The 57,671-nt window shown below is 62.4% G+C and carries 49 protein-coding genes (2 of these 49 running past the window's edge); 31 read left to right on the top strand and 18 right to left on the bottom strand.

What is annotated here, in order from left to right; translation table 11 throughout:
• The 6 genes from sdhA to P9250_RS09015 form a co-directional block, all read left to right on the top strand.
• A protein-coding gene (gene sdhA, locus P9250_RS09040; RefSeq protein ID WP_244829109.1) for a succinate dehydrogenase flavoprotein subunit crosses the window boundary here: on the top strand, window positions 1–1,546 show its 3' portion. It extends 230 nt beyond the left edge of the window; only the last 1,546 of its 1,776 coding nucleotides appear in the window; its start codon lies beyond the left edge, outside the window; its stop codon occupies window positions 1,544–1,546.
• A 19-nt stretch (window positions 1,547–1,565) separates the two neighbouring features.
• Window positions 1,566–2,270, top strand: coding sequence for a succinate dehydrogenase iron-sulfur subunit (locus P9250_RS09035; RefSeq protein WP_244829110.1), 705 nt, complete (start codon window positions 1,566–1,568; stop codon window positions 2,268–2,270).
• Window positions 2,271–2,631: 361 nt separating this feature from the next.
• Window positions 2,632–5,064 carry a glucose/quinate/shikimate family membrane-bound PQQ-dependent dehydrogenase gene (locus P9250_RS09030; RefSeq protein WP_310392504.1) on the top strand — a complete coding sequence of 811 codons (2,433 nt, stop codon included), beginning with the start codon at window positions 2,632–2,634 and terminating at the stop codon, window positions 5,062–5,064.
• A gap of 75 nt (window positions 5,065–5,139) precedes the next feature.
• On the top strand, window positions 5,140–6,177 hold the full coding sequence (locus tag P9250_RS09025) for a porin (RefSeq protein ID WP_310392502.1): 1,038 nt from the start codon (window positions 5,140–5,142) through the stop codon (window positions 6,175–6,177).
• 190 nt (window positions 6,178–6,367) lie between these two features.
• The gene (locus tag P9250_RS09020) at window positions 6,368–6,784 is read left to right on the top strand and encodes a rubredoxin (RefSeq protein ID WP_284503456.1); all 417 of its coding nucleotides are present in this window, start codon (window positions 6,368–6,370) and stop codon (window positions 6,782–6,784) included.
• 148 nt (window positions 6,785–6,932) lie between these two features.
• Window positions 6,933–7,331 (top strand): hypothetical protein, encoded by a 399-nt coding sequence (locus P9250_RS09015; protein ID WP_250494272.1) that lies wholly within the window; start codon window positions 6,933–6,935, stop codon window positions 7,329–7,331.
• A 15-nt stretch (window positions 7,332–7,346) separates the two neighbouring features.
• On the opposite strand, the gene P9250_RS09010 is transcribed toward P9250_RS09015, so the two are convergent.
• Window positions 7,347–8,510, bottom strand: a complete 1,164-nt coding sequence (locus P9250_RS09010) for a GNAT family N-acetyltransferase (protein ID WP_250494273.1) — start codon at window positions 8,508–8,510, stop codon at window positions 7,347–7,349.
• Window positions 8,511–8,810: 300 nt separating this feature from the next.
• On the opposite strand from P9250_RS09010, the gene P9250_RS09005 reads away from it, so the two are divergent.
• Window positions 8,811–9,389 (top strand): DUF1993 family protein, encoded by a 579-nt coding sequence (locus tag P9250_RS09005; protein ID WP_250468138.1) that lies wholly within the window; start codon window positions 8,811–8,813, stop codon window positions 9,387–9,389.
• On the opposite strand, the gene P9250_RS09000 is transcribed toward P9250_RS09005, so the two are convergent.
• On the bottom strand, window positions 9,384–10,250 hold the full coding sequence (locus P9250_RS09000; protein WP_309958424.1) for a LysR family transcriptional regulator: 867 nt from the start codon (window positions 10,248–10,250) through the stop codon (window positions 9,384–9,386). The genes P9250_RS09005 and P9250_RS09000 overlap by 6 nt on opposite strands.
• A 117-nt stretch (window positions 10,251–10,367) precedes the next feature.
• Between P9250_RS09000 and P9250_RS08995 the strand changes: the two genes are divergently transcribed.
• A complete protein-coding gene (locus P9250_RS08995; protein WP_250527514.1) occupies window positions 10,368–10,946 on the top strand; it encodes a DUF4865 family protein in 579 nt (192 codons plus the stop codon).
• A 75-nt stretch (window positions 10,947–11,021) separates the two neighbouring features.
• Here the strand turns inward: P9250_RS08995 and P9250_RS08990 are convergent, their stop codons facing one another.
• From P9250_RS08990 to P9250_RS08980, 3 genes are all read right to left on the bottom strand, one after another.
• Window positions 11,022–12,194 (bottom strand): acyl-CoA dehydrogenase family protein, encoded by a 1,173-nt coding sequence (locus tag P9250_RS08990; RefSeq protein WP_310392497.1) that lies wholly within the window; start codon window positions 12,192–12,194, stop codon window positions 11,022–11,024.
• Window positions 12,195–12,343: 149 nt separating this feature from the next.
• Window positions 12,344–14,200: an AAA family ATPase gene (locus tag P9250_RS08985; protein WP_310392495.1), complete on the bottom strand. Its 1,857-nt coding sequence runs from the start codon at window positions 14,198–14,200 to the stop codon at window positions 12,344–12,346.
• A gap of 328 nt (window positions 14,201–14,528) precedes the next feature.
• Window positions 14,529–16,961, bottom strand: coding sequence for a filamentous hemagglutinin N-terminal domain-containing protein (locus P9250_RS08980; RefSeq protein WP_310392493.1), 2,433 nt, complete (start codon window positions 16,959–16,961; stop codon window positions 14,529–14,531).
• Window positions 16,962–17,654: 693 nt separating this feature from the next.
• On the opposite strand from P9250_RS08980, the gene P9250_RS08975 reads away from it, so the two are divergent.
• From P9250_RS08975 to P9250_RS08930, 10 genes are read left to right on the top strand one after another with little or no spacing between them, the layout of a single operon-like run.
• Window positions 17,655–18,899: an ABC transporter substrate-binding protein gene (locus P9250_RS08975; protein ID WP_244830228.1), complete on the top strand. Its 1,245-nt coding sequence runs from the start codon at window positions 17,655–17,657 to the stop codon at window positions 18,897–18,899.
• Window positions 18,900–18,913: 14 nt separating this feature from the next.
• Window positions 18,914–19,786, top strand: coding sequence for a branched-chain amino acid ABC transporter permease (locus P9250_RS08970; protein ID WP_250468144.1), 873 nt, complete (start codon window positions 18,914–18,916; stop codon window positions 19,784–19,786).
• Complete coding sequence (locus tag P9250_RS08965) at window positions 19,783–20,826, top strand: branched-chain amino acid ABC transporter permease (protein ID WP_244830230.1); 1,044 nt, start codon at window positions 19,783–19,785, stop codon at window positions 20,824–20,826. The genes P9250_RS08970 and P9250_RS08965 overlap by 4 nt, the downstream gene beginning before the upstream one ends.
• Window positions 20,823–21,548 carry an ATP-binding cassette domain-containing protein gene (locus P9250_RS08960; RefSeq protein WP_244830231.1) on the top strand — a complete coding sequence of 242 codons (726 nt, stop codon included), beginning with the start codon at window positions 20,823–20,825 and terminating at the stop codon, window positions 21,546–21,548. Before P9250_RS08965 ends, P9250_RS08960 begins: the two co-directional genes overlap by 4 nt.
• Window positions 21,545–22,261, top strand: coding sequence for an ABC transporter ATP-binding protein (locus P9250_RS08955; RefSeq protein ID WP_244830232.1), 717 nt, complete (start codon window positions 21,545–21,547; stop codon window positions 22,259–22,261). Before P9250_RS08960 ends, P9250_RS08955 begins: the two co-directional genes overlap by 4 nt.
• Before the next feature lie 43 nt (window positions 22,262–22,304).
• Entirely contained in the window at window positions 22,305–23,840 is a 1,536-nt protein-coding gene (locus tag P9250_RS08950) for an amidase (protein WP_310392491.1), read from the top strand.
• Window positions 23,841–23,880: 40 nt separating this feature from the next.
• A complete protein-coding gene (locus P9250_RS08945) occupies window positions 23,881–24,630 on the top strand; it encodes a DeoR/GlpR family DNA-binding transcription regulator (RefSeq protein WP_244830234.1) in 750 nt (249 codons plus the stop codon).
• A complete protein-coding gene (locus P9250_RS08940) occupies window positions 24,605–25,912 on the top strand; it encodes a Zn-dependent hydrolase (protein ID WP_310392489.1) in 1,308 nt (435 codons plus the stop codon). The genes P9250_RS08945 and P9250_RS08940 overlap by 26 nt, the downstream gene beginning before the upstream one ends.
• On the top strand, window positions 25,909–26,865 hold the full coding sequence (locus tag P9250_RS08935) for a phosphotransferase (protein ID WP_310392487.1): 957 nt from the start codon (window positions 25,909–25,911) through the stop codon (window positions 26,863–26,865). The genes P9250_RS08940 and P9250_RS08935 overlap by 4 nt, the downstream gene beginning before the upstream one ends.
• Window positions 26,866–26,877: 12 nt before the next feature.
• Entirely contained in the window at window positions 26,878–27,819 is a 942-nt protein-coding gene (locus P9250_RS08930) for a choline/ethanolamine kinase family protein (protein WP_310392485.1), read from the top strand.
• A gap of 242 nt (window positions 27,820–28,061) precedes the next feature.
• Here the strand turns inward: P9250_RS08930 and P9250_RS08925 are convergent, their stop codons facing one another.
• Window positions 28,062–30,245, bottom strand: coding sequence for an ATP-binding protein (locus P9250_RS08925; protein WP_310392483.1), 2,184 nt, complete (start codon window positions 30,243–30,245; stop codon window positions 28,062–28,064).
• 514 nt (window positions 30,246–30,759) lie between these two features.
• Here P9250_RS08925 and P9250_RS08920 point away from each other — a divergent pair.
• Window positions 30,760–32,310, top strand: coding sequence for a sensor domain-containing diguanylate cyclase (locus P9250_RS08920; RefSeq protein ID WP_310392481.1), 1,551 nt, complete (start codon window positions 30,760–30,762; stop codon window positions 32,308–32,310).
• An 18-nt stretch (window positions 32,311–32,328) separates the two neighbouring features.
• On the opposite strand, the gene P9250_RS08915 is transcribed toward P9250_RS08920, so the two are convergent.
• Window positions 32,329–33,048 carry a GNAT family N-acetyltransferase gene (locus P9250_RS08915; RefSeq protein WP_310392479.1) on the bottom strand — a complete coding sequence of 240 codons (720 nt, stop codon included), beginning with the start codon at window positions 33,046–33,048 and terminating at the stop codon, window positions 32,329–32,331.
• Between the two features lie 94 nt (window positions 33,049–33,142).
• Between P9250_RS08915 and P9250_RS08910 the strand changes: the two genes are divergently transcribed.
• The 7 genes from P9250_RS08910 (at window position 33,143) to P9250_RS08880 (ending at window position 41,761) form a co-directional block, all read left to right on the top strand.
• A complete protein-coding gene (locus P9250_RS08910; protein WP_310392477.1) occupies window positions 33,143–34,102 on the top strand; it encodes a helix-turn-helix domain-containing protein in 960 nt (319 codons plus the stop codon).
• 43 nt (window positions 34,103–34,145) lie between these two features.
• Window positions 34,146–35,120 carry a LysR family transcriptional regulator gene (locus tag P9250_RS08905; protein WP_310392475.1) on the top strand — a complete coding sequence of 325 codons (975 nt, stop codon included), beginning with the start codon at window positions 34,146–34,148 and terminating at the stop codon, window positions 35,118–35,120.
• Window positions 35,121–35,322: 202 nt separating this feature from the next.
• A complete protein-coding gene (locus tag P9250_RS08900) occupies window positions 35,323–36,258 on the top strand; it encodes an ABC transporter substrate-binding protein (RefSeq protein ID WP_370652268.1) in 936 nt (311 codons plus the stop codon).
• Window positions 36,259–36,335: 77 nt separating this feature from the next.
• Entirely contained in the window at window positions 36,336–37,850 is a 1,515-nt protein-coding gene (locus tag P9250_RS08895) for a sugar ABC transporter ATP-binding protein (RefSeq protein ID WP_310392472.1), read from the top strand.
• The gene (locus tag P9250_RS08890; RefSeq protein ID WP_310392470.1) at window positions 37,847–38,884 is read left to right on the top strand and encodes an ABC transporter permease; all 1,038 of its coding nucleotides are present in this window, start codon (window positions 37,847–37,849) and stop codon (window positions 38,882–38,884) included. The genes P9250_RS08895 and P9250_RS08890 overlap by 4 nt, the downstream gene beginning before the upstream one ends.
• Window positions 38,881–39,969: a galactofuranose ABC transporter, permease protein YjfF gene (yjfF, locus tag P9250_RS08885; RefSeq protein WP_250527526.1), complete on the top strand. Its 1,089-nt coding sequence runs from the start codon at window positions 38,881–38,883 to the stop codon at window positions 39,967–39,969. Before P9250_RS08890 ends, yjfF begins: the two co-directional genes overlap by 4 nt.
• A gap of 49 nt (window positions 39,970–40,018) precedes the next feature.
• Window positions 40,019–41,761: an IlvD/Edd family dehydratase gene (locus tag P9250_RS08880; RefSeq protein WP_250494292.1), complete on the top strand. Its 1,743-nt coding sequence runs from the start codon at window positions 40,019–40,021 to the stop codon at window positions 41,759–41,761.
• Between the two features lie 19 nt (window positions 41,762–41,780).
• Here the strand turns inward: P9250_RS08880 and P9250_RS08875 are convergent, their stop codons facing one another.
• The gene (locus tag P9250_RS08875; protein WP_244830248.1) at window positions 41,781–41,975 is read right to left on the bottom strand and encodes a YqaE/Pmp3 family membrane protein; all 195 of its coding nucleotides are present in this window, start codon (window positions 41,973–41,975) and stop codon (window positions 41,781–41,783) included.
• A 123-nt stretch (window positions 41,976–42,098) separates the two neighbouring features.
• On the opposite strand from P9250_RS08875, the gene P9250_RS08870 reads away from it, so the two are divergent.
• From P9250_RS08870 to P9250_RS08860, 3 genes are all read left to right on the top strand, one after another.
• Complete coding sequence (locus tag P9250_RS08870; RefSeq protein ID WP_310392467.1) at window positions 42,099–43,127, top strand: aminoglycoside phosphotransferase family protein; 1,029 nt, start codon at window positions 42,099–42,101, stop codon at window positions 43,125–43,127.
• Between the two features lie 2 nt (window positions 43,128–43,129).
• A complete protein-coding gene (eno, locus tag P9250_RS08865) occupies window positions 43,130–44,413 on the top strand; it encodes a phosphopyruvate hydratase (RefSeq protein ID WP_310392465.1) in 1,284 nt (427 codons plus the stop codon).
• A 502-nt stretch (window positions 44,414–44,915) separates the two neighbouring features.
• A complete protein-coding gene (locus tag P9250_RS08860) occupies window positions 44,916–46,139 on the top strand; it encodes a glycosyltransferase (protein WP_244830251.1) in 1,224 nt (407 codons plus the stop codon).
• Window positions 46,140–46,155: 16 nt separating this feature from the next.
• On the opposite strand, the gene P9250_RS08855 is transcribed toward P9250_RS08860, so the two are convergent.
• The 5 genes from P9250_RS08855 to P9250_RS08835 all read right to left on the bottom strand — a co-directional run bounded on the left by P9250_RS08855 (window position 46,156) and on the right by P9250_RS08835 (window position 51,703).
• Window positions 46,156–47,487, bottom strand: a complete 1,332-nt coding sequence (locus P9250_RS08855; RefSeq protein ID WP_250511135.1) for a hypothetical protein — start codon at window positions 47,485–47,487, stop codon at window positions 46,156–46,158.
• Between the two features lie 557 nt (window positions 47,488–48,044).
• Window positions 48,045–48,914: an ATP-grasp fold amidoligase family protein gene (locus P9250_RS08850; protein ID WP_244830253.1), complete on the bottom strand. Its 870-nt coding sequence runs from the start codon at window positions 48,912–48,914 to the stop codon at window positions 48,045–48,047.
• 334 nt (window positions 48,915–49,248) lie between these two features.
• A complete protein-coding gene (locus P9250_RS08845; protein WP_310392463.1) occupies window positions 49,249–50,037 on the bottom strand; it encodes a MipA/OmpV family protein in 789 nt (262 codons plus the stop codon).
• Entirely contained in the window at window positions 50,034–50,909 is an 876-nt protein-coding gene (locus P9250_RS08840) for an alpha/beta fold hydrolase (protein WP_310392461.1), read from the bottom strand. Before P9250_RS08840 ends, P9250_RS08845 begins: the two co-directional genes overlap by 4 nt.
• An 8-nt stretch (window positions 50,910–50,917) precedes the next feature.
• On the bottom strand, window positions 50,918–51,703 hold the full coding sequence (locus P9250_RS08835; RefSeq protein ID WP_310392459.1) for a DUF4118 domain-containing protein: 786 nt from the start codon (window positions 51,701–51,703) through the stop codon (window positions 50,918–50,920).
• 161 nt (window positions 51,704–51,864) lie between these two features.
• On the opposite strand from P9250_RS08835, the gene P9250_RS08830 reads away from it, so the two are divergent.
• Window positions 51,865–52,671 (top strand): alpha/beta fold hydrolase, encoded by an 807-nt coding sequence (locus tag P9250_RS08830; protein WP_310392456.1) that lies wholly within the window; start codon window positions 51,865–51,867, stop codon window positions 52,669–52,671.
• 44 nt (window positions 52,672–52,715) lie between these two features.
• Here the strand turns inward: P9250_RS08830 and P9250_RS08825 are convergent, their stop codons facing one another.
• The 5 genes from P9250_RS08825 to P9250_RS08805 all read right to left on the bottom strand — a co-directional run bounded on the left by P9250_RS08825 (window position 52,716) and on the right by P9250_RS08805 (window position 57,058).
• Window positions 52,716–53,591 (bottom strand): YsnF/AvaK domain-containing protein, encoded by an 876-nt coding sequence (locus P9250_RS08825; protein WP_310392454.1) that lies wholly within the window; start codon window positions 53,589–53,591, stop codon window positions 52,716–52,718.
• A gap of 62 nt (window positions 53,592–53,653) precedes the next feature.
• Window positions 53,654–54,115, bottom strand: coding sequence for a YsnF/AvaK domain-containing protein (locus P9250_RS08820; RefSeq protein WP_310392452.1), 462 nt, complete (start codon window positions 54,113–54,115; stop codon window positions 53,654–53,656).
• A 39-nt stretch (window positions 54,116–54,154) separates the two neighbouring features.
• A complete protein-coding gene (locus P9250_RS08815; RefSeq protein WP_310392450.1) occupies window positions 54,155–54,880 on the bottom strand; it encodes a hypothetical protein in 726 nt (241 codons plus the stop codon).
• Between the two features lie 239 nt (window positions 54,881–55,119).
• Window positions 55,120–56,208, bottom strand: coding sequence for a putative zinc-binding metallopeptidase (locus P9250_RS08810; protein WP_250468168.1), 1,089 nt, complete (start codon window positions 56,206–56,208; stop codon window positions 55,120–55,122).
• A gap of 40 nt (window positions 56,209–56,248) precedes the next feature.
• Window positions 56,249–57,058, bottom strand: coding sequence for a transglutaminase family protein (locus P9250_RS08805; RefSeq protein ID WP_244830261.1), 810 nt, complete (start codon window positions 57,056–57,058; stop codon window positions 56,249–56,251).
• Between the two features lie 480 nt (window positions 57,059–57,538).
• Between P9250_RS08805 and phaP the strand changes: the two genes are divergently transcribed.
• On the top strand, window positions 57,539–57,671 hold the start of the coding sequence (gene phaP / locus P9250_RS08800; protein WP_310392447.1) for a TIGR01841 family phasin. It continues 410 nt past the right edge of the window; the window shows 133 of its 543 coding nt (coding positions 1–133); the start codon lies at window positions 57,539–57,541; its stop codon lies off the right edge, out of view.

Below are 57,671 nucleotides of genomic sequence, written 5' to 3'. Positions count from 1 at the left end.
CATCAAGGGCTCCGACTGGCTTGGCGACCAGGATGCAATCGAATTCATGTGCCGTGAAGCGCCCAACGCCGTGTATGAGCTCGAACACATGGGCATGCCGTTCGACCGCAATCCGGATGGCACGATCTATCAGCGTCCGTTCGGCGGACACACGGCCAACTACGGCGAAAAGCCCGTGCAACGCGCCTGCGCCGCGGCCGACCGTACCGGCCACGCGTTGTTGCACACGCTGTATCAGCAGAACGTCGCGGCTAAAACGCATTTCTTCGTCGAATGGATGGCGCTGGACCTGATCCGCGACGCCGAAGGCGATGTGCTCGGCGTCACCGCGCTGGAGATGGAAACGGGCGACGTGTATATCCTCGAAGGCAAGACCACGCTGTTCGCCACGGGCGGCGCGGGACGTATCTTCGCGGCATCGACGAATGCGTTCATCAACACGGGCGATGGCTTGGGCATGGCCGCGCGCTCGGGCATCGCGTTGCAGGACATGGAGTTCTGGCAATTCCACCCGACCGGTGTCGCGGGCGCGGGCGTGCTGATTACCGAAGGCGTGCGCGGCGAAGGCGGCATCTTGCGCAATTCGAACGGCGACCGCTTCATGGAGCGCTACGCACCGACGCTCAAGGACCTCGCGCCGCGCGACTTCGTTTCGCGTTCGATGGATCAGGAAATCAAGGAAGGCCGCGGCGTGGGTCCGAACAAGGACCACGTGTTGCTGGATCTGTCGCACATCGGCGCCGAGACGATCATGAAGCGCTTGCCGTCGATTCGCGAGATCGCGCTCAAGTTCGCCAATGTCGATTGCATCAAGGAGCCCATTCCCGTGGTGCCGACCATCCACTATCAAATGGGTGGCATACCGACGAACATGCACGGGCAGGTCGTGGGTACGTCCAATGGTTATAACGAGCCGGTCAACGGGTTCTACGCGGTGGGCGAATGCTCGTGCGTCTCGGTGCATGGCGCGAACCGTCTGGGCACGAACTCGCTGCTCGACCTGGTGGTGTTCGGCCGCGCGGCGGGCAATCACATCATCAAGCACGCGAAGGAGTTGAAAGAGCACAAGCCGCTGCCGGCCGATGCCGCCGACTTCGCGCTCGAACGCCTCGCGGTGCTGGAGAAGTCGACGTCGGGCGAATACACGCAGAACATCGCCAACGACATTCGTTCGACCATGCAGGCGCATGCGGGCGTGTTCCGCACATCGAAGCTGCTCGAAGAGGGCGTGAGCAAGATCGACGAACTCACCGCGCGCGTGAAGCACGTGCATCTGAAGGACAAATCGAAGGTGTTCAACACGGCGAAGGTCGAGGCGCTGGAGTTGGCGAACCTGATCGAAGTCGCGCGCGCGACCATGGTGTCGGCCGAAGCGCGCAAGGAAAGCCGTGGCGCGCACGCGCACAGCGACTTCGAGCATCGCGACGACGAGAACTGGATGCGCCATACGCTGTGGTTCAGCGAAGGCGATCGCCTCGACTACAAGCCGGTGCAGATGAAGCCGCTGACGGTTGAATCGGTGCCGCCGAAGGCACGGACCTTCTAAGGCACAAGGGAAAATCGAAATGGCAAAGAGAATCTTCGAAGTCTATCGCTACGATCCGGACAAGGACGCAGCCCCGCGCATGCAGACCTACGAGCTGGAGATCGACTCGCACGAACGCATGCTGCTCGATGCACTGCTCAAGCTGAAGTCGGTCGACGAGACGCTGTCGTTTCGCCGTTCGTGCCGCGAAGGCGTGTGCGGCTCGGACGCGATGAACATCAACGGCAAGAACGGTCTTGCGTGTTTGCAGAACATGAACGATCTGCCGCAGCGCATTGTGCTGCGTCCGCTGCCGGGCTTGCCGGTGGTGCGCGATCTGATTTGCGACTTCACGCAATTTTTTAATCAGTATCATTCGATCAAGCCGTATCTGATCAACGACACGCCGCCGCCGGAAAAAGAGCGTCTGCAGTCGCCGGTCGAACGCGACGAGCTCGACGGGCTGTACGAGTGCATTCTGTGCGCGAGTTGCTCGACGTCGTGCCCGAGCTTCTGGTGGAATCCGGACAAGTTCGTCGGCCCGGCGGGCTTGCTGCAGGCGTATCGCTTCATTGCGGATAGCCGGGATGAAGCGACCGGCGAGCGTCTGGACAACCTGGAAGATCCGTATCGTCTGTTCCGTTGCCACACGATCATGAATTGCGTCGACGTGTGCCCGAAGGGGCTCAACCCGACCAAGGCGATCGGCAAGATCAAGGAATTGATGGTGCGCCGCGCGGTGTAGCGCGAATGGCGTAACAAGCATTGAACGACTGCCGAAGCTGAGCGTGAGCCAGCTTCGGCAGTTGTCGTTTGAGAGCTAGCCCAAGCGCGCAAACGTCCCGTCGAAAAGGGACAGATACTGAGAGTAACTAAGCACATTTTTAACTATCCGGTTAGAATATCGAGATCGAACAGGTGCCGTCGTCGGCACCGTTAATCGCCATGCTCCCCGCATGGCGTTGAGAAGGGCCATGCCGCGCGCAACCCTGCGCCGTGCAGCAACGCTTCGTCTGCAAGCCTGTTTCGCCGATGCGTTCCCATCCAGCGTACCGAAGGCTCCATCCTTCGCGACCGACCGCGCCCGAGCTTCTTGGAGAAAATAGATGTCTACGAGTAATACCCGTGTTTCAGCCGCGCTGAGAACCGGTTGTGTGTTGTTGGGGCTCGCAATGCTGGCCACGGGTCTGTTCTTCGTTGCAGGCGGCGCGAAGCTCGTCTTGCTGCACGGCAGCCCGTACTTCGTGATCGCCGGGATCGTGATCGCCGTGGCCGCGGTGCAGTCGATGCGCGCGCGGTCTTCGGCGGTCATCGTGTATGGCGTGGCGTTCGTCGGCACGCTGATCTGGGCCTTGATCGACGCAGGCTTCGATTTCTGGCCGCTGGTGTCGCGTCTCATGTTGCCGACGGGCTTCATGGTGCTCGCGTTGCTGCTGTGGCCGTCGTTGCGCAAGCATGAGAGGGTGACGCCCGCGTCGAAATGGGCATACGGTTTGAGCGCGCTGTTTGCGTTGGGCATGGTCATCACGTTCGTGCAGATGTTCGAACCGCACGACCCGGTCGCCTTCGAAGGCACGGCTGCGCCGCTCGCACCGCTTGCACAGAACGACGCGCAGAAGAATTGGAGCAACTATGGCAATACGCCGGGCGGCAGCCGCTTCGTGGCGCTGAACCAGATCACGCGCGACAACATCAAGGACCTGCACGTTGCATGGACTTTTCATACGGGCGACGTGCCTGTGAGTCCCGGTGGCAACGGCGCGGAAGATCAGCAGACGCCGTTGCAAGTGGGCGATCGCATCTTCATGTGCACGCCGCATAACAACGTGATCGCTGTCGATGTCGACAGCGGCAAGCAAATCTGGAAGCGCGAAATCAATGCGCCGGCGCAGGTGTGGAACCGTTGTCGCGGCCTCGCATACTTCGATGCCACGCAAGCGCTTACGCAGCCTTCGGTCGCGGGTTCGACGCCCGTGATCGCGCCGACGCTTGCATCGGGCGAAGCGTGTCAGCGCCGCATCCTGATGAACACGATCGATGCGCGCCTCGTTGCCATCGATGCCGATAACGGCGCGCTCTGCGAAAGCTTCGGCGACCATGGTTTCGTGAATCTTAAAGCAGGCCTTGGCGCAGCGGATGACCCCAAGTATCAGCTTACTTCCGCGCCGACGCTTGCAGGCACGACCGTGGTCGTAGGCGGGCGAGTAGCGGATAACGTGCAGACCGACATGCCCGGTGGCGTGCTGCGCGGTTTCGATGTCATCACGGGGCAAATGCGCTGGGCCTTCGATCCGGGCCATGACGATCCCAACGCGCAACTCGAGCCGGGTCAGACCTTTGCTCGGAGCACGCCGAACTCGTGGGCGCCCATGTCGTACGATCCCGCGATGAACACGGTGTTCATCCCGATGGGCAGCTCCTCGGTGGATCTCTGGGGCGCGAACCGCACGGCTCTGGATCATCGTTATGCCACGTCCATCCTCGCGCTCGATGCCACGACGGGCAAGGAGAAGTGGGTCTACCAGACGGTCCACAACGATTTGTGGGACTTCGACGTTCCCATGCAGCCGAGCCTGATCGACTTCCCCGAGAAGGATGGTTCGACCAAACCTGCCGTGGTGTTCGGCACGAAGTCCGGGCAGGTCTTCGTGCTCGATCGGCTTACGGGTCAGCCGCTCACGCGCGTCGAGGAAAAGCCCGTCAAAAAGGGCAGCATTCCCGGCGAGCAGTATCCCGATACCCAGCCGTACTCGGTCGGCATGCCGCTCATCGGCGCCGATACGCTGAAGGAATCGGACATGTGGGGCGCCACGCCTTTCGATCAACTCATCTGCCGAATCAGCTTCAAGTCGATGCGTTACGACGGTCTCTTCACGCCGCCCGACACGGACATCTCGCTGAGCTTTCCAGGCTCGCTCGGCGGCATGAACTGGGGCAGCCTTTCGACCGATCCGAATAGTCATTACATCTTCGTGAACGACATGCGCCTCGGCCTCTGGGTGCAGATGATTCCGCAGAAGACCGACAACGTGCAGGCCAGCAACGGCGGCGAGTCCGTGAACACCGGCATGGGCGCGGTGCCGCTAAAAGGCACGCCTTACGCCGTCAACAAAAACCGCTTCATGTCGCCGCTCGGTATCCCTTGTCAGAAGCCCCCTTTCGGCACGCTTTCCGCGGTCGATCTGAAGACGCAGAAGATCGTATGGCAAGTGCCTGTGGGCACGGTGCAGGACACGGGTCCCTTCGGTATCAAGATGGGGATGAAGATGCCCATTGGCATGCCGACGCTCGGCGGCACGCTGGCGACGCAGGGCGGCCTCGTGTTCATCGCGGGGACGCAAGACTACTACCTGCGTGCCTTCGATAGCGCGACCGGCAAGGAGGTATGGAAAGCGCGTCTGCCGGTGGGAAGTCAGGGTGGACCGATGAGCTATGTATCGCCGAAAACGGGCAAGCAGTACGTGCTCATCTCGGCGGGCGGCGCGCGACAGTCGCCGGATCGGGGCGATTATGTCATCGCCTATGCACTGGATCATTGAGTACGCGCCGTCGCTTGGTTAAAGTGACGGCTTCTCTTCGAGCCTGTCGGCCTGGCGCGTCAGCACAACAACAATATGCGTCTTACATCTCTTTCGGGCCGCTGTCTGGCCCTGGCCCTGACCCTGCTAGGCACGTTTGGCATGGGCGCTACGGCGGTTCATGCGCAGAGCGCCGTGACCTTGTATGGAACGATCGACACCAGCATCGAGGTGACGAATCCCGGTTCAGGGTGGACGCCGCGCATGGATTCGGGCGCGTATCGCGGTTCGCGCTTCGGCATGCGGGGCGCCGAACCACTGACTGGCGACACGCGTCTCCTGTTCGATCTCGAAAGCGGCTTCAGTTCCGCTGACGGGACGCTTGCGACCGCAGGCACCTTGTTCAATCGTCAGGCATGGATCGGCGTCGGCGCGCCGTGGGGCGAAGTGCGCATGGGGCGTCAGTATTCGCCGATCTACATTCCGTTCAAGGGACAACTCGACGCCTTCGGTGCCGGGACGATCGCATCGGGTCTCAACAACCTGTCGAAGATCACGCCTTATACGGATAACAGCATCACGTATCTGTCGCCGGACATTCACGGCTTCACGACGACCATCATGTTCGCCTTGCGCGATGCCGGCGCGGGCAATGGCTTGTCGGGCAATTACGAAACCTTCGCGTATCGCAACGGGCCGTTCCGTATTGCTTACGCGCATCAGGACACGCAGGGCAGCACGGGGCTACGTTCGAATCTGGGTGGCGTGTCGTATCGCTTCGGTAAGACGACGGCGTTTCTCAACTTCTTCAATGGCGATGGCGGATCGCCGCGTTATCACGACGACGGCATGTCCGTCTCGATGCGCTACGCGTTCTCGCCGGCTCTGCGCGCATCGCTTGGTTATGCTTATGCGCGCGATCGATCGGGCGGCGACAATAACGCGGACCAGTTCAGCATTGCGTGCGAATACGATCTTTCGAAGACATTGATGTTCTACGCGACAGGCGCGATGCTGCGTAATCGCGGCGATGCCACCTTCACCTTGCGCGGTGTGAATGTGACGGGGCTTCCGGCCGCGTATCCGGGTGCGCCGATTCGCGGCGTGCAGATCGGCGCAATCGAGCGATTTTGAGCGGCTCCAGGCGGCTTTAAGCGACGCTAAGCGGCTTTATCGAAGTGTGCCGATCAAACCGCGCAACGCGACGCGCAACAGATCGTCCGATGTCGGCTTGCCGACGAACCTCATCGCGGGCGCAGATCAAGTCAGGCATCGAAATTCAGCAACTTTTGACCTATCCGAAATAAGAAGCCGAACAGAATCCATGTACAAAAAAGGCGCGGCACTCGAATTGCAGTTTGCTCCGGCTCGTTTGAATAGCGGCGCTGGCGATCCCTACTGGATCGATCTGACCGTGGAAGAAGCGCGACGTCTTCATGCCGAACTCGACGCTTACCTCGCCGCCGATCGCGAGCGGGGCGCAGACCCGCTGGTGGTCACGCTCGACCGTGGCGCAGAGGACGAGACGCTCAAGGACGAGCAGCCGCCAGCGGCACGCTCCCACGTCGAATCCGAATTCAAGCAATGGGTCTGCGTGATCTGCGGATGGATCTACGACGAAGCCACGGGTGATCCTGAACACGGCGTTGCAGCCGGCACGCGCTGGAGCGACATTCCGGACGACTGGCGCTGCCCGCTGTGCGATGTCGGCAAGGAAGACTTCGCGCTGGTCGAGTTCTGAAAGACCTTCGTTCGTTTCATCGAGTTACCGAGTTGCCGAGTTGCCGACTTGCCGATTAGCGGGCGACCTTGCATCGGCGCTTGTCCGTGGTCTGTCGCGATGGAAGGTATCTGCGATAATCGGCGCATTGCATCGAGACCCCACCGCCATGCATCCATTGCTCAACGCCGCAGCACTCGCAGAACGCGCGCAAGCCGCCGAAGATCGCGCGCGGGGTGTTGCATGCGACTGCACGAAGACGGCCCTCGATGGTTGGCAATCGCAGCCTTTATCGCTAGACGAAGCGGCGCTCGTTCAGGTCGGCACGCTCATGCCGCCGAATGTTCCCGAGCCGACTTACGCGGAGTATCCGCCGGGGAATTCGCAATACTGGTCGGCGGAGGCACCTATCGCGCCGCGCTACTTTCCGTATAACCGCTGCGACGTGTGGGAATGCTCGAAGTGCGGCAGGCTCTATTTGCGTTATACGGAAGGCGGCGGTTATTTTGTCGATCGTCGCATTCGCGCGCTCAAGGCGCGTCTCGTGGAAGACGCCGCGCTTGAATAAAGCGCGCGGCGCGACTCATCCCTTGCCGCGCGCGGGAGCGCTTTCCCCCTCGGGCGCAGGCGTTCCCTTCGATGTCCCTCGCGCCGCGCTGACGAGATCGCGCAACGTCCGCACGACACGGTAGCCGATCAATCCCCATGTCGTATTGGCAATCTGCATCGTCCATGCATGGCTGCCGTTGTTGCGGCTCCAGTAGGTCTTGAAGCGCTCGGAACCCACGCCGAAGTCGATGTCATAGCGCTGCTCGAAGGCCCACTTCACGCTGTGTTCCCATGCAATGGAGCCCGGTCCGAACCGGCCGTATTCCGCATTGAATCCCGCGATAACGGCGTTCGCCATCGGATTGCCGTGACTCATGATGACCGCGGCCATTGGCTGGTCGTCGAGCGTCACCATCACGAGTCGCGCGGGCGGTTCCTTGTCGGACGTCTCGCCGCGATAGGTGAGCGTGGAGATGAGAAAGCGTTCATAGTATGGCGAAAACAGCCATTTTCCGCGCTTGCCGACACGGTCGCTCCAGCCACGCTTGGATTCGAGCATCCAGCGTACGTAGCGCGCGATTGCTTCGGTATCCGATGTATTGACCATACGAATACTCAGTGCGCCTTCCTTGGCCAAGCGACGTTCGAGCTGACCGGGCTTCTTGCCGAACATCGTGCCGAGCGAACCGGAGAACGTCTTCCAGTCGCTTTCGTCGCGCAATTTCGCTATCCACGATTCATGTCGCGACCGGCCGAGAATATGCCGCTCCGCCGACGCAATGCGATGCAACTCCGACCCTTCGTTCATATAAGGCAGGTGGATGAAATCCGTCTTGAAGCGTTCACACGCAATACGCCATGCGCGCTCGATCAGCGCCCGTGCGTCCTGACCGTCCTCGACGAGCACGCTGGTGTAATCGCCGGCATCGGGGCTAAGGGGCAGCAGATACGTCCACAGTGCGCGTCGATAAGCAACGAGCGGCCACACCAGCCGAAGCTCGCCGTTCTCGCGCAAGACGATGCAGCGCAACTTGCGGCGTCGCGGTTTGGCAACGTGGAGCCACGCAAGCAGACACACATCGAAACGCTGGAAGTAGCGGCCCTGTGCTTTCAGCCAAAGCGTCTCCCATTCGTCCTTGAGCGCACGCAAGCCAGGCTCGTCGCAGACGAGTTCGATTCGTATCTCGGAGTCGCGCATCGGGTCGCTCTTGACTGACTGTCCATCCTTGAATATCCCACGACTTCAGAGCGACTTAGGTTCGGGATCGCTCATAGGTTTTCATGATTTGCGCGCCGTCGCGCAGACCGTAAGGTTAGAGTAATTTAGGCGTCAGATTGTCGATGCTTTGCCGAAGCAATGGCGCATGTATCGCACGACATGCGAGCGCTCGACGATGAATCGCATGTAAGCGTTTGCGCACCGCAACGTGCATGTGCGAGGGGGAAGCCCGGCGCGCGAGGCGTATATGATGGCAGCGTCTTACTTCCGGGAGCGACCATGCAGCCGACTACCTTGCTTGTCCCCACTTTCACGCAAATGCTGAAAGGACTTGCCGCCTGGCTCGACAAGGCCGACGCGCATGAAAAAGCGCGTGGCATGACCGCCGATGCATTGCTGCCGTTGCGTCTCGCGCCCGACATGTTTCCACTCGCGGCACAGGTGCGCTTCGCCTGCTTTCAGGCGCAGGAGCCGGTGCATCGTCTGCTTGGCGCGGCGCTGCCCGATGCGCTGATAGCGCTGCGCGCGGAAGGCGCTCATTCGAACGAGCAACCCGGCACTTTCACGGATGCAAAAGCCTGCATAGCGGATGCCATCGGCTTTCTGTCGAACGTCGCCCCGAACGCATTCGATGAAGTAGGCAGCCGGCCCATCGCGCTCGATCTTCCCAACGGCGTCGTCTTCGATATGACTGGCGAGCAATACGCCCGCGACTGGGCGCTGCCGCAGTTCTATTTCCATATCATGACGGCCTACGCGATCCTTCGTCATCATGGCGTGCCGCTTGGCAAACCCGATTACGTGGCGCACATGCACGCGTACATCAGGCCAGGAACGCTGCCGGGCGCGAATTCATGACGCAGGGTTGCCGTATGCCGTCGAACGAATTGCTGCGCCAAGCGTGCGCAGCGTTTCGCGCGCTTGCCGGTCGGTGAGACTGGAGTACATGACGACATCGCGTGCGGGCAGCGGCGGCAACTCGAAGCGCGATCCGACATCGATCGTTCCCTTCGGCGTGACGCGTCGTCCGAGCGCGGCAGCTGCCAGTCCCGCCGATACCGCCGCGCCTATCGTGCCCAATCCGCCGCCCACGAACACTTCCGTCCACGCGATGCCGGCTGTATCGAGTGCATCGATTGCCATGCTGCGCACGCTGCACGGCGGAGGCTGAGTCGCAAGACGCAGCGGCTCGCCATCGCGATGCTGAAAGTCGGGCGCGGCCATCCAGCCGAACGCTTCCTCATGAATGGTCTCGCCGTCCAGACGCCGGCTGTCGTGGCGCAGAACGACGGCGGCATCGAGCAGGCCTGCGTCGAAATCCTCGAGCAAGTCGCGCGATGACGCGATTCGCATTTGCAGCACGACGCCCGGTTCCGCCTCGCTCACGCGCCGCAGCAAAAGCGGCAGTTCCGTACCGACGATATGGTGGCCGATACCGATCGCCATGCGGCGAGTACCAGCGCCGAATGAACCGAGCGCGCCCTGATGCGCGGCAAGCAGCGCACGCGCCGGTTCGAGAAACGCGCTGCCTTCCGCCGACAGACGCACGAGCCGTGGCGTGCGTTCCAGCAGCCGGCGCGCGAGGCTATCTTCCAGACGCTTGATCTTCAGGCTGATAGCGGATTGCGTGGAATCCATCGCCTCGGCCGCGCGGGTGAAGCTTTTGAGGTCCGCGGTGAGCACGAATGCCTGCACGGCCTCGATATCGAGAGTCTTCATGGTCATTCGTTTTTCGAATCATTGAAATATCGATTCATATCGTTTTCAAATGATAGGGCGATGGGTATTCTGAATGCAAGCATCTTCCACGCTCGTTCACTCTCGAAAGGATTGATTATGCTGCTCGCTCAATATGCTCATCGTCTCCCGGCCGATTACGACACCGGCATCATTCGCGCGCGCGCTAAAGAACGCGGACCCTTGTGGGACGACTTGCCCGATCTGCACTTCAAGGCGTTCCTGCTGCGCGAGAGCGGCCGTCATGGCGCGCTCGAAAACACTTATTCGTCGCTTTATCTGTGGCGTCGTGACGAGGCCTTCGGATCCTTTCTCGTCGATGGCCGCTTCAAGACGGTGACGGACAGTTTCGGACGGCCGCGAATCGAAACGCGCTTCGCGCTCGATGCCGCGAGAGGCCCGGCACGCATCGCACGCTTCGTGTACAAGGAAGAACTGGCTGTCTCACCGGACATGGATTTGCAAACGGTGTTCAAGGCGGAGATCGAGCGCAACCGGCAGACGGCCGCCGAGTCGCATGTGGTCAGCGCGGCGGTCGGTGTGGACGCACAGCAGTGGAAGTTGACGCGCGTAGTGGTGAGCGAACGCGAGCCCGTTGCAACGGGCAAGGCGATCGCCTACGAAGTGCTGCATTTCGCGACGCCGTTGCTGCACGAGCTGGAATCGGCGAGCCGTTGATGATGCGCGAACCGGCGTATGGGCCGTGGCTCATCTTCGCCGTCCATATGCCGGTTTGTATCGATGGAAGCCGGACTATGAGTAGAACGATGGCGTCGGCATGCGTCCGTTGAGCGCCCACTCGCCAAGCTCGCGCACCTTGTAGTCGATCGGATCGTGCAGCGTATGCACGCGCACGTTGCGCCAGAAGCGGTCGAGTCGTAACGCGGCGGCGGTCGATCGCGCGCCGGTCACGTCGAACATGCGATGCGCTACATCGAGACCCGCACGCGCCGCCGCCACACGCGATGCCGCCACCGCGACGGCCACTTCACCGCGTTCGTCTTCGGTGAGCGCAAGGCCGCGTTGCCATGCGGTATCGAATTCATGCATGGCGCGTTCGGCAAGGAGCCGCGCGCTTTCGAGCGCGAGCCAGAAGTCGCCGTAATGCGCGAGCACGTATGAGTCTTCGCTCGGGCGCGCCGCCGGCGATGCGATCCACGGACGCGTCTGCGCAAGCGTCGACTCGCGCGCCGCCTGCAGCGCGCCTTCGCCGATGCCGAGATAAATGTGGCTCAGGATCGATTGCGCGAGCAGCGGCCTTAAGCACGCGAACGGGCTGGAGAGCGGGCCGGGATCGTCGAGCAGTTCGTCGGCTGCGACTTTCACCTGATCGAAGCGCACCGTGCCGCTATCGGTCTGGCGCTGTCCCATGTTGTCCCAGTCGTCGAAGATGGTGATGCCTGCGCGCTTAGTAGGCACCACGCCGATCAGAAGACGTCCATCGGACTTGAATGCGGAAGCGAGAAGCCGGTCGGAGTCGGTGGCGCCGGAGCAAAAGCTCTTGCGGCCGTCGAAGATATAGCCGTTCGCGCCGTCCGCTTCGGCCCGCGTGCCCTGATCCAGCGGGTTGAGCGCGTTGCCCCAGAACCATCCTTCCTCGATGGTTTGGCCGAGCCACTGGCGAATCTGCGCGTCGCGGCCGAAGAGGCGGATAGTCGCGAGTTGCAGATGATGGAACGCGAAGAGATGCGCGAGCGAGCTATCGACTTGCGCCATGCGTCGGACGACATCGAGCGTCGTGGACCAGTTCGCGCCATCGCCGCCGTATTGTTCGGGCACGCTCAAGCGCAGCAGGCCGCTTTCACGCAGGAGACGGCGCTCGTGCAAAGCGGTGCCGCCGGCTTTGTCGCGTGCAGCGGCGGTTTGCGCCCATTCGCGCAGCAAGGCTTCGAGGGTTGCGCTCAAGGCATTGTCGATGTGGGTCATGCCGGTGTCTCCCGATAGCGTTTCGCCATATGCGGGGACACGAGGTATCCCGGCGCCTCGCAAGGTAACGCACGATAGCGCGCCGGGCAAGTTATCGCTTGATAAGAGCCTGTCTTGCGGATGACTTCTCGCGCGAGCCAGGTGCCGCACTACGCAGCCAATGCCTCCACCACCTCATCGACTTCGGCCAAGGCAACCGCATGCTCGCGAATCAGCCGATAAACCGTATCACCCGGCACCGTCTCATCCTCCAGCAACTGCGCGGCAATCGCGCGCAGCACGGGCTCGTTCGCGCGCAGCAGCGCGTAGCAGGCATCGTTCAGATCGTGCAGAAGCCGATTCGCGTGTTCGATCGCGTTCTTGAGCTGCAAGCCCGCATACTGCTGCGGCAGCGACGCAAGACTGAAGAGATCGCCGTCCGCGTTGAAGCCTTGCTTCGACACCATGTCGAGACCGATGCGCGATGCCTCCTGAAGATCGTGCGCCGCGCCGCTCGATGCTTCGCGGAACATCAGCAGTTCCGCATTGCGCCCGCCGAGCAGCACCTGAATCTCGTTGCGCAGTTCGGTTTCGCGGTACAGGTGCTTGTCCTGCATCTTCGTGATCAGCGCCACGCCCAGCGCGCCGCCGCGTGGCAGGATGGTGACTTCTTCCAGCACGCCCGTGCCGAGCAGCGCGGCGACGAGACCGTGTCCGGCTTCGTGAACCGCGATACGCTTGCGCTCGCTCTCCGACAACGCACGCTCCGCACCGTTGATGTCGCCGATGCGCGCAATCTTCACCGCTTCCACGAAATGCTTTGCACCGACTTCCCGTTCGCCCGCCTTGCGCGCGACGAGACCCGCCTGATTGACGATCATCGACAGCGTGGCCGGCGACACGCCGGTAGTCAGACGCGCGAGCTGATCGAAGTCGATATCGTCTGGCTTCGTCTTCAGCTTGGCCGCATAGAAACGCAGGATCTCGGCGCGATCCGCGAGATCTGGCAGCCGCACCTGAATGGTCCGGTCGAAGCGGCCCGGGCGTCGCAACGCTTCGTCGAGACTGTCCGGATGATTGGTCGCCGCGACCACGATCACGCCTTCGTTCGAAGCGAAGCCGTCCATTTCCGCGAGCAACTGATTGATGATGCGGTTGCTTTCGGCTTCCACCGGACCGCCGCCGCTATCCGTGCGCTTGCCGAGCCCGTCCGCCTCGTCGATGAAGATGACCGTCGGCGCGTTCTTGCGCGCCAGTTCGAACAGATGCTTGACCTTCTGAATGCCCACTCCGTAATACTTCGCGCTGAAGTAGCTGCCCGTGATCGCGATGAAGTTGGCGCCGCATTCGCCCGCGAGCGCTTGCGCGAGACGCGTCTTGCCGACGCCGGGGCCGCCCGTCATGAGGACGCCGCACGGCGCGCGCACGCCCATGCCGGTGAATTGCGCGGGTTCGGTGAGCCACGCCTGCACATCGGCGAGCGCCGCCTTGGCTGCACCCGCGCCGATGACGTCGGCGAAACGCAGCGTCGGCGATTTGGCGAGCAGACGCGCGCCGCCTCGCATTTCGCGGCGCATGAACCAGATCAGACCGCCCATCATCAGCATCGGCAAGAGCAAGCTCAAGGCGTCGCGCACGAGGTCGAACCGGTCGGTCCAGCGCGCCATGCCCGTGCGCACGTTGACATCGGGAAGCCAGACCAATTGGTAGGGCGACGCGTTGCCTGATTTCAGGTCGCCGAGCAGCAGGGCGTTGGAGAAGGCGCCGTTATGATCGGCGACGAAGTATTGGTCGGCACGAAGCGTCGAGACGAGGATGGCGTCGCGGCTGACGCCGATCGCGGCGACGTCGTGTTCGCGGATATCGCGCATCATCTCCGAGACGTCTTTTTCCCGATGCGTCCACGGCGACGCATCGCGGCGCATCTGACTCGCGACGCCTGCCACCGTCGGCGTGGTCTGCGTAGCGGCCGGTTCGTCGCGCGAAAGCAGCACGCTCACGGCTGCCACGAGCACGGCTGCGGTCATGCCACACGCGATGAAGCGGCCGATGCGCGACCGTAGCAGTTTTCTGAGCCTATCCATTAAACATGTCCTGAGGGGCGCGGCGAGGCGGCCGTTGTAGCTGTCGTGATTCGATCTGACGAGGCGCTTGCAATGGAGCGCGTTACGCACTGTGCGAGCGCTCGAGTGACGCGTGTCGTACTCAAATTTAATGACGGCAGAGGGCGCGCCAATCTTTAGTGGCGGCTTGAGGCGGGAAGCTACAGCGCGAGGGCGGCTTCGGTAAAAACGGGGAGTTGCGGGCTGCCGGGCAGCTTGCGTCGTGACGTCACGGCGTTAAGTCGCTGGCCACTCAAAACGGCTCGGTCTGCCACCGCAACACAGGATGCGTCGCTCCCGCGGGCATCGCCCAGACGCCGTTCGTGCCGAAGTTATATGTCGGGCCAAAACTCGCTGTCTGGCTCATCTGGGCCGTGGTGCGTCCTTGCGAGGCGGGAACGGTATTGCCCACGGTGACGCCCGCCGGCGCGCCCGTCGTCTGCTTGTTCCAGTACACGTCCTTGCCGATCACACCATCGTTCTCGAAGGCGATTCCGCCGGGCGGTGGCCCTTCGGTTACCGTCAGATCGTCGACTAGCATGCCTGTTGCGAACGACTGCGTAATCTTGCCTGTTTCGGTGTTGATCCGCACAAGCGCACCCGGCGCCGTTGCGCAGAGCGTGCCTCCACCGAAGCCGCAATAGTTCGGGCTGAATGAGGCGCTGCCCGTCGCGTACGACTGCGTAATGGTTCCAGCGTTTCCGTCGACCAGTCCACCGGAGCCATCCGTATGTGCGTAACCTTCCACGTCGCCCGTCGCATAGGATTGACTGATTACACCGGTGATATCGTTGACCGCAACGAGCCCGCCTGCATTCCCATCCGAACGAGCGCTCGCGCTGCTCGACGAACGTATGATAAGTCCGGCATTCTCTCCCACGAGACCGCCCGAACTGATCAGCGTGCCGCTTGCGTAGCCGCTAGAATGCGCGTTCACTATCGTGCCCTGATTAAGGCCCGCGAGCACGCCGACCGCGCCGTTGAAACCACCACCACTGCTCGCAGCGCTGCCATCCACGTTGATGTTGCGCACGACGCCCGTTGGGCCTATCACGCGGAACATTCCGCTTGCGGCGTAGCCTTCCGGTCCGCAGCATTCGCCCCGCTCGACGCTGTTCAGATTCGTGACGGTCAGACCCATGCCGTCGAATTGTCCGGTGAAGGGCGTGGCGATGCTGCCGATCTGCGTGCTGTAGCCGAAGGCCGAACGGTTCGCCGCAATGTCCTTCCCGAGCGCATAGTTACCGGCCAGATCGAGCACGACGTTATCCAGATCGGCAGGCGTATTGACGAGCTTGTATGCCGTCACCTGACCGACGAGCCCGCTGTAGACAGGCGCCTTCCACGCCGCGTTCGCGCGGATGGTTCCTCGCGTGAAGCTGCCGGTCATGTCGTAGAACGCGCTGACGGTCCCGGTGCTTTTCGACCAGTCGATGGTGCCGCCGTTCTTCACGCTGCCGCCGTTATCGATAGCCGATGCATCCGCGCGCAGCACGACGCTGCCCGAGCCCGCGTTGCGCAGTGTCGTATGAGGCGCAATCGAGACGTTGCGATACCCCGCGAGCGTGAGATCGGCGGCGCCTTTCCACCGCATATCCGCCGATACGGCCAGGTCACCGTTCGTCCCCTGTCCGCCCGTCGTGGTCAGCGCAACCGAGGTTCCCGCGCCGAGGCTATCTTGCAGCGCGTGCGCCGTGGCTGACCGTACCGTGATCGATGGCGTCGCGATGTTCCACTGCGCGGCGTGCACTTCGGCGTTGTCGCCGAACGCGAGTTGCGCCCCTTGCGTATCGACCGTGCCGCCGCTGCCATCCGCGTTCTTCGCCGCGACGACCCCACGTTGCGTGACCTTGCCGTCGCCTGCGACCAGCCAGACGTGGCCATCGCGCGTGGCCGTGCCCGTCGCACGCACGCGCGTGCCTTCGCCCGCGAGCGCGTAGACGTTGCCATCGGCGGCTTGCAGGTCGATCTGCGCGGCGTCGATGCGCCCCTTGTTCACGATCACGCCGTCGCTGCCCGTCTGCACGAACACCTGCTTGCTGCTCTTCGAGTCCCGCAGCAAGACCTTTTCGCCGACAGCCAATTCCGCCGTGCCTTTGGGCGCCTTCACGCTGCCGGCATTGATCACTGCGCGTTGCGCGATCAGGAACACGTCACCGCCGCTCGAACTAATGCTTCCGAGATTGATGACGAAGCCATCGGTCTTGCCCGCGAGCGTGAGCGCGCCGCTGTTTTTCATGAAAGCGTCGTTGGCGACGTCCAGCGTCGAGGCGACGAAGCGCCCGCCCGTAGTGACGACACCCGAAGGCCCCACGACGATGCCCTGCGGATTGATTACGTAAAGGCCGCCCGTGGCGCTCAGGCGTCCGAGGATCTCCGAAGGCGAGCCGCCGGTCACGCGGTTGAGTGTCGCGCCCGTGCCGTTGTTGAACACGACCGCATTGCTTGTGCCGATGGAAAAGCTCTTCCAGTCGATGACGCCGCGCGTCGAGCCTGGCTGCGTGATGACGAGTTGACCGTTCTGCCCCGCGATGCTTCCCGCGCCCGCCGCATAGTGGCCTCCCTGCGGCAGAACACCGGCCGCCATCGCCGTTTGACCGACGATCGTCGCAGCGAGCGATACACCGAGCACAAGCGGCACGAGTCTCGAAGAAGCACGGAGGCATTGCAGCGAAGGCGTAATCATGGACGTTCCTTTCCACTTGTGGCGCATCTTCACGACGAACGACGCTTCGCCGTTGTTACTTCGACAACCGGTTCCCTGTGAAAGACGACGGGCGCGGTTCGTTCGCCGCGTCAGCGGGCGGGGCGGTCGCCGGCATGAATCGTGACCGTGCCGTGACGATTAACTGCACCAGGGAAGTGGGTCGAAAGCAGGCATCGGGAATACATCGGAATGCTAGGTATTCCAGGTCTGATCGGAATGCCCGAACGTTCGTCGAGCGTGGCAGATGTTGCCTTTGAATATAGTTTGGATCACGAGATTATTCAACTTGGCGGATACCCGCCATGAGGCTCGATGTTCGATGAATGTCGTGTCGTGTTGGCCTTGAACGCAGCATTGCCGACACGCCGATGTCGCTCCGAGCTGCCTTCGCTCCAACCACGCATCGCGATGCCGACATCGTCGAATTCGAACGCAAGCCGCGTTCGCGCTCTGAGGGGCGGACTCACCGCGCGCAGGGCCTACGAGCGCTCGGCCTCTTGCGAACCGATGAGCCGACTTGCGGCCATCGCGTCGAATGACGTCCATTCCTCATACCAAGTCGATGCCCGATTTGCCCGTTCTGTGGTTTTTATTGACAAATAGTTTGCTTTATTTTGGCTTCGTACACTTGAACCGGGCAGATCACACACATCTCGCATGCGGAGCGGACAGATGACAATGGAATCCGGATCACGTCGTAAAGCGTTGAAGTTCGGTGCGGCGGCAGCCGTCGGCGCGCTGGTCGGGCCTTACGTGACCCGTAGCGCACAGGCGGCCGAACCGATCAAGCTCGGCAGCCTGCTCGACGGAACCGGTGCGCTCGGCCTCGAAGGCCGTCGCATGATTCAGGCAACCGAATTCGCCGTCAATCAGATCAACGACAAGGGCGGCCTGCTTGGGCGTCCCATCAAGCTGATTGCCTACGACACACAGAGCAGCATCCAGCTTTACACGCAGTACGCGCAGCAACTCGTCTTGCAAGACAAGGTGGACGTGATTCAGGGCGGGATTACCTCGGCGTCGCGCGAAGCCATCCGGCCGATCTTCGATCGCAGCAAGACGCTTTATTTCTACAACACGCAGTACGAAGGCGGCGTGTGCGACCGCAACGTGTTCTGTACCGGCACGACGCCCGCGCAGACGGTGAATCATATCGTCGACTACGCGATGAAGAACTGGGGCAAGAAGGTCTATATCATCGCCGCCGACTACAACTACGGTCATATCACCGCAAGCTGGATGACCAAGTTCGTGAAGGCCGCAGGCGGCTCGGTGGTCGCTACGGACTTCTTTCCGCTCGATGTCACCAATTTTTCATCGACGATCAGCCGCATTCAGGAAGCCAAGCCGGACATGGTGCTCTCGGCGCTCGTCGGCGCGAACCACGTCGGCTTCTATAGGCAATGGGCGGCGGCCGGCATGAAGTCGAAGATTCCGATCGGCGCGACCGTGTTCGGTCTCGGCGACGAACTCACCACCATGGATGCCGCGACGACCGACGGCATCATCACCTGCTTCGGGTTCTACAACAACCTCGGCACGCCCGCCGCCGATGCCTTCGTCAAAGGCATGCAGGCGAAATACGGCCCGAGTCTGACCGACCTCGGCGAACTCGATACCGCGACGTACGAGGGCATCATGCTTTGGGCGGAAGCGGTGAAGAAGGCCGGTTCCGTGGAGCAGGCGAAGGTCGTGGCGGCGCTCGAAACGGGCATCACCATCGACGGGCCTTCGGGCAAGGTCAAGATGGACCCGGCCACGCATCACACCATTCGCAACGCTTATCTCGCGCGTCCGAAGAACCAGAAGTGGGAGATCCTGCAGACTTTCAATGACCAGTTCCCGTCCGATACCGGCGGTGCGTGCGACCTCATCAAGTCGCCGCGCACCAACAAGCAGTTCACGCCGCAAGTCTGAGCGGAGTCTAAGCGATGGCAACGGATCTCGTGGGATTGCTCGCCTTCAACGTGCTGACGGGCATCGCCACGCTCGCGTTGATCACGATCGGGCTGGGCGTCATCTACGGCATGATGCGCATCATCAATCTCGCGCACGGCGAGTTCATGATGCTCGGCGCATACACGGCGGTGACGGCCAGCACGGCCGGGATCAACATCTGGATCTCGATGCTGATCCTGCCGCCCATCGTGGTCGGACTGTTCGGGCTGCTGTTCGAGCGCGTCATCATCCGCTTTCTCTATGGCCGGATGATGGACACCATGCTCGCGACCTGGGGTATCAGTCTCGGGCTGATCGGGCTCATTACGTCGATCTTCGGCAACGTCATCAAGTCGGTGCCCATGCCCGTGGGCAGTTTCTCGATCGGGCAGTATCACGTGAGCGCCTATAGCCTCGTGCTGATAGGCGTCTGCGTGGTCGTGATGGTCGCGATGCTGCTGCTCCTGCGCAAGACGCGCTTCGGCCTGATCCTGCGCGCCACCATGCAGAATCCGGCGATGGCCGCGTCGCTCGGCGTGCGGCCGTCGGCGGTGTACATGGCGACGTTCTCGCTGGGCGCGGCGCTCGCGGGACTCGCGGGCGGCGTGCTCTCGCCGATCTCGGGTGTATCGCCGGGCATGGGTGCCGCGTATATCGCGAAGGCGTTCATCACCGTGCTGGGCGGCGGTCCGGCGATCATCGCGGGTACCGGGCTCGCGGCGGGGCTCTTCGGCTTCATCAACGAGATCGTGTCGTTTCTGTCGACGCCGGTCATCGGCGACATCGCGCTGCTTGCTTCCGCGGTGCTCCTGATCCGCATCCTGCCGCAAGGCATCACTGGTCGATTCCTGAGGCGCAGTTCATGAAATCGCTTCGTCTGGGCGGCGCGGGCGCCGTCATCATCGTCGCGCTCGTCGTCATGTTCGCGTTGCCGAAAACCATCAGTGCGTTCGGCGTGATGCAGGCCACGCTCTTCGCGGCCATGGCGGTCTACGGCCTGAGCCAGGGCTTCGTGTGGGGCTACGCCGGCATCCTCTCGTTCGGGCAGGCGGCGTTCCTCGGCATCGGCGGCTATACCTATGCCATTGCCGCCATCAATCTCGGCGACACCACCGTTTCCGCCGCGCTCGCGATCGTCGCGCCCATGCTGTTCGCGGCCTTGCTCGGCTACTTCATGTTCTTCGGGCGTATCAGCGATGCGTATATCGGCGTGATTACGCTCACCGTGTCCGTGATCCTGTTCGAGTTGATGAACTCGACTTCGGGCAGCCAGTATCACATCGGCGAAGCGGTGCTCGGCGGCTTCAACGGCATCCCCGCCATACCCGTGCTCGCGCCGCCCGGCGCGCCCGACGAGCCGCTTGATCAGATCGGCGTTTGGTATGTCGCAATGGGCACGCTCATCGTGGCGTATGCGCTCCTCAAGTGGATACTCGCGTCGCGCTTCGGCCGCGTCGTCGTGGCGATCCGCGAGAACGAAACGCGCGCCATGCTGATCGGCTACGACCCGCGCGTCTTCAAGCTGCTCGCGTTCGTGACGGGTGCGGGCATCGCGGGGGCTGCGGGCTGTCTCTTCGCCAACTGGGGCGGCTTCATCAGCCCGACCGTGTTCGCGCTCACGATGTCCGCGCAGGTCATCATCTCCGTGCTGATCGGCGGGCTCGGCACGCTCATCGGGCCGATTCTCGGCGCGGTCGCGATCCAGTATCTGATCAACGTGGCGGGCACGCAGCATGTAATCGACCCGAGCCTCGGGCTCGGCATCGTGCTCGTGGCCTTCGTGCTGCTCGTGCCGCAGGGCGTGGTGCCGGTCGTGCGCTCGGCGATGTTGCGCGTGTTCAGCTCATCGAAAGAAGTCAAGGCCGTGGCGCCCAACGCGGCGGCCAACCCGGAATCACGCCCATGAACGCGCTTCCTCCGCTTCTTCAGGCCAAGGGCGTCACCATGCGTTTCGGCGGCGTGACCGCCGTACGCGAGGTGGACTTCTCCTTGCGCGAAGTCGAACTGCGCTGCCTGATCGGACCGAACGGCGCCGGCAAGAGCACCTTCTTCAAGATGCTCACGGGACAGCTCAAGCCGACCGAAGGCAGCATCCACTTTCGTAACAACGACGTGACCGGCAGCAATCCGCATCAGATCGCGCGGCTGGGCGTGGGCATCAAGACGCAGGTGCCTAATGTCTTCAACGGGCTTTCGGTGCGCGAGAACGTGTTCATCGGCGCGGGACGCAGGAAGTCGATAGCGCAGGCGCGGCGCATCGTCGACGAAACCCTCACGCGGCTCAAGCTCGACAGCATTGCGGACCGTATCGTGGGCCAGCTCGCGCACGGTCAGCGTCAGTGGGTGGAGATTGCAACGGTCCTCGCGCAGCAACCCGAACTCATCCTGCTCGATGAACCCGCCGCCGGCATGAACCACGACGAAGTGCATCGCACGGCTGAGCTGATCCAGGAAATCAACCGCACGCAGGCGCTCGTGGTGGTGGAGCACGACATGCAGTTCATCCGCATGATCGCGCGCACGGTCACGGTGTTCTCGCAGGGCGCGGTGTTGGTGGAGGGTTCCGTGGATACGGTGCTCGCCGATCAGCGCGTCAAGGACGTTTATCTCGGGAGGCGCGCGGCATGAGCGACACGATTCTCTTCGAAGTCTCGCAACTTTGTTCGGGCTACGGGCGCATTCCCATTCTGAATCAGGTCAATTTCACGGTGAGGGAAGGCGAGCGCGTCGGCATTCTCGGGCATAACGGCATGGGCAAGACCACGCTTTTGCGCACGCTCACCGGCCATTTGCCGACCACGGCGGGACACGTGCGCTTCAACGGCGCGGACATCACGCATCTGTCGGCGACGGCACGGGCGAAAGCGGGTATCGGCTATGTGCCGCAAGGGCGCGAGATCTTCCCGCAGCTTTCGGTGATGGAGAACCTGCGTGTCGGATGCTTGTTGTCGAAGCGCGCGGAAGGCGAAACCATCGAGGACATTCTCGGGCTCTTTCCGCGGCTCAAGGCTTATCTCGACCGGCCGGGCGGCGCGCTGTCGGGCGGCGAACAGCAATTGCTCGCGCTCGCGCGATGCCTGTGCGGCGGCCCGAAGATCATCTTGCTCGACGAGCCGACCGAGGGCATTCAGCCTTCGATCATCGATGAAATCATCGACACGTTGAAGAGCGTGGCCGAAGCACGCAGCCTGACCGTGCTGCTGGTCGAACAGAACCTCAACTTCATCGCGTCGCTGTCCGAGCGGATTCTGATCCTGCAGAAAGGCACGGTCACGCGCGAGATTCCGCCCGAGATCGTCACCGATCCCGCCATGCTCGACGAGTTCGCGGGCATTGCCTGACGCGCCTTCCTTCCGCCAATCCATAAGCAAGCGATCAAACATCATGACGAAAACTATCGATGTAACCGAGCTGACGGTCGAACAAGTCCAGGCCGGCTTTGCGAGCGGCGCGTTCACGTCGGAGACGCTGACGGCCGCGTTCCTCGATCGCATCGCGACCTACAACCCGCGCTACGTGGCGCTCAACTTCCTGAACCCCGCCGCGCTCGACGATGCCCGCGAGATCGACCGCCGCCGCGCCGCTGGCGAGGCTCTCGGGCCGCTCGCTGGCGTGCCGGTGGTGGTCAAGGACACGATGGACATGGCAGGCTTTCCGACGACCGGCGGCTGGACGCTGCTCTACAGCAAGACGGGCGGCGTGGACCTGATGCCATCGACGGATTCGCCGGTCGTCGCCCGCATGCGCGCGGCGGGCTGCGTGATCCTCGGCAAGACCAACGTGCCGGTGCTGAGTGCCACCGGCTCGCACGCCAACGATAGCTGGGCGGGTCCGACGCTCAATGCCGTCGATACCGCGTTCATGCCGGGCGGCAGCAGCGCCGGCACGGCCACCGCCGTGGCGGGCAGCATGGCGGTGCTCGGTCTCGCGGAAGAAACGGGCGGTTCGATCCAGAATCCGGCGTCGGCGCAGGCGCTCGTCGGCATCAAGCCGACCTTCGCGCTCGTGCCGAATGCCGGCGTGATGCCGCTTGCGGGCAGCACGCGCGATGTCGTCGGTCCGATCGCCCGATGCGTACGCGATGCCGCGCTCACGCTCGATGTGCTGGCCGGATTCTCGGCGGAAGATTTGAAGACGGTGGCGGGCGTCGGCATGAAGCCCGCTGGCGGCTATGCCGCGGGACTGCGTGAAGATGCGCTCAAAGGCAAGCGTCTAGGCTTGTACGGACCGGGATGGCGGGATCGCGCGTTGTCGGAAGAGACGCGTCACTTGTACGAGCGCGCGCAGGCGGAACTCGAAGCGCGCGGTGCGGTGCTCGTCGACGATCCCTTCGCCGGCAGCGGCTTCGCGGCACTCGGCATGCCCGCGCCGGGCTCCGATTACTTCGACGCGCGCGGCATGGAAAGCCTGCCCTACGACATGCAGAAGTACCTCGAACGCCTGGGACCCGGCAACGCCATCACGACATGGACGCAATTCGTCGAAGCGACGCGCGCCGAAGATCCGTTCGGCGCAACGGGCGTGCTGACCTATATGTCGAGCCTGCCCGACATGGCCGCCAATCTGCGCGATGCAGCCGCGCCGCCTGTCATCGATGCCTTCTATGCGTTGCGCGAAACCTATCTCGCCATCTTCGAAGACGTGATGACGAAGCACGCGCTCGACGGCCTCGTATTCCCGCAATTGCGCAACGCCTTGCCGCCGCGCGAGGGAACCGAGACGCTGCACGAGACCACGGTCTGCGAAATCAACATCGCCGGATTGCCCGGCGTGACCATTCCCGCCGGCTATTACGAATCGGGTTCGCCGTTCAACCTGATCTTCGTGGGACGGCGCTTCAGCGAGCCGGCGCTGCTCGCCATGGCTTACGATTACGAGGTCGCCGGACGTCATCGGCGCGTCCCCGAACTGACCGCTTGAGGAGCGCGCGAGAGACGAGGCAGTTTCCAGTAACGAGACCATGTCCGAGCACCGCTACCAAGAAATTCTCACCCGCCTTCGCGACGAGGGCCGCGTCTCGGTTACGCCGCTCGCGAAGATACTGGACGTCGCCGAGGAAACCATCCGGCGCGATCTGAAGGAACTGGAGCAAAGCGGCTTGCTGCGCCGCATCTACGGCGGCGCCGTGTTGCCACGGCTCGATGTCGAGCGGCCCGTGACCGAACGCGGCAAGGTCAATGTAAAGGGGAAGGCGCGCGTGGCGGAACTTGCGGAACCGCTCATTGAAGACGGCATGTCGGTGTTCATCGACTCGGGCACAACGACCATTGCGTTCGCGCGGCGGCTGATCGGCCGTAACGTGACGGTGACGACCAACTCCATCAACATCGCGCTCTTGCTCGGCACGAGCGTGAGCCGCGTCAACCTTACGCCGGGCATGTTGCGCGGCAAGGACAACGCGCTAGTGGGTTACGAGACGCTCGCTTATGCAAGACGCTTTTTTTACGATGCCGCGTTCATGGGCATCGCGGCGTGCGACCTGAAGCACGGCTGGATGGACTACGAGGAACACGAGTCCAATTTGCGCGGCGTGCTCAAGTCGCAGACACGTCATTCGGTGATTCTCGCGGATATCGACAAGTTCGGGCGCGAAGCTTATCTCAACACCTTTCCCATTTCCCAACCTGTCACGGTGGTGTGCGACCGCGCGCCGCCCAAGCCTTTCATGGATAAATTCGCCGAGCATGACATCACAATCATTCATGCCTGAGGCGCTCGGCGCGGGTGAACCGGGTACGCTTGCGGCCTTGCTGACGCGCTTTGCCGCGTTCGGCGGCTTGAAGACGGGCGGCGTCACGCGCCTCTGTGCGAGCGCGGCAGACGGCGCGGCGCGCGATGCCTTCGCCACGCTGCTTCGCGATGCCGGCGCGCATGTCGTCACCGATGCGGTGGGCAACCAGTTCGGCGTTTTCACCCTGACCGACGCGGCCGATGCGCCGCTCGTCATGATGGGTTCGCATCTCGACAGCCAGCCGCGCGGCGGACGCTTCGACGGTGTGCTGGGCGTGCTTGCCGCGTTCGAGGCGGGCCGCCGGCTGATGCTGGCCAAGCGCGCGGGCGCATCCTTCAACGCCAACTTCTGCGCGGTGAACTGGACGAACGAGGAGGGCGCGCGCTTTCGTCCGAGCTTGCTTGGCAGCGGCACGTTCACCGGCAAGATCGCCGTGGCCGATGCCCTTGCCAGTATCGACGACGACGGCGTGACGCTCGCCGCAGCGCTTGCCGCCATCGGTCATGACGGCGTGGATGCGCCGCCGCCCGTGCCCGCGTGCTATGTCGAAATGCATGTGGAGCAAGGCGGGTTGCTCGAAGCCGAATCGGTGCCTGTCGGTGTGGTGACGCGCAACTGGGGCGCCGCGAAAATGGACGTGCGCTTCATGGGCGAGCAGGCGCACACGGGGCCCGCCAAGATGCACGCGCGCCGCGACGCGCTCTTCGCTGCGTCAAAGCTGATCTGCGACGTGCGCGCCATCGCGGACGAATGGCCGGAGCGCATCCATACGTCTGTCGGCAGGCTCGTCGTGCAGCCGAACTCGCCGAACGTGGTGCCGGCGCAAACCGACTTGTCCGTGGAACTGCGCGCCGTGGATAACGCCATTCTTCGCGAAGCCGAAGCGCGCATTCTCGCGTGCATCGACGCAGCCGCGAAGCGTGCGAACGTGGGCGTGCAAATCCTGAGCCGCACGAGCCGGCCGATCCGAGAACTGCCGCCCGCAGTGGGCAATCTCGTGCGGACTTGCGCGCGCGCGGCGGGCGTGCAGAGCCGCGACATCGACACCATTTCGGGCCACGACGCGTTGAGCCTGCTCGATGTCTGCCCGACCGGGCTCATGTTCGTGCCGAGCGTGGGCGGCATCGCGCATAACGAGAACGAAGAGACGCATGGCGAGGACCTCGACACGGGCATGACCGTGCTCATGGGCGCGGCGTATCGCTTGTGTGTATCGCGCGGCGATCCGGTCGCGGCGGCCGCTTGGGAGCCTCGGCGATGAACACGACCGCGCGCGAGCGCAACCCCGCCGAAGTGGCGGCCAGAGCGGCCGCAGCGGCAATCGCCTCAATCGATGCATGGCGCGGTGGCGACGTACGCCACGAGCCCGCGTTTGCGCCGGTCATGTCGCCGATGCATCGCGGCGTGTCGCATAGCGCCTGGCGCGTGCGCGTGGACGACAGCGCGACGCTCTTCATGAAAGTGGCGCACGGCGATCTGACAGAATCCATCGATACCGGCGCGTCGTTTCTTGCGGCGCGAGCGGCGGCATCGCTGGGCATCGCGCCGGCGGCGCACTACGTGAGCGAAGCACACGGCGCGACCGTCTTCGACTTTCTCGATGACGGCTGGCGCACCGCGCATCTCGACGATCTCGCACGACCCGCCACGCTCGACGTGCTCCTGCAAGCGAAGCGCGCCATCCATTCGCTGCCCGCGTTTGCGCGCACGACGAACGTTTTCGAGCGTATCGAGCATCTTGCCGAAGGCATGCCGTTGACGCCGGATCAGGTGTCTTGGGTCGATCTCGCGGGCGACTTGCGCGCGGCAATCGACGCGGCCGGTGCCGACGTTCGCCCTTGCCACGCGGACGGCGTGACATCGAACGTCATGCTGCACGACGATGGCGCACTCATGCTGGTGGACTTCGACGAAGCCGCGAACACCGATCCCGCGTTCGACCTGGCCGTCACGTTGAATGAAGTGCTTGGCTTCGGACACGACTGGATGCAGGCCATCGAAATGTCGATGGGCGCCGCCTCGGAACGCATGCTCGCGCGCTGCCGCGCCTACGCGTTCGCCGACGACTTGCGCTGGGGCTTGTGGGGCATGCGCATGGACCGCGACTCGCCGCGCCGCAACGTCGAGTTCCTCAAGTATGCGCAATGGCGGTTGCTGCGTTGCTCCATGGCGCTGCCGCGCTGGAACCTCGACGCCGCGCCGGCATCGATTTGAGAGGTCATGCTCATGCAGATCAAGACGATGGGCGCCGCCGCGTGCGACGCCGAGCGCGAGGTGGAAGCGGTGCTTGCAAGGATCGAACCGTGGTCGGGCCGCGCGTTGCGCTATGCGCCCGTGTTGGGCGGCATCAGCAACACGAACTGGCGCGTGTGGGTCGACGGCGAAGCGCAAAGCTATTTCGTCAAGGTGCCGGGCCGGGGCACGGAGCAGTTCATCGACCGCAAGGCTGCGTTTGCCGCAAGCCGGCTCGCGGAGCAGATCGGCATTGGTCCGCGTCTTTACGACTATGCTTTCGAGCAGGGCGTGGAGATCAACGACTTCGTCGAAGGCCGCGCGACCTGCTCGAACCGCGACTTTCTGGAGCGCAACGTGCGCGCTTCGGTCATGCACGCGTATCGCACGCTGCACGGCGCGCCGCCATTGCCGCTCACGAAGACCATTTTCGATCTGATCGATGAACACGTCGCGCAAGTGCATGAAGTAGGCGGCACGCTGCCCGCCGACTTCGCGCTGATTCACGCGCGCTATCGCGAGGCGCGCGCGGCGCTGGAGGCATCGGGACTGGATATCGTGCCGTGCTTCAACGATCCCATGCCGGGCAATTTTCTGCGCGACGATGCGGGTACGATCTTGCTCATCGACTACGAATACGCATCGAATAACGACCGCTGTTATGACATCGGCGCGCTCTCCGGCGAGATGTTCTTCACGGCCGACGTGGAAACGGAATTGGTCGAGACATACTTCGGCCGCGTGAGCAACGACGTCATGGCACGCGTCACCGTGCACAAGGCGCTCGCCGATATCAAGTGGGCCACTTGGTCCATGTTGCAGAACGAAATCTCCACGCTCGATTTCGACTACGCCAAATACGGCGCGTGGAAGTTCATGCGCGCGCGCTCGATGATCGAGGCGCCGCATTGGCAAGACTGGTTGCGCAGCCTTTGAAGAAAGTCGTCGAGCGTTATGACCGTCCAAAAGAAAGGGCGTGCTCTCGCACGCCCTTCAAGTCGCCACGCAGCGAATCAGACTTTTGACAACCCCCTGGGACTGCAGCGCTTTATGTGATCGACGATCGCCTGAATCAGCGGCAGTCTCTTGCACAATCAATCCGTGACCAGATTAACGACCGAAAGGTCGCGGACTTGAGAAAACTTGCGAACGCCGGTTCGAAATTCAACGCTCAAGTTTCACGCATGGCGTGACGATAGCGCCACGCCCTTGAGCAACATGTCCAGATCGTCCGCGTTGAACGGCTTCGACAGCACGGCGACACCGAGCCGTCGCGCCTGTTCGAGATGCTCCGCATAACCCGTCATCAGCGTCACGGCCTGCTTGGGGCGTTGCCGCTTGATCCATTCGACGAGGCCGATGCCATCGCAAGTTCCGGGCATCTGGATGTCGGACAGAACGAGGTCGAATTCGAGGCCTTCTTCCAGCACCTTGAGCGCGGCATCGCCGGAAGGCTCGTGGCGCGCGCTCCAGCCGAGCACATCGAGAACGGCGACGAGCCCTGCCGCCACTTCCTCGTTGTCTTCGACGAGCAGGATGGTGGACTTCGCGCCGCCCGGTTCGATGGCACCCTCGCGCTCCGCCGGCGATGCTTCCGTGACGCCCGCCGTCCAGTGCGGAAGGTAGAAGAAGATTGTGGTGCCGCGCCCGACATCGGTTTCCACGCGTGCCTTGCCGCCCGCCTGTTCGGCCATGGCGAGCACTTGTGCAAGGCCGAGCCCGGTTCCCGCGCCAGCCTGCTTGGTCGTGAACAACGGCTCGAACGCGTGCTGCGCGACTTCTCGCGTCATGCCGGTGCCGCTGTCCTGGCAGGAGAATTCGACATACTCGCCGGCTTCGAGCTCGTAGCGCCCTTGGGATAACGCCACGTTCCTGCAGCGAACGATAAACGTGCCGCCTTGCGGCATCGCGTCCTTTGCATTGACCGCGATGTTGATGATCGCCGAAGTGATCTCCGACGGATCGACCTTGATCGGCCACGACGCCTCCGCCACTTCGATCTGCACGGCGACCTTGCTGCTTACAGCCGAGCGGATCAGCGCCTCGGTTTCGAGCAGCCACGCGCCGGGTAGCAGCGTCTGCATCTGCAACGGCTGTCGGCGCGCCACGCTCATGAGACGGCGCGCGAGCGCCCGTGCGCTCGTGGAGGCGCGCTCCACTGCATCGATCTCGTTCTTGACGCCGTTGTAGTTCTTGCGCCGGACGATCTCCATGTTGGCCGTCACGACCATCAGCAGATTGTTGAAGTCATGGGCGACGCTCGCGACGAGATTGCCGAGCGCGCCCATGCGCTGCATCTTGCGCGTGGCTGCTTCCGCCGAGCGGCGCCGCGACAGCTCGCGCCGCCAGTTCTGCCAGGAGGTTTCCTCCGCGCGAAGACGCCGCAGCGAAAACACGATCAGCACGCACAGACACATGCAAGGAATCAGCGCGACGGCCACGAGGGACATGTCGTCGCGCAGCCAGTTGCTGACCACATCGTCGATTGCGTAGCCGGCGGAAACGTAGACGGGGTACTGACCGGCGCGCCGGTACGCGAGCATCTTGCGGGTGCCGTCCAGCGGCGAATCGATCTTGATGATGCCCTGTTCCGCCCCTCGCGCGAACGCGGCCGCGAGAGGCTCGTGCTTCGGTGGCGGGTTCGCCAGACGTGGCGCGGGCAGGCGAAGCAGAATGCCGCCATCGGCGCGATAGAGGCCGACCGTCAACGCAGGCGTCTCGGCGATGAGCCGCTGATAGAACTGCAGCAAGTAGGAGCGATGCAGGGAAACGACGATGGCGCCGAGAAAGCGCCCGTCGGGAGCGGTGCGGGCGGCGAGCGTGTTCACGATATCGGTGCCCTGAACGCGGCCGCGCTCGGGCAGCGAGACATAGAGCTGCGAGGAGGCCGCGCGCGTCGCCATGAAGTCGCCGCGGTCGCCGATAGAGACGTCGGGCGTCGGGGAGAAGCGGCTGCTGACGATCAACTGGCCGTTTTTATCGACGATGGAGAGCGCGACGACCTGCGGATGATTGGCGACGAGCGCTTCGAGTTTCTTGTGCAGGCTTGCCTGTTCGCGCAGAATCTGCCGCTCGTCCGCCGTTCCGACCACGTCCTGGACGCGCGAGATGAGGTCGCGGTTCGAGTCGAGCAGATTGGTGAGTTTGCCTTCCGCGACCCACGCCAGCCGATTGAGTATCTCCGACTGCTCCGCGACCGCACGTTCGTAGGTGTAGTAGGCGTAAAGCGCCGACAGACTCAGCGGCACGACCACCGAGGCGGTCAGCGCGAGGACGAGCCGCCGGCGGGCAGCCCTGAAATTGAGCGGAGGAAACGAAACCCGGTCCGACGGGTCGGAATGTTGAGTCGCGAACTCAGTCATTAAACACCCCGGTCACGCTAAGGGGAGTCATCCGACGCCGGCACATGTTTGCGCGAAACATCGATTCAAATTCCTTGGCGGTGGCGCGCCCGCGACCTCCTCCCCGTATCACGCCTGGTTCCTAGCTGCGGATGTTCGCTCCGCTAAGCTTGCTCGCATTTTGCCGAAGGGGGCTTTGTCGGGCGAACGGGGAAGGTCTGGACGTCGTAAGACGTACCTACTATTTCATAATACTCATACGGTTGATGGTAGCACGGCTTGTTGCCGACTTAATTGCCTGTGGTTTTTTGATTGCTAGGCGGCAGCGGAATGGCCGTGGCGCATGGCTCGGGCTCCGGTAAACTCCGCGTTCATCGTTTGGCCGGCACGGGCTCAAAAGTTGCGCAATCTGGCCGTAAACCTTGATGCGAGCCGCGCGGACAGCGAGCAGAAGTCCGCTAAACCGGCTCTTTAGCAACGAATAAGAAAGCGAGTCGTCGAGCGTCGCGTGGCGGGGTTCGGCAGGAGAGAATCGTTGGGACCGTGGTTCAAGAGGAGCGTCCGAGCAGAAAGCCCGGCATCGTGGGTCGACAGACACTCGGTGCTGGTTGCGCTCGGCGCGACACTGGCGAGCGTTATCGTGCTGATCGCCACCGTCGCGGTGCTGATCTCGAGCCGCGAGGAAGCTATCGCGAAGGCGCGCCGCACGTCGGCGAACGTCGCGGTGGCGCTCGCGCGCGACATGTCGAGAAACCTCGAAATCTACGATCTCTCGCTGCAGGCCGTCGTCGACGGCATGGCGGACCCGACCATATTGAAGCTGCCGCCTGAACTGCGCCGGCAGATTCTCTTCGACCGTTCGACCACCGCCGCTTATATCAGCGGCATCTATGCGCTCGACGAACACGGCCGGATCGTGCAGGGCCGGGCGCGGCTTCTTCCGACCGTCGATCTCTCCGATCGGGATTACTTCAAGGTGCATCGCGCCAATCCGAATGTCGGGCTCTTCATCTCGAAGCCGTACGCGTCGCGTCTGCGAAACGGCGCGCCATCGATTGCCCTCAGCCGGCGGATCTCCAAAGCCGATGGCAGCTTCGGCGGTGTCGCGCTCATCTCCATCAACCTCGATTACTTCCAGCAACTGGTGGATGACATCAGGCTCGGCCACGAAAGCGCGGCGACGATCGTACAGAGCGATGGCGACATCGTCGCGCGCAATCCGAAGCTGCGTCCGGGCAGCGTCAGCAGCATTCGCGGCTGGCCGATCTTCTCGAAGATGTTCGGCGTCGAGAGCGGCTCGTTCGACGCGCGCTCGCCCGTCGACAACGTCGACCGCATCATGACGTTTGCGCGCGTGCGCGGCAGCAATCTCGTGATGATGGTGGCGCTCGGAAAGGACGACGTGACCTCGGAGTGGCAGCAGCACTCGCTCATCATCGGCACGCTGGTGGTGGCCGTGGCGGGCGCGTTCACCATCGTGGTCTGGCTGCTGGTCTTCGCGGTGCGCCAGCGCGACGCGGCGCAGGCGAAGCTCGTCGAGATCGCGGACACGGACGGTCTGACCGGCGTCGCCAACCGCCGCAAGCTCGATGCGGCGCTCGACGAACTCTGGACCTCGGCGGCGCGCGAAGATTATCCGGTCGCGCTGCTTTTCGTCGATGCCGATCGCTTCAAGGCTTACAACGACACGCACGGCCACGAAGCCGGCGACCGGGCGTTGCAGTTCATCGCCGAATGTCTCGTGAAGCATGCGAGAGGACCGCACGATCTGGTCGCGCGCTACGGCGGCGAGGAGTTTGTCGTGGCGCTCGCCGACTGCACCCGCAGCCGCGCGGAGGCGGAGGCGGAGGCCATGCGTATCGACGTGGCCAATTCGAACGGCGCGCGACTTCGCCAGCAATTTCCTCCGACGACCGTGAGCATCGGCGTGGTGGTGGCTCGACCCGATAGCGGCTCGACTATCGACGACGCCATGCGCCGCGCCGACGAAGCCTTGTATGTGTCGAAGAGCGGCGGACGCAATCGCGTGACGCTCGCGGCTGTGTCCGAGAAGCGGCGCGGCGAACCGGTCGGCACCGCGCCTTGATGCCTGACGCCTGATGCTTCAAATCGATTCGCGCGAGGCCGCATGCTCGACTCGCGCGAGATGAAACGCGCGCCGCAACTCGAAGCCGAGACGTTCATATAGACCGATAGCCGCGAGATTGTCGCTGAACACGTGCAAGAACGGTGTCTCCGCGCGCGCCTCGATCTCTCGTTGCAGGATCTGCATGAGCCGCCCGGCAAGGCCTCTGCCGCGATGCGTTTCATCGACACATACGGCGCTGATCTCGACGTAACCATCTAGATGCAGGCGTTCACCGGCCATTGCAATGAGTCGCCCGTTGTCTCGCACGCCGATGTAATCGCCCGTCTCGCGGGTCCGCACGGAGAACGGCCCGGGCCTCGTTCTTCCGGCAAGATCCAGCATGTCGTCGTTATCTGCCTGGGTGAGTCGGATCACATCCAGCTTTTCGACGCTTGCGGCTTTGGGCGCTTTGCGAGTGTTCGCGACCATCTGATGAAGGATGCCGACACGCGTTATCTGCAAGGCATCGTATGACGGCAAGGGCTCCGTGGAGAGCAAGGCCACTTGCTGTCCAGGCTGCAGAAGGCGGTGAAGGGCGGCATACGCATCCGGCGTTGCGGTTGCCAGCGCGGCGAACGGCGCGACGTCGGGATGATATCGACGAACGAGCGTGTCGCCGAGCGCGAGGTGTGCGTGTCGGGTCGTCAGCGCCTCCCAGATAGGGCGGTCGAGGTCGGCAGGTTTCGGATGGCTCATGGGCGCTCCAATGGCGTGTGATTGCTGTGCAGTCTAGACGGCCCGGGCGCACGGGGCTATAGTCGCAAATGACATTATTAGCACTATTTGCGACATGAGACTGGCAATCCTCGCGCTCGACGGCCTGTTCGACACCGGACTGACCGTGTTTCTCGATACCTTTTCGATGGCCAACGAACTGGCCGCCGCGCAAGGGTTCGAGGCCGCGCCGTTCGAGGTGAGGCTCATCGGCATGCGCAGACGTGTTCGCACCGCGCATGGCTTGTCGACTTCGGTCGAATTGGCGAGCAGCGCGCCGTCGCCAGACTGGATCGTCGTGCCCGCGCTGAACGTGAGGCAGCCAGAGCGGCTTGCCGAGGCGCTCGAACGTCGCGACACGCGCGAGGCGATCGCTTATCTGCAAGCGCGGCACGCTGCGGGCGCGGGCGTAGCGGCGGCGTGCATCGGCACGTTCATATTGGCCGAAGCCGGTTTGCTCGATCATCGCGAGGCCACGACCACATGGTCGCTTGCACCGTTTTTCCGACAGCGCTATCCGGCCGTCATGCTCGACGATTCGCGCATGGTCGTCGCATCGCAAGGCGTCGTCACGGCGGGCTCCGCAATGGGTCATCTCGATCTCGCGTTATGGTTGCTGCGTCAGACGAGTCCCGAACTGGCGACGCGTGTCGCTCGCATGATGCTCATCGACAAGCGTGCGTCGCAGGCGGAATACATCATCCCCGATCATCTCGCGCATGCCGACCCTTTAGTCGCGCGTTTCGAGCGATGGGCGCGCGACAATCTCGCGGCGGGCTTTTCGCTTCAGGCGGCGGCGAGTGCCTTGTCGGTCGGGCCGCGCACGTTGCAGCGCCGTACCGAGTCGGTGCTCGGCAAGTCGCCGCTGGCGTTCTTTCAGGACTTGCGCATAGAACGCGCGCAGCACCTCGTCGCTATCGGCTACGACATCGAGAAGATTGCAAGCGAAGTCGGCTATGCCGATACGGCGACCTTGCGCACCTTGCTGCGCCGCAGGCTCGGACGTGGCGTGCGCGAGTTGCGCGCCGGGCGATAACGCCAGGCATCGGGCGACCACAACATAAAACCGGGAGACGGCATTGACACAGGGACACTCGAACTGGTTCGTGCGCGCGCGGCTCAAGACGCGCCAGCTCTTGTTGCTCGCCGCGATGGAGGAAGAGGGCAACGTGCGCCGTGCCGCCGATGTCCTCGGCATGACGCAGCCAGCGGCATCGCGGCTTCTGAAGGAACTCGAAGATGTGCTGGACGTGCGTCTCTTCGATCGCACGCCGCACGGCATGCAGGCGACGCTCTACGGCGAAGTGATGATCCGTCATGCGCGCATGGTGCTGTCGAATCTCAACAAGGCGCAAGACGAGATTGCCGCCTTGCGCGCCGGTCTGGTGGGCGAAGTGCGCGTCGGCGTAATCGCGGCGGCAACGGCTAGAATGGTTCCGCTCGCCATCGGACGCGTGAAGGCGCAGTATCCGCAACTGCAAATCTGGCTGCAGGTGGAGACTTCCGATGTCATGCTGCCGCTTCTCACGCAGGGGCAACTCGACGTGATGATCGGCCGCGTGCTCCAGCAGCACGTGCAACTTAAGCCCGCCGTGCAATACGCGCCCATCGCCGATGAACCGCTGTGCGTGGTGGTGCGCCCCGGGCATCCGCTCGAACAGATTGCGGGGCTCACCATGAGCGGTATCGCCGACGCCGAATGGGTGCTGCATCCGCCGGGGAGTGTCTTGCGGCATCGTATCGACATGGCGTTCGCGGAGCTTGGGCTGAACCCGCCGCGGAATGTGGTCAACACCAACAACTTTCTGGCGATATCGAGCCTTCTGTTGCAGAGCGACATGCTCGCCGTCATGCCCGATGAAGTGGCGCGGCAATACGAGCGCTTCGGCACGCTCAAGCGTCTTGCAATCGACCTGCCTTGCCGCATGGATGCATTCGGCATCATCACGCGGCAAGCGCATGCGCTCTCGCCCGCGGCGACCGTGGTGCTGCATGCGCTTCACGACGCCGCCGCCGAAGTATACGGCGTGTCCGCCGATGCCCTGAGCGCCTGACCGGGTAAGCCCGAATCGCGTTTTCCACTATATCAACATTGGTATCGGGATCGCTGAATAAGTGATTGGACCATCATGGGAGTGAGGGCTAACCTTGCCGGGGGCTCAGCCTGAGCCTTCGACCCCGGACTTCGAGCCGCGGCGCACATGATCCAATCAGGAGACAGCCATGAAACAGACCCGACGCGCGGTGCTCGGCGCAATGCTTGGTTCGGTGCTGGTACTCGCCGCGAGTGTGAATGCACACGCCGACGACAAGAAGATCACGCTCGGCTTCGCACAGGTCGGCGCGGAGAGCGCCTGGCGCACGGCCAATACGGTCTCGGTCAAGTCCGCCGCGAAAGACGCGGGCATCAACCTCAAATTCTCCGACGCCCAGCAGAAGCAGGAAAATCAGATCAAGGCCATACGCTCCTACATTGCGCAGAAGGTCGATGTGATCGCGTTCTCGCCGGTCGTCGAGTCGGGCTGGGAGCCGATTCTCATCGAAGCGAAAAACGCCAAGATTCCCGTGATCCTGACCGACCGCAACATCGACGTGAAAGACAAGTCGCTCTATGTGACGATGATCGGCTCGGACTTCCTCGAAGAAGGCCGGCGCGGCGGCAAGTGGCTGGAAGAACGCTACAAGAACGAGAAGGGGCCGATCAATATCGTCGAGTTGCAGGGCACGGTGGGATCGGCGCCGGCGAACGACCGGCGTGCGGGTCTGCTCGAAGTCATCAAGAACGATCCCAAGTTCAAGGTGATCGCCTCGCAAAGCGGCGACTTCACGCTCGCTGGCGGCAAGCAGGTCATGGAAGCCTTCGCGAAGACCTACGGCAAGCAGATCAACGTGGTCTACGCGCATAACGACGACATGGCGCTCGGCGCCATTCAGGCAATGGAGGAGGCGGGCATGAAGCCGGGCAAGGACATCACGGTCGTTTCGTTCGATGCAACCAAGGGCGGTTTCGACGCCATGGTCGCGGGCAAGATCAACGTGGACGTGGAATGCAGTCCGCTGCTCGGCCCGCAGTTGATGACCGCGGTGAAGGATGTGGTCGCGGGCAAGGAACTGCCCAAGCGTATCGTGACCGAAGAGACCATCTTCCCGATGAGCGTCGCCGCGGCCACGCTGCCGCAGCGCAAATACTGAAGCTCGGGCGCCATCGCACGTCCATCGCGCCATCATGTGAGCGCGATGGACGACTCATTCCCTTTCCGGCGATATCCATGACCGACACACCCGTGCTCGAAACCATCGGTTTGTCCAAGTCGTTCCCCGGCGTGCGCGCACTGCACGACGTCGATTTTCGTTTGTTTCCGGGCGAGATTCATACGTTGATGGGGCAGAACGGCGCCGGCAAATCGACGCTCATCAATGTGCTGACGGGCGTCCACGAGCACGATGCAGGCGAGATCCGGCTCGGTGGCAGTCCCGTGAATTTCGCCGCGCCCATGGAAGCGGAAGCCGCCGGAATTCGCACGCTCTATCAGGAAGTGAACCTGTGTCCGAATCTCTCGGTGGCGGAGAACGTCTTCGCCGGCAGGCAGTTGAAGCGGCATGGCGCGATCGACTGGAAGAGCATCCACGTGCGGGCGCAAAAGGCGCTCGCGGACCTCAACGTTCCGGTGGACGTCACGAAATCGCTCGATACGTATCCCATCGCCGTGCAACAGATGGTGGCGATTGCGCGTGCCTTGTCGGTCGATGCGCGCGTCCTGATCCTCGATGAACCGACCTCCAGTCTCGACGACGGCGAAGTCACGCGACTCTTCGACGTGTTGCGCAAGCTCCGCCATTCAGGTCTCGCGATTCTCTTCGTGACGCACTTTCTGGAACAGACCTATGCGGTATCGGATCGCATCACGGTCATGCGCAATGGCGAGCGCGAAGGCGAATATCTCGCGAAAGATCTTCCGGTCGAACTGCTCGTGTCGAAGATGGTGGGCCACGAACGCATGACCGAGCGCCTGAAGCGCGCGGCTTCCGAGCCGCCCGCGCAACGAGGCGCGGCTGCGCCGTTTCTCGAAATGCGCGGCGTGGGCCGTCGCGGCTTGATGAATCCCGTGGATCTCGACGTGCAGCCGGGTCAGATACTCGGGCTCGCGGGCTTGCTCGGTTCGGGGCGCACGGAAACCGCGCGGCTTCTCTTCGGCGCGGAGCGTTCCGATGCAGGCGCGACGAAGGTGTCCGGCAAGCCGGTCAAGCTGCATTCGCCGCGCGATGCGGTGCGTCAGGGCATCGGCTATTGCCCGGAGGATCGCAAGAAGGAAGGCATTGTCGCGGACCTGTCGATTCGCGAGAACATCGTCCTGGCGCTTCAGGCGCGGCTCGGGCTTTGGCGCTGCATTCGGAAGGCGAAGCAACGCGAGATCGCCGACGACTATATCGAGCAGCTAGGCATCAAGGCGCGCGATGCCGAGCAGCCTATCGGTCTGCTCTCTGGCGGCAATCAGCAAAAGGTGCTGCTCGCGCGCTGGCTTGCAACGGAGCCGCGCATGCTGATTCTCGATGAACCGACGCGCGGCATAGACGTGGCCGCGAAGTTCGAGATCATGGACCGCGTGCTCGCGCTCTGCGCGAAAGGGCTCGGCATTCTCTTCATCTCGTCCGAAGTGAGCGAGGTCGTGCGCGTGAGTCACCGGATTGCGGTGTTGCGCGACCGGCGCAAGGTCGCCGAGGTCGCGGGACATACGACCTCGGAAGACGAGGTGTATCGGCTGATCGCGGGAGGATCGCAATGAACCGTATCAAAGGTGTCTTGCAGCATCCGCTCGTGTGGCCCTGCGTGACGCTCGTCGCGCTGTGTCTGCTCGATCTGGCGCATAACCCGCGGTTCCTGTCGATTGCCATGCTCGATGGCCACCTGTTCGGCGCGCCCGTCGATATTCTGAATCGCGCGGCGCCGCTCGTGCTCGTCTCGCTCGGCATGACGCTCGTGATAGCGACGCGCGGCATCGATATCTCGGTGGGCGCGATCGTCGCGATTGCCGGCGCGACGGCCGCCACGATCCTCGCCGACGATCCTTCCCGCGTGACGCTTGCCATCGCGGCGGCGCTCGCGGTCGGCGTTCTCGCGGGCATGTGGAACGGCTTGCTGGTGGCGTTCATCGGCATGCAGCCGATCATCGCGACGCTCATCCTGATGGTTGCGGGACGCGGCGTCGCGCAGTTGCTGACGGGCGGCCAGATCATCCCGATCGGCGCGCAGGCTTATTTGATGGTCGGCGGCGGCTATCTGGCGGGCGTCCCGTGTTCCGTGTGGATCGCGGCGGGCGCGCTCATCCTCACGGCGCTTCTCGTCGATCGCACCGCGCTCGGGCTTTTCATTCGGGCTATCGGCGTGAATCCGGTTGCAACCCGGCTCGTCGGCTTGCGCTCGAACGTGATCGTGTTCGGCGTGTATGCATTCTCCGGGTTGACGGCGTCCATGGCGGGCATTCTCGCCAGTTCGAACGTGCGCAGCGCCGACGGCAACAACGCCGGTCTCCTGCTCGAACTCGACGCGATTCTCGCCGTCACGCTCGGCGGCACTTCGCTGCTCGGCGGGCGCTTCAGTCTTGCAGGCACGGTGCTCGGCGCGCTCATCATCCAGACGCTCACCTACACGACTTATTCCATCGGTGTGCCGCCCGAAGCGACGCTCGTGGTGAAGGCAGCGGTGGTGCTCGTCGTCAGCGTGATTCAGTCGTCCACCGCGCGCGCCGTGCTGATGCGGCAGTTGCGACGCGTCTTTACGTCCGCTTCGAAACAGCCGCTCGCGGAGGCATCCCGATGAAAAGTTTCTTCGACCGTCTGACGGACCCGCGCATCTTGCCTATCGTCGTCACCGTCGTTCTGTTCGCGGCTCTGTTCGGCTTCGGCTCGGTGATGTACACCGGCTTCTTCTCGCTGCAAGTGCTGCTCGGCTTGCTGATCGACAACGCGTTCTTGCTGATCGTCGCCATTGGCATGACGTTCGTGATCGTGTCGGGCGGCATCGATTTGTCGGTCGGCTCGGTCGTCGCTCTGACGACGATCCTGTGCGCCGTGTTCGCCGAACGTCTGCACTGGCCGGTGTGGATCATCGTGCCGCTCGTGCTGGCCTTCGGCGCCTGCTATGGCGCGGCGATGGGCGCGCTCATCCACTTCTTCAGGCTGCAACCGTTCATCGTCACGCTGGCCGGGATGTTCCTCGCGCGCGGCGCCTGCTTTCTCATCACGACGCAATCCATCACCATCACCGATTCCACGTTCCGCGCGCTGTCCGCCTTTCATGTGGATGTCGGCGGCGCGTCGCTCACGACGGGCGCGCTGATCGCCATCGTCACGCTGATCGTGGCGATCTTCGTCGCCCACTTCACGCGCTTCGGACGCAACGTGTATGCGGTCGGCGGCAACGAACGCTCGGCGCTGCTGATGGGCTTGCCCGTCGCGCGCACCAAGGTCGGCGTCTATGCGCTCTCGGGTTTCTGCTCGGCGCTCGGCGGCGTGGTGTTCACGCTATACGTGCTCTCGGGCTACGGATTGCAAGGGCAGGGCATGGAACTCGACGCCATCGCCGCGACGGTGATCGGCGGAACCCTGCTCACGGGCGGCGTGGGCTATGTGATCGGTTCGGTGTTCGGCGTAGGCATTCTCGGCACCATCCAGACGTTGATTACCTTCGACGGCACGCTCAGTTCATGGTGGACGCGCATCGTGATCGGCGCGCTTCTGTGCGCGTTCTGTCTGCTGCAGCGAGTCATCGAACGTCATGCCGCGCGCCGTAAATCGAATGGGACGAAGCTCGGCGAAGGCATCGGGTCGAAAGAGCCGCGCACGCCTTTGCCGTCCGATACCGCGAGCAAAGCCGAGCCGCTCGCGATGGTCCCCAGAACCTGAATCACGCACATAAGCACGCACACCCTGCCACCCTCGTCGAGAATCCGTCATGCCCAATGAAAAACGCCTGCTCCGTTCCGCTCAATGGTTCGGAACCCAGGACAAGAACGGCTTCATGTATCGAAGCTGGATGAAGAATCAGGGCATTCCGGACCACGAGTTTCAGGGCAAGCCGATTATCGGCATCTGCAATACGTGGTCGGAACTCACGCCTTGCAACGCGCATTTCAGGAAGATCGCGGAGCACGTGAAGCGCGGCGTCTTCGAGGCGGGCGGCTTTCCGGTGGAGTTTCCGGTGTTTTCCAACGGCGAATCGAATCTGCGGCCTACAGCCATGTTGACGCGCAATCTCGCCAGCATGGACGTAGAGGAATCCATTCGCGGCAATCCCGTCGATGCCGTCGTGCTGCTGGTCGGCTGCGACAAGACCACGCCCGCCTTGCTGATGGGCGCGGCGAGTTGCGACGTGCCCGCGATCGCGGTCAGCGGCGGCCCGATGCTCAACGGCAAGCATCAGGGTCGCGATATCGGTTCGGGCACCGTCGTGTGGCAACTGAGCGAGCAGGTGAAGGCGGGCAAGATCACGCTGCATGAATTCATGTCGGCGGAAGCGGGCATGTCGCGTTCGGCTGGAACCTGCAACACCATGGGGACGGCATCGACCATGGCGTGCATGGCCGAAGCGCTCGGCGTGACCTTGCCGCACAACGCGGCGATTCCCGCGGTGGATGCCAGGCGCTACGTGCTCGCGCACATGTCGGGCATGCGGATCGTGGAGATGGCGCTCGACGACTTGCGGCTCTCGAAACTCCTTACGCGGCAGGCGTTCGAAAACGCGATTCGCGTCAACGCGGCAATTGGCGGATCGACGAATGCGACCATCCATCTGAAGGCGATTGCCGGCCGTATCGGCGTGGACCTGGAACTCGACGACTGGACGCGCATCGGCCGCGGCACGCCGACGCTCGTCGACTTGCAACCGTCCGGACGCTTTCTGATGGAAGAGTTTTACTACGCGGGCGGTTTGCCCGGCGTGATCCGGCGTCTGGGCGAAGCGGGCTTGCTGCCGTATCCCGACGCGCTGACGGCCAACGGCCGCTCACTCTGGGACAACACGAAAGACGCGCCCATCCACGACGCCGAGGTGATTCGTCCACTCGACCGCCCGCTCGTGGAAGACGGCGCGCTGTGCATTTTGCGAGGCAATCTCGCGCCGAACGGCGCGGTGCTCAAGCCGTCCGCCGCGACGCCGGCGTTGCTCAAGCATCGCGGCCGGGCGGTCGTGTTCGAGAACTTCGACGATTACAAGGCGAGGATCGGCGATCCCGAATTGAACGTCACCGCCGATTCGATCCTGGTCATGAAGAACTGCGGCCCGAAGGGTTATCCGGGCATGGCCGAAGTCGGCAACATGGGCTTGCCGCCGAAGCTGTTGGCGCAGGGCGTGACCGACATGGTGCGCATCTCCGACGCCCGCATGAGCGGCACGGCTTACGGCACGGTGGTGCTGCATGTAGCGCCCGAAGCGCGCGCCGGTGGTCCGCTCGCGGTGGTGGAAGAAGGCGACTGGATCGAGATGGACTGCTTCGCGGGGCGCCTGCATTTGGACATCAGCGACGAGACGCTGAGGACGCGGCTCGCCCGCTGGGCGGAAGAACCGCGCAAAGCGGGCGAGAACACGAGCGGCTACGGCAAGCTGTACATCGATCACGTTTTGCAAGCCGATCAGGGCTGCGACTTCGACTTTCTCGTGGGATGCCGTGGCGCCGATGTTCCGCGCCATTCCCATTGACGCCCGCGCGTTCTGCCTGTCAGCCGCGCGCTCCGAAAGCGCGCTGGATTTTCTTCTCGGTGTTGTACTGGCTGAGCGCGTAGACCGACCAGATCGCGGCGGGAATCCAGCCAATCAACGTGATCTGAAGAAGCAGGCAGATGATGCCGGCAATCGGTCGGCCGATCGTGAAGAACTGCAGCCACGGAAGGATGAGTGCGAGCAAGAGACGCATATGCGGTCCTCGGATGTGATGGTCTGGTGACTTTACCATCCGCGTTGCACCTGCTTGCGCGATCCCATAACATGAGGCCGGGACCTACTTTGACAAACTCGCCAAACGCCCGGCCGACATTCGATGACCGAAGCCACCGACCTCGCGCACCTTGTTGACGCGTTGCGCCAGCATCGCCTGCTCGATGCCGACGAAGAACCGCGCTTCACGCGCCTGACGGGTGGCGTGTCTTCGGATATCTGGCGCGTCGATGCGCGCCGCGCTACGTTCTGCATCAAGCGCGCGCTCGGCAAGCTCAAGGTCGCGGCGGACTGGCATGCGCCCGTCAGCCGCAATGCCGCCGAAGCCGCGTGGCTGCGCTGTGTCGCGACCTGGCTGCCGCACGCGGTGCCTGCGATTCTGTTCGAAGACGCGCCGCTCGGCTGCTTCGCGATGGCGTATCTTCCGGCGGAACATAACCCCGTCTGGAAGGCGAAGCTGCTGAAAGGCGAGATCGACGACACTTTCGCCGCGCAAGTCGGTTTCCTTCTTGCGCAGATTCATGAGAGAAGCGCGGGTTCGGCTGCGCTCGCGGCGCAGTTCGCGAATCACGATACCTTCGAGTCCATCCGCATCGAGCCTTATCTGCGGGCGACAGCCGCGCGTCATCCCGACCTGGCGAACACACTCGGCGATCTGGCGGATTCGGTTTCGGCTGCGCGCATCGCGCTGGTTCATGGCGACGTGAGCCCGAAGAACGTCCTGTGCGGTGCCGACGGCCCCGTCTTCCTCGATGCCGAATGCGCAACCTACGGCGATCCGGCCTTCGACCTCGCGTTCTGCCTGAATCACTTCGTCCTGAAGAGCTTTCTCAATCCGCATTGGCGAGAACGCTATGCCGGAAGCTTCGACGCCCTGAGCGGTCGATATCTGGCGGCCGTCGATTGGGAACCAGCGGAACGGATAGATCTGCGTTGCGCGCGGCTCTTGCCGGCGTTGTTGCTCGCGCGGGTCGATGGCAAATCGCCCGTCGAGTATCTGCAAGATCCAGCCGCCATACAGGCGGTGCGCGAACTTGCGCGCGGCCTTCTCATCGAACCGGTCGATTCCCTTGAGCAATGGCGAAAGCGCTGGAACGAGGCGGCATCCATCGATAAACCCGCGGGAGTCTGAATATGAGCAGCGCGATTACATCCGTCCACGGCCGCCGCATTTGGGATTCGCGCGGACGTCCGACCGTGGAAGTGGAAGTGACGCTGGCAAGCGGCGCCAAAGGACGCGGCATGGCCCCGGCGGGCGCTTCTCGCGGGCGTTTCGAGGCGGTGGATCGGCGCGACGGGGCGGCCGCGCTGGGCGGCTTCGGCGTGAGCGATGCGTTACGCGGTATCGACGATGAAATCGCGGCGGCGCTGATCGGCATGGATGCGCTCGGGCAGACGCAAATCGATGCGCGTCTGATCGAGCTCGATGGCACCGAGGACAAATCGCGGCTTGGCGGCAATGCGTTGGTCGCGACGTCGCTTGCGGTTCTGCATGCCGCGGCGGCAGACCGTCGGCAGCCGCTGTGGGCTTATGTCGCCAACGGCCGAACCGTCAGCATTCCGAGCCCGGAAATCCAGATCTTCGGCGGCGGCGCGCATGCTGGCCGGCGTATCGACATTCAGGACCTGATGGTCATGGCGCCATCCGCGAAAAGTTTCGACGAAGCGCTGGAGATTACCGCCGAGGTCTATCTGGCTGCGGGCAGGATCATGGCGAAGCGTGGTCATCTTGCCGGTGTCGCCGACGAAGGCGGGCACTGGCCCGTGTTCGAGAGCAACGAAGCGGCGCTGGATACGCTCGTCGCGGCTATCGAAGAAGCGGGGTTCGTTCCGGGCGAGCAAGTCGCCATTTCGCTCGATATCGCCGCATCCGAATTCGGCTCGGGCGGGCGTTACAAGCTCGGCCTGGAGCGCCGCGAGCTCGACAGCGACGCCATGTGCGAACTGATGCTCCGATGGTGCGACCGTTACCCGATCGTGTCGATGGAAGACCCGTTGAGCGAGGACGATGCGGCCGGCTTGCGCCGATTCACGGCAGCGGTGGGAGAACGCGTGCAGGTGATCGGCGACGATTACCTCGTGACGAACGCGGCGCGCATCGCAAAGGCCGCCGAGCGACGCGATGTCAACGCTGTCCTCATCAAGTTGAATCAGGCGGGTACGGTGACGGAGACGTATGCGGCGCTCGAAGCGGGAAAGAACGCGGGGTTTGGCACGATCGTATCGGCGCGCTCGGGTGAGACGGAGGATACGACCATCGTGCATCTTGCCGTTGGCTGGAATGCGGGCCAGCTCAAAGTCGGCTCGTTCTCGCGCTCGGAACGCATGGCCAAGTGGAACGAGGCGATTCGCGTGGAAGAAGCGCTTGGCGACGCGGCACAGTTTGCGGGTATGTCGATGCTCGGGCGCAGGCGATAGGAGCGCGTCCGTTAAGAGGCCGAAGCGACCGTCCCGGTGCCTTTTTACAATATTCAGACGAATAGTGAGCACTTATTCCACGAAAAATACATAACGTGTGGAATTTAACCAGTGGCTGCTTCGTTCATTCCTCAAGCGATCGCGAGCGTTGGCGTGTGCGCGAGTATGTTGCGTTCGACGGTCTGGCAAATTGCTTGCTCATGTTGTCGGCCCTAAGGCGTGACTCACGCCTTTGTTCAACATGGTCTGGAACTTGCCGCGATGAAAGCATGATCCATCGGTGTGCGTAATTGCGCATCGACGCGCAAAGATAAAGGCACCGATGAACGAAGCGCCAGCGGCAAAGCAACAATGCGTGGCATTTTGGACTATGCTGGCCTGAGCACTATCGAACGATGGGCAGGTGTGGACAACAAGGCATGGCAAGCGTGCACACCATTTGATTCGTCCCCCTTACTAGCGTACCCGCATCATGAAAAATGATGCGGAAGCGGAGAGGCGCATGAAAATCGCGTTTGTTGTCGACAGCTATCCTGTTGCATCGGAAACCTTCGTGGTCCGTCAGATCGCGGGATTCGCGGAACGAGGACATCATGTGGTCGTCCTTGCCGCGCGCTATGACGAAGGCGCCGACGATCCGCTCAAAGGCCAGATCGAATTACGCATATTTCGTCGCAAACAGGGCACGGCGGCACGCATTGCGCATCTGGCGCGCTTCGGACTGAGCTCACTGTCAACGCCGGAAGGACGCAAACGCATCGGCGTGGCCTGGCGCGCGGCGACATCCGGTTGCCGCTCGACGCTGTTCGACCTCTCGGGCGGCGGAGCGATGTCGCACGAAAGTTTCGATGCGGTGATCGCACATTTCGGTCCCCTCGGCGTGCGCGCCATGTATCTGCGCGATGCGGGCTACTTTGAAGGCCCTATCTCCACCGTCTTTCATGGCTTCGACATGAGCGATGAAGCGCTCGTCAAGCGTTATCTGCCGCACTACAAGCAGCTCTTCGGACGGGGGTCGCTGTCGCTGCCGGTCAGCGAATTCTGGCGGATGCGCCTGATCGACTGGGGCGCGCCTGCATCGCGGACGCTCGTGCATCACGTGGGAGTGGATGTCGAGCAACTGCCGCTTGCCACCGACAAGCAGAAGCCCGGACGCCCGCTCAAAGTGCTGAGCGTGGGAAGATTCGTCGAGAAAAAAGGCCTTGAATATGCGATTGCCGGCGTTCGCGATTGCAGCCTGCCCGTGGAATACAACGTGATCGGCTACGGCCCACTTGAGGCCGACTTGCGCGCGATGGCCGCGAATAACCGCAATCCGGTCAACTTTCTCGGCGCGCGCGCACAGGACGAAGTGTTCGCGGAACTAAAGCGCACCGACGTGTTTCTGCTGCCGTCCGTGACGGCCGCCAACGGCGACATGGAAGGCATTCCGGTGTCGATCATGGAAGCAATGGCTACCGGCGCGATCGTCGTCGCAACGCGTCATAGCGGCATTCCCGAACTTGTGGTGGATGGCGAGACCGGCGTGCTCGTCGACGAGCGCTCGGGGCCGAGCATTTCCGCCGCGCTCGAAAAAATCGCCAAAGGACAGATCGACACCGACAAGATGCGCGCGACCGCGCGGCACACTATCGAAACGAACTTCAACAACCGCACGTTGCACGCGGAACTGGAGGCCATTCTGGTCGAGGCGCGCGCGGGCGAAGCGCGCGAGATCGCAACGTGATGCGGTTTGCGCGGTTTCAGGAATCCGCGTGCGAGCGGACGAAATTCACGAAGCTCAGATACGTCGGCAAGATCGGCACGCTGTTGTGCATGATGCCGAAGGTGTGGTCGCCGCTGTCGAGCACGTAATACATGGTGGATTGAATGTTGTGCGTCTTGCGGGCGTCGTAGAACGATTGCAATCGGGACTGCACGAACGCGCTCCGGTAGTCGTCGCTTTGTTCGGGATTGGCATTCCACTCGGTAATCATGAAGGGAACGCCGTAACGCGCCTTGCAGTATTGCGGCAGGTCGAAGTGCGGGCCCGCGCCATCCGAACCGATATCGAACAAATCGCCATAGACCTCGTAGTTATGCCATGTCGTCATGTCCCAGCGGACTACGGGATGACCGCTCGTGCCGTCCGGCTGATTGCCTTCCCATAACGCGTCCGATGCACCGATATCCGCCACACAGAAGTTGATGCCGCACATGGCGTCGGGCTGCGCGGCCTTCACGCCGTCGATCAATCCGCGCATGACGCCGCGCATGACCGGCCAGTTATCGTTGTTGAAGTCGGCGACATCCGTTCCGGCGCGATTCGAGTCGATTACAGTCTGAGCTCGGCGCGTGAGTTCGTTGCCGCATTCGTACATCGTCACGCCGTACGGCTTCAGCGTGCTCGCGACCGTCACGCCTGTGCTGTAGGCCTTTGCGTAGGCCGCGGCCTCGCTCCCGAACAGGTTACCCCAGTCATCCGTCAATCCTTGTTGAATCAGACAGAACAGTTCGATGCCCGTTCCGTTCATGGCCCTCGCCATCCTTGCGACAGGTCTGAGTTCAGCCGACGTCTCATTGCACCCGAGCCGATAGATACTGCAACCCATGCCATTCAAAATGGCGATGGTTTGCGCGGGCGTGTAGAGATAATCGTAATGACCGTTCATGCCGAAGAACATGCCGGATTGCGCTGCGAGCGGTGTGCGCGGGTCGCGGCAAAGTAGCCAGTCATTCGACCACACATAGAATTGCCCGCTCGTGTTTCTCTGATAGATCTTGCCGCCCGACCAGAGAAGCATCAAAACGTTGGCAATGGATATTGCCGTGTCGTTCTGAAATACGACGCCGTTATTCACCGTCCAGACGGAGCCGCGTTTGTCCACGATCGCGGTTGCGTCAGGAATGGTCGTGCCATCCGGCGATGGGCCTTGCGACTCCGCTCTTGCAGTGGGATTCAGTTGTCTGGACCGCCCGGAAGCGCTCGATGTCGAGTTCGGTACGTCGCTTTCGCTTCCACCTCCGCAGGCGGCCAATGTATAGGTTCCGGACAACGCGCCCAGGCTAGCTAAAAATCTACGTCGATCAATCATCGAATATGCTAATCCGCCTTCTCGCGGAAAACTCCAATTACTCTGCGATAAAATCGCCATTCTTTAGACATAGTAGGAATGCGAACTAATAAATCGAAGGCGAAATGATGCCTGCGCTGCCTTGACCAGAGGCGCGGTCGAGAGCCCTCGATACCTGCGTTAAGCGATGACTGCGTTGACGCCAGGGACTACGCGGAACACTTCGAGTCTGAACGAATTCGGCCGGGATTTGCAGGTCGCTTCTCGAACTACAGAGTTGCGCAAACGCTTTTCCTTAACGGCGCTTTGTGAGGCGGTAATATGAAAAAACGTGAATGCGTCGTAAAGACAATGCAAAGAGCGTGATCGAAATCTTGAACCATCGATAACGCACGAACGCTTCGGGTTAGCGAAGGCTTGCGAAATGCAACGCAACCGCAGACGCGACGTTGTTCAAGAGAAAGAGCCTTAGGGAAACGATGTGACGTGACGTGAACCGATGGCTCAGTGTGTTCACGTCACGCCTGAGTGACCAATGCGGGCGGTGTCAGCGTTTCGACAACCGCACACACGCCGATTCACCCGATCGTCCGCGTCGACATTTTCGGCGTGGATAACAGAGGCGCTGCCTGCAACATTTGCCCCCACTGATAATCCACGCTGTCCGGGAAGAGGGGATATAGTCCACCGCCCGGCGTGAAGGTCATTTCGCCGAAGAAGATCTTGCAGTCGGGTGCATAAAGATCCACGCGCACATAGTCGAAGGATGCCGACAACGCTCTTGCCTTGGCGAGGATCGCGTCGAGGTTGGCCGGGCGCTCGCAAGGCGTCGCACTACGCGGATAGTGTCCGATCCTGATGTCGAGATGGTTCCACGATTCATCGAAGAAATCTCCGCGCGGATGGCCCGTATAGCGATCGGAGATCAGCAGGACAAACAGCTTGGAAGGTCCTTCTTCGGGATTGAAGCAGTGGATCTTGAAGTCGGCGGGAATGTTGCCTTGTTCATCGAGAAGCAGGGCTTCGAAAAGCAGCCGTGGTTGAATCGCGCGGTAATGCCGCTCGCGCCCGGTTCTGGAAAAGTCGGTTGCAAGCCACCGGTCGGCAAGCGTCCTCAGTTCCTGGTAACTCGTTTCCGCTTTGTCGCGGACGATCTTGACGAAGCCGCTGCCGTGATTGGCCTTCATGACGAAGGAGTCGGGCAACGCCTCGAAATCCTCTTCGGTGAAGAGCTCGGACGCCTTGAGCAGCGGAATCAGATGTTCTTCGCCGATCACGCGCCTGACGAAGTCACGCACGATGAGCTTGTCGGCCAGATCGGTAAAGCGCGCGTCCGGGTTCAGACTGCGCCGGAGCATTTTCTCGTTGAAGGTTTCGGGATTTGCAAGACTCGGGAATCGCCCGATCTTTCTGCGATGCTGCAGACGGAGGAAGAGTTCGTCGGGCATCCAATTTTTGAAGGCGTTCGCGATCATCGTGAATTAGATATTCATTCCGTTTTGGCGAAGCAGGGCACGCACAATGTGCCATATTCAAAATAATGCAGTTACTGAATAAGTCGCGGTGAAAATTGCAGCCTTTCAGACGTGAAGAAGGTCACGTGGGTCAAGTATGGCCAGCGACGTGGCTGGTTTTGTGCGCTAACGCACGTTGCGATGGAACGTAAGGGACGTCAAGTTCACGTCTTACTAAATGCGCGGAGTTTATTTCCAAAGCAAGCGCGTGAGGCCCGATATCTCAAGCTCTTTCGAATCTGTATGTAATCAGGTTGATAGATTGCGTTCAGAAGCGATATGCGACCGAGGCCATTCCGTTCACATCCAACCTGCGTTCTGTAATCGGGCTGCCGGCAGCGAAGCGTTCGAGCCGGCCAACGACTGCGACCAGGTTGGCCGACCAGTGCGAAGAGATCGTGTAATTCGCGGCCAGATTGAAGTGGACGTCGCGCAGGCCCGAGCCCGTGGAGTATTGCGGCAATCCGGACGCCACGCTTTCCGGCTGTGAAACGCCGAAGAACGTGCGCGTATAAGCGCCATTGGCCCAAGTCAGCCCCGGCCCCGCCGACAGCAGCAATTTGCCGATGGGCGCGGAGACATAGAGATCCGCCATCGCGGTGAGTCCTTGCCCGGTGCCGCCGATGTCCTGATAAACGGCTGTCGATCCAGTGAAGGCCCAGTAAGTGTAATCGGCGAATAGTCGCAGCTTCGGTCCGTAGTGCACGTTGGGCAGGCCGTCGAGTCGCGCGTCATCGGACGATGATCGCGACTGAAAGTCGAAACTCACCGACATGCCTGCGTGGTAGTTCTCCCCGCGCAGCACGTTGACGCCGAGCACGTCCGGACCTTGCGAAAAGATACGGTCGCGCCAGGAAATATCCTGCACGGGCAAGGGAAATACCTTGATCCGCGACGATCCCGGAAATTCGGGGAACACGTACAATCCTGACCCGATCGAGATTTTCCAGTCACCGTTCGTTTGCGTGTCCGCGTCGGCGGCGTGTGCCGGTCCAAATGCGAGCAAAGCCGCAAGCGCCACGCAGGTGCGCGCGATGAATGTTTGCGCGCGCTTCATGCTCTCTTCGCGCCTGCAGCCGTTTGCCGGAGCCGACGCGCCAGGGCACGCGACATCACGGGACCTGTGCCATCGGTGGAGTCGCAGGCAGATGCGCTCTCGCGCAGGAACATCGTGCATTCGCGAGCCACCACTTCGCGCTCGTTGTCGGACGTGATCATGTGATAGGAGTCGTCGAGCCAGATGGTCCGCAAGAAAGAGGCGCCTACGTTTGCCGCGACGAATCGCGCGTTGTGCGGGCTCGAGGTCTCGTCGTCGATAGCGTGAATGACGAGGCAGTCGCTCGTGACGCGCTTCAGCTTGCCACGCACCGATGCCGCGAGACGGCTGGCCTCGTGCAGCGCGGGCATCGAAATGAATGCCGGGCCGACTTCGCTGATCTCGCCTTTTTGCATCGCGCGGGCGATCTTCGTGCGCAGCGCTTCATTGCGCAGACCATAAGGCTCGTGCTCGCGGTAGCGATAACGCGTACGCAACGGCGTGTAGTACGCCCAGTCGAGCAGGAATCGATACCACGGGATGGCCCAGCCGTCATAGTCGAGCGTGACCGAGAGCAACAGCAGGGCGCGCGCGGAAGGGCGTTCATGGGCGACCGCGGCGGCGAGCGCCGCGCCCATCGACAGGCCGCACACCGAAACGTGCCGATGCCGCGCCGCCAGCGCGTCGAATTCCGCCACGGCCGCGCGCAGCCATTCTTCCATCGAAGCGTGTCCGGCGCCCGCGCTGTAGCCGGGCAACTCCGGCGTGTTCGTTGCGAAGCCCTCTTCACCGAGATAGCGGGCGAGAAAGCGCAATTCGAGCGGCGAACTGGACAGGCCGTGCAGCAACAGGACCGCGTGATCCCGGTTCTGGGCGGGGGGGAAGTAAGGCATGTTCATGGTCAGGCAGCCGAACGGAGGACGAGATAATCGCCGGATGGCGTGGCGAAGCGCTCGCAAACACATTCGACGGGCCGCCAGTCCTGCTCGTCCGACTGGAACCGGATACGGTGAAGCCCCGGCAGAAGGGCATCGCTGACGCGGGCAATATCTTCGCCGTGGGCATCGGCATGCTTGGCGCCATATGCGATGCCGCCGCGCGGCGCGTCATCGTCGATAAGCGGGGAATTCGCCGCCGCGACGAAATTGGCCGGCGAGACACGCGTCGTCGGATCGAGCGCCTTGATGAGAATCAGCGAACGGTTGTATTGCGTGACGTGCTGGAGCATCCGGTGCATTTCCTCGGTCGCCCGGCGCGTGATGAGGCGTTCGTTGTCGTGACGCAAGAGCATTTCATAGCGCGACTGCGCCACCGAAGCGAGCAACTCGGCGCGATACTGCGCGCGCTTGAGCCGCTCGACGAGCGTCATCATGACGATAGTGATCAACGGATACGACACGAGCAGCTTGATATCCGCGCGGTCGAAGTCCTCGATGCGTGCATAGGGCGGCACGAAGAGAAAGTCGGCAATACACAGTCCGGCAAGCATCACGCAAATAGCCGGCGCTAGACCGCAATAGTACTCGACGAGAACGGCGGCAATGAGAAACGCCGTTCCGGGCATGACGGGTCCAAGCAGCGGGTGCAGCAGCGTGCGGATGAGTGCGGCGGTAAAAAGCGCGCTTGCCGCGATGATCCATCGTTTGCCGCCGCGCGGCGCCCATCGGCGAGAATTACTGATATGCATGCTATTGCACGAGGCGTGTGACTGTCCTCGTAGTATCGGCGTTCCGGCACGCGACTTTAATGCCATGTGAGGCATAACGGGCTTTCGCGGCGCGCGGGCGCTGGAATGATTATGCTTTCAACGTCTGAAAAAGCTTGATGATGTCGAACGAGAGAATTCGCATGCCCCTGCTGTCCCACGGTCTACGCTTTGCCATTGCCGCTTATCTGCTTGCGGCGCTGACGCTCTTTATGGTGCAGGACCGCATGCTTCTGCCTTCCACTCCGAGCGCGCCGGATCTTCGCACAGTCCCGCACGCCGGTGCAAGCATCGACCTGTTGCAAGTGCGCGACCAATTCGCGGGCTATGTCGTCACTCCGGCCGGGCGCGAACCGCGCGGGACGTTCATGGTTTATCACGGTAACGAGGAGTCGGCCGACACCAAATTGCCGCTCGCCGACGTGTTCGTGCGCGACGGCTACAGGGTGGTGATCGTCGAGTATCCGGGGCACGGCAGACGCCCGGGAGAGCGCACGATGAAGGCGGCGCTGGCCGCATCGCGGGAAGCGTTGGCGGCCACCATCGCGCAGTGGCGCGGGCCGCTTTATCTCGTTGGGGAGTCGCTCGGTGCGGGCATGGCCGCGCAGGTCGTGAAGGGCAATGAAGCAGCGCTCGCGGGCGTCGTTTTGATCACGCCGTGGGACTCGCTCGCCGACGTCGCCGCCGAAAAATATCCGATTTTTCCGATCCGCTGGATGCTGCACGACGGCTTCGATTCCGTCGCCGCCGTGTCGCATTACGACGGCCCGCTCGTGATCGTGGGCGCGCAACTGGATACGCTGATCCCGGTGGTGCACGCGCGCCGTTTCGCAAACGAACACGAACGCGCGCGTTTCATGCTCCTGCCGACCGCCGATCATGACGACTGGTTCGGCGTCATGACGCAGGCGGACTGGCGGCAGGTCTTGCAGTGGATGCACGCCGGCTGACGAAGCCCGGCGCCGGCGTTTCCTCGTCGGTCAGTCGCGCGGGCTCAATGCGAGGTCGGCTTGACAGGCGCCACCGGGCTCGCGCCGTCGATCGCACGCACCGGCTCGACGTTCTTGGCTTCGACGTGTTCGACTTCGACATCCGTGCCGCGCAGTGTCTCGTTGATCGTCTCGGTGCGCTCGGTTGCCTGCCGGCCCACGACGACTTCCTCGACGACATGCGCGGTCTTCGCGACGACGGCGTGTTCTGCCGTCTCGCGAATTTCCACGAAGCCTTCCTTCAGGTCGGCGGCCGTGGCGGGCCGGTCGACCGGACGGCGCTCGATCGTCGCATGCTCGTCACGCAGATTGACGGTCTCGCTGACAGGCGTTGCAGTGGCGCGCGAATAAACGCGCACGCCGCCGGTTTCGACTTCGCGCTTGCCGACTTCGAGCGACTCACGCGTCACCGCAAATGACTGGCGATCGGCCAGCACTTCATCCGAAGTCAACGGTTTCGCGGATGCATCGAAGCCCGCATAACCGCCGCTTTTCCAATGCGCCACGCGTTCGTCGATATCCACGACGCCCGCCTCGTGCATCGTCGAACGCACGAGCGGCACCTGTGATTCTTCCTTTACGTTGACCGTGAGTAACGCGCCACCGCGACGAACCGCTTCCTGATAGTTGCCGATGTCTTCCGACCGGTCGTCGCCAGCAAACATGTTGCCGAAGAAATTCTCGATCTTGCCGACGATGCCGACTTCTTCCGTGGCAGCGGAAGCCGGTCGATCTGCAACCACGGGACGTTCCGCGCCGCTCGCCTCGTCACTGGCGTGCACTTCCATGTCGGCGCGGTCCAGACCGCCTTCCACGAGACGCGCGACCGCGCTTTCGGCTTGCTGAAACGAATCGAATACACCAACGATTGCTTGAGTCATGTTTTGCTCCGGGTAATTTTGAGTGATTTGAATGGCGGCCAGACGTTGCTTCGAAGAACGGCTCAGGAAGATGTCTTGCCCGAGCCCGAGGACGGTATCGCGGGGTCCGCAATCCAGTCTCCAACCGTTCCAGCGCGCCTTTCCACGACGACTTCCTGACGTTGCAACTCGGCTCTGTGCACGTCATTTTTTTCGGTCACTACAGTGGTGATGCGGATTTCTTCCTTGAGCATCAGCCTCAGTTCGGTCACGGGCACGTACTCGAACACGGGCACGACCAACGTGTCGCCTTCATGGCGCGGCGCAAACTCCGCGTCCACGAAACGATTGAGGGCAACGCGTTCTATTCGTGCCGTGCGGTTGTGCAGAACGACGGGCACCTCGCGCGACTCGGTGTGCGTCACGACACGAACGCGCACCATGCCGGTTTCGAGCGTTTCCGTCGATACGTGCAGACGTTCTTCAGTGGCGGTCAAGGTCGACGTTTCCACGACACCTATCGCCGTTCGATTCTGCGTGCTCATGCGCGGCTCCAGGTTTCGTGGATCAGTCGGATAGGGCGTTTAGCGTGTGACACGATTGTCCGGCGCAAGGCGTCCTGCGGCACCGGCGCCGCGCAAGGCGACGTCATCGCGAGCGCTGCCGCTTGCATCTTCGAACGGCGGTTGGTGACGGAATCCCGCACCACCCGACACGATCGCGATGATCGCGCCGACGAGAAGTGCAGCGAACGAGAACCACGAAGCGCGGGCGACGCCGCGTGCGGCGGTATCGGCGGCCTGACGTGCATCGGCTTCAGCTTGCGGGCCGGATGCAGCGGCCGTTGCGGAAGCAACCGCGCCTTGAACCTGCGCCTTGAGCGAACCCAGCATCGTGCCGCTTGCGGCCGAAGGGTTGGCCGCGGCGGTAGCCGTTGCACCGGTCGATGCGATGCTGCCTGCCGCACTCACTGCGCTGCCGACAAGCGACGTTGCGCCGTATGCCATTGCGATGATCATCACGGCCCATGCAAGCAAGCCATGCAGCCAGCCAAGAACCGGCGCGCAACGCCCTGCAAAATAAGAACCGATGAACACGGCGATGACCGTCATCACGATCATGTAGGCGCCGGAGCCGAACGCGAAGCCGCGCGATGGATTGGGCTGAGTCAGTGGCGACAGCACCGATGCCCCGATAGCGGTTCCGAGCACCGTCAACATGAGGTACGCGATCAACGAGAGGATGACTCCCGCGATGACGGCGCCCCATGAGACGCGGGGTAGACCATATTGTGTAGTAAGCAGGCGCATAGCGGTATCCAAAAGAATTTAGGAAGCCAAAACAGGCACGTCTAGTGAGCAACGCGTGCTGGCCAACTTGTAGGTGCAATCACCATTCCCACGAAGTGCCGGAGGCGGCTTGAACCGGCATGGACGAAGGTTCGCGCATGCGGTCGGGAGCAAATAGGTGGGATCTGCTTGAGGGTGTCGCGCGGCGGGCGAAGAACACTTATCGCCGCGTTGACCTATCGATGTCCTTCAATGCGGACTCAGGGCGAGTTTGCTTCCACGCGATCGTGTTCATGCTCGAGGCTCTGCGCCTCGATCAGACGATGGATGAACCTCAGCTTTTTCACGGCGCCAGGTGCGAGCGTGAACGGATACGGGTCCGGCATGCCGAGGCTTCGGTTGAGGCTGTTCATGGCGTACGTCAGCATCGTCCATTGCTTCATCAGCAATTCGAAACTCGGCGAGTGAGGCAGCACTTGCGCGGCGAAGTTAGGACCTTTGCGGCTCACCGGCGCGATGTTGATGCCGCATGCGCGCGCGGTGCCGGTGGTATCCACGATATGAAGATAATGCGCCCAGGTTTCCGCCCAGTCTTCCCAGGGATGCATGGTCGCGTAGGCGCTGACGTGATTCGTCGCCCAGTCGGCAGGCGCGCCGTTGCGATAGTGGCGGGAAAGCGCTTCGCTGTAACTCGCCCGGTCATCGCCGAAGAGCGTGCGGAACGACGCCGTTCGCCGCGCGCCCACCACGAGGCGATCGAAGTAGTAGTGGCCGATCTCGTGTCTGAAGTGACCGAGCAAAGTCCGGTAGGGCTCGCGCATGGCGATGCGTACGCGTTCGCGACGCACGTCGTCTGCCTCGGCGATGTTCATCGTGATGAGGCCGCTATGATGGCCCGTCAACACCTTTTTGCCGCGGCGGCTTTCGAGAAACTCGAATTCGAGCCCGGTTTCCGGATGCTCCTTGCGTGTGTCGACGCGCAATCCCAGCACGGCGAGCGTGTACAGCAAACGACGCTTCGCGGCTTCGAGTCTGGCCCAGTAATAACGACGGCGCGGCGCTTTCAGATTCGGGATCACGGCGGTCAGACGGCAAGAATGACAGAACGGGTCCGGCGAGTCTTCCGGCACCATCCAGTTGCAAACCTTTTCGACCGAATAGTTGTGGCACGGCTTGTAGCGAACGTCGCCGTCCGCCGGCTTCGCTTCCCACCGAGGCCCCTTCAGCTTGACGAATGCGCTCATCTCGCCCGTTTCCGGAATGAAGCCGAGCATCGACCCACAGCGTTCGCATTGAACGTTTTCGAAGAAGATGAGATGTCCGCAGTCGGTGCAGTGAAACGCTTTCATAACGGACGATTCGTGGGCGTTCTAAAGGTGGACGCGAAGATCATTCGCACGGCTCGCAAATCACCTTGAAGTCGACCAGCGCCGCGCTCCCGAAGGTCATGCTGATTGGCACGTCGGTCGCATCGCGGCCGCGCGCCATGAGTACACGGCCAGTGCGCGGTGCGTTGTTGCGCGGATCGAAAGTCTGCCAGGTTCCGCCGAGATAGGCTTCGAACCATGCACAGAAATCCTGGTCCGCATAAGGCGGCGGCAGGTTCACGTCGCTGATATAGCCGGTGCAATACCGCGCCGGAATGTTCAGGGCGCGGCAGAGCGCCACCGCGAGTTGCGCGTAATCGCGGCACACGCCGATGCCTTCCTGATGCGCTTCGGAAGCCGTGCGCGTGGGCCGTGCCGTCTTGTAGTCGAACTTGATGTGTGCGTGCACGTAATCACAGATGGCGAGCACCTGGGTTCGCCCTTGCGGCAGTCCGCCGAACCGTTGCCACGCGAAGTTGGAAAGCAAGTCGGTTTCGCAATAGCGGCTGCCCAGCAGAAACTGTAGACACTCGTCGGGAAGTTGTTCGACCGGGAGCTGACCATCTTCCAGGGGATAGCTTTCCGGCGTATCGGGCACTTCGAGCACGCCTTCGGTCGCCACGACGAGCGGACCCACAGACGGCGTCACGATACGCGTGCACAGATTGCCGAAGCCGTCGTAATAGTGCGTGAACGCGAGCGGCGGATCGAACGTAATGCGATCGGCAACGACGACCTTGTCCGACATGGAAGGATGCGTGTTGAGCATGAGCACCGCAGGCGTGGCCTGAGTGCAGTTATAGGTCAATTGAAAACCGACGCGGAGCTTCATGGAGGTGGGTCCAAAGGATTAACGGGCGTACTAGGGCGATCAACCGAACGCCTCGACCTTCGACACGACCCAGGAGATTTTGCCAGCTTCGCCAAGCGCCGCCATTCACCTGATGTATGCATCGGATGAGGACGTTCTTGTTGCATGCCAGCATGAGATAACTGATCTCAGCAACATCGGGGCCTGGAACCATCGATGCTTGTGAGTACACGATAACACCATTACTTTGTCCCAACGCTTTGGAAAGAAAAGCAGCATCCACTCCGAAGCGCGCCAAAACCGGTTCATTCGACTTGATGCATCTTGCTCGAATCGCTTCAAGGGTGTCGCCGATGGAAAACATCAGGAAACCGAAAGATCACGAAAACTTCGCTTGACGCATGCGACCACTCCCGTATGATGGACTCATTGTTGCAATGCAGCAAAAACGGGCGCCGTACCCACGGATCGGCTCGTACGTACCTCTTTATGGAGCGGACAATGTTTCCTATTCTTCAATCATCGGCACCGGCGGCAACGGCACAACTCGAAGCGTTTTTCGGCATCACGAAGCGCTATGCGATGGGACTTCAACAGCTTGCCGATCTGAATTTGCAGACGGTCAAGGCTGTGT

The sequence above is a fragment of the Caballeronia sp. LP006 genome (genome assembly GCF_031450995.1).
Lineage (GTDB): Bacteria > Pseudomonadota > Gammaproteobacteria > Burkholderiales > Burkholderiaceae > Caballeronia.
Note: the sequence above shows the minus strand (reverse complement) of the source record. Positions and strands in the feature narration are given on the sequence as shown.

What these genes read in the sequence shown, in the direction of transcription:
- P9250_RS09035 (WP_244829110.1), top strand. Translation starts at nt 1,566, where the DNA reads ATGGCAAAGAGAATCTTCGAAGTCTATCGCTACGATCCGGACAAGGAC.
- P9250_RS09030 (WP_310392504.1), top strand. Translation starts at nt 2,632, where the DNA reads ATGTCTACGAGTAATACCCGTGTTTCAGCCGCGCTGAGAACCGGTTGT.
- P9250_RS09025 (WP_310392502.1), top strand. Translation starts at nt 5,140, where the DNA reads ATGCGTCTTACATCTCTTTCGGGCCGCTGTCTGGCCCTGGCCCTGACC.
- P9250_RS09020 (WP_284503456.1), top strand. Translation starts at nt 6,368, where the DNA reads ATGTACAAAAAAGGCGCGGCACTCGAATTGCAGTTTGCTCCGGCTCGT.
- P9250_RS09015 (WP_250494272.1), top strand. Translation starts at nt 6,933, where the DNA reads ATGCATCCATTGCTCAACGCCGCAGCACTCGCAGAACGCGCGCAAGCC.
- P9250_RS09010 (WP_250494273.1), bottom strand. Translation starts at nt 8,510, where the DNA reads ATGCGCGACTCCGAGATACGAATCGAACTCGTCTGCGACGAGCCTGGC.
- P9250_RS09005 (WP_250468138.1), top strand. Translation starts at nt 8,811, where the DNA reads ATGCAGCCGACTACCTTGCTTGTCCCCACTTTCACGCAAATGCTGAAA.
- P9250_RS09000 (WP_309958424.1), bottom strand. Translation starts at nt 10,250, where the DNA reads ATGAAGACTCTCGATATCGAGGCCGTGCAGGCATTCGTGCTCACCGCG.
- P9250_RS08995 (WP_250527514.1), top strand. Translation starts at nt 10,368, where the DNA reads ATGCTGCTCGCTCAATATGCTCATCGTCTCCCGGCCGATTACGACACC.
- P9250_RS08990 (WP_310392497.1), bottom strand. Translation starts at nt 12,194, where the DNA reads ATGACCCACATCGACAATGCCTTGAGCGCAACCCTCGAAGCCTTGCTG.
- P9250_RS08985 (WP_310392495.1), bottom strand. Translation starts at nt 14,200, where the DNA reads ATGACCGCAGCCGTGCTCGTGGCAGCCGTGAGCGTGCTGCTTTCGCGC.
- P9250_RS08980 (WP_310392493.1), bottom strand. Translation starts at nt 16,961, where the DNA reads ATGATTACGCCTTCGCTGCAATGCCTCCGTGCTTCTTCGAGACTCGTG.
- P9250_RS08975 (WP_244830228.1), top strand. Translation starts at nt 17,655, where the DNA reads ATGACAATGGAATCCGGATCACGTCGTAAAGCGTTGAAGTTCGGTGCG.
- P9250_RS08970 (WP_250468144.1), top strand. Translation starts at nt 18,914, where the DNA reads ATGGCAACGGATCTCGTGGGATTGCTCGCCTTCAACGTGCTGACGGGC.
- P9250_RS08965 (WP_244830230.1), top strand. Translation starts at nt 19,783, where the DNA reads ATGAAATCGCTTCGTCTGGGCGGCGCGGGCGCCGTCATCATCGTCGCG.
- P9250_RS08960 (WP_244830231.1), top strand. Translation starts at nt 20,823, where the DNA reads ATGAACGCGCTTCCTCCGCTTCTTCAGGCCAAGGGCGTCACCATGCGT.
- P9250_RS08955 (WP_244830232.1), top strand. Translation starts at nt 21,545, where the DNA reads ATGAGCGACACGATTCTCTTCGAAGTCTCGCAACTTTGTTCGGGCTAC.
- P9250_RS08950 (WP_310392491.1), top strand. Translation starts at nt 22,305, where the DNA reads ATGACGAAAACTATCGATGTAACCGAGCTGACGGTCGAACAAGTCCAG.
- P9250_RS08945 (WP_244830234.1), top strand. Translation starts at nt 23,881, where the DNA reads ATGTCCGAGCACCGCTACCAAGAAATTCTCACCCGCCTTCGCGACGAG.
- P9250_RS08940 (WP_310392489.1), top strand. Translation starts at nt 24,605, where the DNA reads ATGACATCACAATCATTCATGCCTGAGGCGCTCGGCGCGGGTGAACCG.
- P9250_RS08935 (WP_310392487.1), top strand. Translation starts at nt 25,909, where the DNA reads ATGAACACGACCGCGCGCGAGCGCAACCCCGCCGAAGTGGCGGCCAGA.
- P9250_RS08930 (WP_310392485.1), top strand. Translation starts at nt 26,878, where the DNA reads ATGCAGATCAAGACGATGGGCGCCGCCGCGTGCGACGCCGAGCGCGAG.
- P9250_RS08925 (WP_310392483.1), bottom strand. Translation starts at nt 30,245, where the DNA reads ATGACTGAGTTCGCGACTCAACATTCCGACCCGTCGGACCGGGTTTCG.
- P9250_RS08915 (WP_310392479.1), bottom strand. Translation starts at nt 33,048, where the DNA reads ATGAGCCATCCGAAACCTGCCGACCTCGACCGCCCTATCTGGGAGGCG.
- P9250_RS08910 (WP_310392477.1), top strand. Translation starts at nt 33,143, where the DNA reads ATGAGACTGGCAATCCTCGCGCTCGACGGCCTGTTCGACACCGGACTG.
- P9250_RS08900 (WP_370652268.1), top strand. Translation starts at nt 35,323, where the DNA reads ATGCTTGGTTCGGTGCTGGTACTCGCCGCGAGTGTGAATGCACACGCC.
- P9250_RS08895 (WP_310392472.1), top strand. Translation starts at nt 36,336, where the DNA reads ATGACCGACACACCCGTGCTCGAAACCATCGGTTTGTCCAAGTCGTTC.
- P9250_RS08890 (WP_310392470.1), top strand. Translation starts at nt 37,847, where the DNA reads ATGAACCGTATCAAAGGTGTCTTGCAGCATCCGCTCGTGTGGCCCTGC.
- yjfF (WP_250527526.1), top strand. Translation starts at nt 38,881, where the DNA reads ATGAAAAGTTTCTTCGACCGTCTGACGGACCCGCGCATCTTGCCTATC.
- P9250_RS08880 (WP_250494292.1), top strand. Translation starts at nt 40,019, where the DNA reads ATGCCCAATGAAAAACGCCTGCTCCGTTCCGCTCAATGGTTCGGAACC.
- P9250_RS08875 (WP_244830248.1), bottom strand. Translation starts at nt 41,975, where the DNA reads ATGCGTCTCTTGCTCGCACTCATCCTTCCGTGGCTGCAGTTCTTCACG.
- P9250_RS08870 (WP_310392467.1), top strand. Translation starts at nt 42,099, where the DNA reads ATGACCGAAGCCACCGACCTCGCGCACCTTGTTGACGCGTTGCGCCAG.
- eno (WP_310392465.1), top strand. Translation starts at nt 43,130, where the DNA reads ATGAGCAGCGCGATTACATCCGTCCACGGCCGCCGCATTTGGGATTCG.
- P9250_RS08860 (WP_244830251.1), top strand. Translation starts at nt 44,916, where the DNA reads ATGAAAATCGCGTTTGTTGTCGACAGCTATCCTGTTGCATCGGAAACC.
- P9250_RS08855 (WP_250511135.1), bottom strand. Translation starts at nt 47,487, where the DNA reads ATGATTGATCGACGTAGATTTTTAGCTAGCCTGGGCGCGTTGTCCGGA.
- P9250_RS08850 (WP_244830253.1), bottom strand. Translation starts at nt 48,914, where the DNA reads ATGCCCGACGAACTCTTCCTCCGTCTGCAGCATCGCAGAAAGATCGGG.
- P9250_RS08845 (WP_310392463.1), bottom strand. Translation starts at nt 50,037, where the DNA reads ATGAAGCGCGCGCAAACATTCATCGCGCGCACCTGCGTGGCGCTTGCG.
- P9250_RS08840 (WP_310392461.1), bottom strand. Translation starts at nt 50,909, where the DNA reads ATGCCTTACTTCCCCCCCGCCCAGAACCGGGATCACGCGGTCCTGTTG.
- P9250_RS08835 (WP_310392459.1), bottom strand. Translation starts at nt 51,703, where the DNA reads ATGCATATCAGTAATTCTCGCCGATGGGCGCCGCGCGGCGGCAAACGA.
- P9250_RS08830 (WP_310392456.1), top strand. Translation starts at nt 51,865, where the DNA reads ATGCCCCTGCTGTCCCACGGTCTACGCTTTGCCATTGCCGCTTATCTG.
- P9250_RS08825 (WP_310392454.1), bottom strand. Translation starts at nt 53,591, where the DNA reads ATGACTCAAGCAATCGTTGGTGTATTCGATTCGTTTCAGCAAGCCGAA.
- P9250_RS08820 (WP_310392452.1), bottom strand. Translation starts at nt 54,115, where the DNA reads ATGAGCACGCAGAATCGAACGGCGATAGGTGTCGTGGAAACGTCGACC.
- P9250_RS08815 (WP_310392450.1), bottom strand. Translation starts at nt 54,880, where the DNA reads ATGCGCCTGCTTACTACACAATATGGTCTACCCCGCGTCTCATGGGGC.
- P9250_RS08810 (WP_250468168.1), bottom strand. Translation starts at nt 56,208, where the DNA reads ATGAAAGCGTTTCACTGCACCGACTGCGGACATCTCATCTTCTTCGAA.
- P9250_RS08805 (WP_244830261.1), bottom strand. Translation starts at nt 57,058, where the DNA reads ATGAAGCTCCGCGTCGGTTTTCAATTGACCTATAACTGCACTCAGGCC.